A 54,583-nucleotide genomic window follows, 5' to 3' on the forward strand; every position below is an offset into this window, starting at 1 on the left:
GAGAAATAGTGCAATGAAAGGAAATTTTCCGAGGTGGAGATCGTATTTCCAATTTGAGCGCAGTAAAAGAGGTGAAGATCTTGAACTTTGATATTGTAGGACAAAAAGCATATATAAAAGATGGACCGCATCGGAACCGAATTGGAATTGTAAAGAAAAACGAGACAAAATTAGAATCGCAGTTTGCTATTGTAATTGGAGAACAAATCATTGAGGTAGAGCTAAAGGATATCGTGTTAGTTGGAGTAGACGTAGGACAATTTCATAAATGGTGCGAACAAAATGGTTATTTGTGAAAAGGACGGGCTGTGAGATAATGAAGTATATGTGAGGAAAGAGAATATGTTATTGTATTCTCTTTTTCTATGTGTAAGGAGACGGAGATGAAGTATACAGAACGAGATTTTACATTGGAGTTAAAAGAGAACATTCAATGCATGGAGAAGGAAATAGAGAGAATAGCATTTAAACTTTTTAAAGATTATTCACATTTGTACATAGAAAAAAACATGGAATTATTTATAGAACTCATCAGAGATAAAGAAAATCCTTTTGAAACAGGATATTCTTCATCAATTTCGATAGCTGTATTAGATGAAGAAGGAAAGATGGTTGAATTTTATACAGTTCCTATCTGGGAATGTTGTAGTTATTTTTTAGGAGTACCGCTTCCAATAAGGTTTTGGGGAAGTAAGTTAAGTGGTGAACTTGTTGATGAATCTTATTGTGAGATAGAGGAGGAGTTAAAGGAGCGGTTGGAAGAATTTTTACAGTTTGCGGGTGAGGAATAATAGTTAATCTGTAGTTTATAATTAATAGTTATTAAAAAAATGAAAAACGGTGTAATTTCTTTATATCTGTACATAGTGTTTGAAACAATATGTTATGCCTTATGTATAAAAGATAAAGAGGAAGATGAAAAGAACTAAAAAGGACGCTAACCGTTTTGTTAGCGTCCTTTTCATTATGAAGCAATTTCACCAGTTTTTGTATCATCTTGATTGTACGTATCTTGATCTAATTCACCAAGCCATTTACTAGAAATAAGACCTGCTGTCATAGAACCACTTACGTTAAGAGCTGTACGCCCCATATCGATTAATGGTTCAACTGAGATAACAAGAGCGACAATACCGATTGGTAAGTTCATTGTAGATAGTACGATTAACGCTGCGAATGTTGCACCGCCACCAACGCCGGCAACACCGAATGAGCTAATAGCAACGACAGCGATTAAAGTTAAAATAAATTGTGGTTGTAATGGATCAATTCCTACAGTTGGAGCCACCATCATTGCAAGCATTGCTGGATAAATACCTGCGCAACCGTTTTGTCCGATAGATACTCCAAATGAGGCTGCGAAGTTTGCAATCCCTTCAGAAATACCAAGTTTTTCTTTTTGAGCTTCAATATTTAATGGCATTGCACCAGCACTAGAGCGAGATGTGAATGCAAATGTTAATACAGGGAACACCTTTTTCAAATATTGAATTGGATTTAAACCAGATAGAGCAATTAATAATAAGTGGATAACGAACATTACGATAAGTGCCACGTAAGACGCTAACACGAAGTTACCAAGTTTTAAAATAGCATTTATGTCGCTACCAGCAACTGTTTTTGCCATAAGAGCTAATACGCCGTATGGAGTAAGACGTAAAATTAATGTTACCATACGCATTACAATTGCATATACAGCATCAAGCATTTTCTTAAATAGCTCTGCTTGTTCTGGATATTTTCGTTTTACACCTATAAAGGCGATGCCGATAAATGCTGCAAATATTACAACAGAAATTGTTGATGTTGGACGAGCGCCTGTTAAATCAAGAAATGGATTTGTAGGCAATAGTTCTAATAATTTATCTGGAATTGTTGTTTTTTCAATAGAAGTAAATCTTTCTTCAACTAGCTTCAGACGAGCAGATTCTGCATCACCTTGTTGCAGACCAGTTGCAGATACATCAAATCCTGCACTTGCAGCGATACCGACAGCTGCAGCAATTCCTGTAGTCAGAATTAAAATTCCGATAATAAGACCACTAATTTTACCAAGGTTTTTCGTTAACTGTAATTTTGTAAATGCTGAAATAATAGATACTAAAATAAGTGGCATAACGATCATTTGAAGTAACTTCACATAACCGTTACCGATTAAGCCAAACCAAGTATTTGATTCAATAATTACTTTAGAAGTTGGCTCATAAATAAATTGTAATATAAGACCGAAGATAATTCCGACTCCTAAAGCGGTAAATACACGTTTATTAAAAGATACATGCTTACGTTGCATATAATATAATACGCCAACTAAAATGAGCATGACTGCAACGTTAATTCCGACAAGCAGTGTATTCATGATGATTCCCCCTAATTCCAATCTGTTATATAGAATATAAATCAATAAAACCTATAAGTCAACTAGGGAATTCCGGAATTAAAAAAAAGATGGCAAAATGCCATCTTTTAATGTCCAGCCCCAGGGACAAGTAAAAATGTCGTGTAGTATGTAAATCCTATGAAGAAAACAGTTAAATATGCCCCGAATACGTATATATACATACGCTCTGTTAAATTTAAATAGCTTAAAAGTACGAAGAATCCTGTTTGTCCTAAAAATAGTAGTGCAGTCGAATGCATATCCCCTACGTAAAACATAACCGAGAAAATTCCAGTCCAAAAGCCGAGAACGCGAAACATGCGCTCCATGCCATCTCCCTCCTTTTCTAAAAAAAGTAAACCTCACTTCATTATAGTTTATTTTTCTTACTATTGTAAATATTCGTTCATATAAAAAGAAGCCAATTATAATTGGCTTCTTTTTATATGAGAAATCAAATTGTTAGTTTATAATTACAAGATTTACATCCATCTAGTAAACTATCATTTCGTGTTAATTCCGTGTTAGGGAATAGGATTTCAAAAATCCCTTTCATCATATCTCCGTGCATATTACAAATTTCAGTTGGGTGATGGACAGCAACTTCTTTAAATGGACAATTGTGTACATCATAGAAAATTTTTGTTCCATCTGCACTTAATTCAAATGCAGGTGATAAGCCAGCTGTTGAAAAGGCTTCCTTTGCAATTTGAACTTTTTGCTCCAATGTTAAAGCATCTTCGCTCACATTTAAGCGCTGCATATGTTGTTGCATTAATTCGGCCCCGAATTGTTTCCCTGTTTCGTAGAGCGCTTTTTCACCAGCAGCACCAAGGCTAAGTAAAGAATTAAACGCGATTCTTGCTAACAATTGATAGTCACGGAATGGGAATTGTAATTGGATAACATCTTCAGATAATACATATAATCTGCTTGGTCGTCCGCCTTTTCCAGTTTTCTTCGTTTCAGATTTCAGCATATGAACATCTTCTAATTTAGATAAATGTAAACGCGCTACGTTTGGATGAATGTCAAACTCATCAGCAATTTCTTGTACAGTTACGTAACTATGTTTTTGAGAAATATATTTATAAATGTAATAACGAGTTGGGTCAGCTAAAACACCTGTAATTTTTAAAGCTTGTTCCATGAGGATCTCCACCTTTATCACTTTATCCAAGATAATAACATTATAATACAGATAAACATGGGTATAGGTAATTTTAGACAATAATTCGGAAATTGTTCATAATTTCACAAACATATTTTTCCTTTTTCATCTAGTGAAAATGCAAAAATACCGATTTTTCAGATGGATTTCTTCATGCTATATACATAGTGGGGAGGGAAAAATGATGAATGGAATTGAAAGCTTTGCGAATACGATTTTGAAAGAGGCGTGTAGGGTACAAGCTTCGGATTTACATATTGTGCCCCGGAAGAAGGATGTAGTGATTCAACTGCGCATAGGGAAAGATTTAATGACGAAACAATACATTGAAAAGGAATTTGGAGAAAAACTTGTTTCACACTTAAATTTTTAGCATCCATGGATATAGGGGAGAGGCGGAAGCCACAAAATGGTTCACTGTATTTACAAATGGATGGACAGGAAGTGTATTTACGTCTTTCCACGCTTCCAACTGTATATCAAGAAAGTCTCGTTATTCGTCTTCATTTACAAGCATCTATTCAGCCGTTATCTCATCTTTCGTTATTTCCAAGTACAGCGAAGAAACTACTTTCTTTTTTACATTATTCCCATGGGTTACTCGTATTTACTGGACCGACTGGATCGGGGAAGACAACAACAATGTATGCATTATTAGAGGTAATTAGAAAAAAGAAAACACGCCGCATCGTTACACTGGAAGATCCAGTTGAAAAAAGAAATGACGATGTATTACAAGTTCAAATAAATGAAAAAGCAGGTATCACATATGAGGCGGGACTAAAGGCTATTTTGCGTCATGATCCAGATGTTATTTTAGTGGGTGAAATTCGTGATGAAGAAACAGCAAAAATCGCTATAAGAGCAAGCTTGACTGGCCATTTAGTAATGACGACACTGCATACGAATGATGCGAAAGGAGCAATACTTCGGTTTATGGACTTTGGCATAACAAGGCAAGAGATTGAACAATCTTTATTGGCTATAGCTGCACAGCGACTTGTTGAATTGAAGTGTCCGTTTTGTAAAAGAAAGTGCTCAACTGTATGTAAATCAATGAGGCAAGTAAGGCAAGCGAGTATTTATGAGTTGTTATATGGATATGAGTTAAAACAAGCGATTAAAGAAGCAAACGGGGAATGTGTCACGTACAAGCATGAGACATTAGAGTCTTCGTTGCGAAAAGGATACGCTTTAGGATTTTTAGAAGAGGATGTTTATGTTTAAGAAAATATGGAGTTTAAGTGATCAAGTAATATTACTGAAACGATTAGGAGAACTATTAGAAAAAGGATACTCTCTTTTGCAGGCATTAGAATTTTTACGGTTTCAATTACCTTTAGAAAAGAAAGTACAATTGCAGCGCATGATTGATGGATTAAAAAATGGAAAAAGTTTACACGATTCTTTTCATCAATTAAAGTTTCATCAGGAGATGTTAAGCTATTTATTTTATGCCGAGCAACATGGTGATATTTCTTTTGCGTTGCAACAAGGGAGTGCACTTCTTTATAAAAAGGATAAGTATAGGAAAGATATGATGAAAATAATGCAGTATCCTATGTTTTTGGCGTTCTTTTTAATAATCATGATTTTGATTTTTAACCGCATTTTATTACCACAAGTTGACATGGTATATAGTTCATTTGGTTCTACAGCACCGTTATTCACAGAACAAATATTAAGTACAATTAAGCTACTACCCTATCTTATTTTTAGCACTATTTTTATTGTTATGGTGGGTTGTAGTGTATATATATTGTACTTTCGGAAACTCCCACATATGAAGCGAGTAAAAATTATGCTTCGTATCCCCCTCGTAAAAACATTTCTTATTTTAAAGCATTCGCATTATTTCGCTACTCAATTGAGTGGCTTATTACACGGAGGACTATCAGTACTTGAGGCTCTAACAATAATGATGGAGCAAAAGTATCAGCCGTTCTTTCAGTATGAAGCGGGCCGAGTTAAACACCAATTAATTGCGGGAGAACCGTTGCAATCTATTATTGCTAAAAGCGGATATTATGAGGAAGAACTTTCTTATATTATTACACATGGTCAAGCAAACGGTAATTTGGCGATTGAATTAGGTGATTATAGTGATCTGATTATGGAAAAGATGGAGCAAAAAATTAAACGTATGTTAGTGATTATTCAACCGATTTTATTTACGTGTATTGGAGCAATAGTTGTTCTTATGTATTTAGCGATGATTATGCCAATGTTTCAAATGATGAATTCTATATAGGAGGAATTTACATGCAGAATGAGGAAGGGTTTACCCTTTTAGAAATGTTATTAGTTATGGTCGTCATCACTGTATTATTACTATTAATTATTCCAAATGTAGTTACGCAGCGCTCATCCGTCGAAGGAAAAGGATGTAAAGCCTATGTGAAATCTATAGAAGCGCAAATACAAGTATATCAACTACAACATAATAAAATTCCCTCGCTAAAAGAGCTAATTGATGGGAAATATATTACAAAGGATGAGTGTCCGAATGGTGAAGCTATTCATATTTCCAATGATGGCACGGTAACAAGTGGGAAACTGTGAAGCAAAAAGGTTTTACACTTTTAGAAATGCTACTCGTTTTATTTGCCATTTCTGTATTAAGTATGGTCACGTATTTTCATGTACATTCATTATACGAAAAACAAAAAATCGAACAATTTTTAAGACAGTTTTCAAATGATATTTTGTATATGCAACAATTAGCTATAAATCGTCAAAAACACTATACATTACGATGGCATAAAGATAGACATATGTATTATATAGGGGAATCGAGTACGGATCATTCTATCATTAAAAGAGAATATGATAGCGATATACAATTGGATTTGAATACTTTTCCAAATCCGATGACATATAATCCGAGTGGAAATATTAATAGAGGTGGCACGATTTTACTTTCGTATCGAAGTTATAAATATGAGATTGTATTCCAGCTTGGAAGAGGGAGATTTACGTATCGTGAAATGTCAAAAAGGGTCAGTGATAGCTGAAATGCTTGTAGCATTAAGTATAGTAATGATGATGGTATCTTTACTACTTCCGCAAACAGTATTGATTATGCAAGAACGAAAAAACATACAAATTCGTTATAAGGCATTTGTATTATTAAAAAAAGAAGCAGCTTTATATATGTATGAGAATGAGGCAAAACAACAGAAAGAAAAAGTCATAAATGGAAATGTATATTACACATATTGGGGAGGAAATGAAGTTTGTGCGATGTGGAAAGATGTGAAAGGAAAAATGATGGAACAATGCTTTTATGCGGGAGAAAAAATGAATTAGAAGTTGGATTTACATTAATTGAAATGATCGTATGTTTTTTTCTGTTATCACTTTTCTTTTTACTCTTACCACGTTTAAGCTTTATTGGAATAGAAAACAAGCAATCAAAAGGGTTAAATAATTGGGAATGGGATGTGTTTGTAGGACAAGTACAGTTAGAGTTTCGTGAAGTATCATTTGTGGAAAAAATAGTTCCTGAAAATAGAGAGAGTATGTTGCGCTTCCGTCTTCGCACTGGAGATGAAGTGACGTATGAAAAATTGAATAATCACCTTATAAGAAAAGTGAACATGCGCGGAAGAGAAGTTATATTACAAAATGTTGAAATGGTTTCGTATGAAGTAACACCTCATTTGCTCTTTATCAATGTGAAAGATAGGAGTGGGAAAAAATATGAAGGTGTAGCTATAAGATATAGCGAAATGGGAATACATGTATGATAAAACAAGATGGATTTACGATGCCAGGAACAATCATTTTTCTTATATTATTAACTTCGTTCTTTATATACGAAACGAATATGTTGCTTATAGATAAAAAAATTTATATTGAAATAGAGCAAAAGTTTGTACTGGAGGAAATACTAAATCAATCTATTACAAATATAAAAAAGACTTACGGCAAAAAGAAAAGGAAGATACTTTTTTCTTTTCATATGAAAAGGGCGAAGCGAGTGGAAATTACGTATTTGAAAACGACGTTATTCTCGTTTCATTGCAGTGCAAAATAAAACAGGAAGTTTTCTATAAAGTAAGCTTTCGGTATAGAAAAAAAGATGAGAAAATATTCGATTGGATAGAAGGATAGTATGTGAAATATATGGATAAAAAACCATGATTTATCATTTGAAAATAGGCTGTTTTTTAAAAGGAAATGGATAAATAAAACAATTAAAAGTTTAAATTTTCTCAAAAAAGAGAAAGGTAGAAAGAATATGATATATTCATGCTATCCAATCATTATTTTTAGGGAGAATAGGGAAATGACAAACAACAATCAAATAGGTGAAAATAAGGAACAAACTATTTTTGATCATAAAGGAAATGCAATTATGACAGAAGATAGGGAAATACAAATTATTTCAAAATTCGAAGAACCTCTTATTGTCGTGTTAGGAAATGTATTAAGTGATGAAGAGTGCGATAAATTAATTGAATTGTCTAAAAATAAATTAGCACGTTCTAAAGTTGGTTCATCACGTGATGTAAATGATATTCGAACGAGTAGTGGTGCATTTTTAGATGATAATGAACTTACTGCGAAGATTGAAAAACGAATTTCATCTATCATGAATGTTCCTGTTTCGCATGGAGAAGGATTACACATTTTAAATTATGAAGTGGATCAACAATATAAAGCACACTATGATTATTTTGCCGAACATAGTAGATCAGCTGCTAATAATCGTATTAGTACGCTTGTCATGTACTTAAATGATGTAGAAGAAGGCGGAGAAACTTTCTTTCCGAAATTAAATCTTTCTGTGCACCCTAGAAAGGGAATGGCAGTATACTTTGAGTATTTCTATCAAGATCAATCACTAAATGAGCTTACGTTACACGGAGGGGCACCTGTAACGAAAGGTGAGAAATGGATTGCAACACAGTGGATGAGAAGAGGTACTTATAGATAAAGCGAGTATGTTACGTTTTGTTCTTCAGTGTATAAGAAGAACAAAACGTTTTTTTATTAAATAAAGTAGCATCTTTCGTTATAATAACAAGTAATACATGACGATTGAGAGGAACGAAAATGAAATCTATATACATAACCGGCTATATGGGAGCTGGGAAAACAACAATTGGAAAAGCATTAAGTAAAGAACTTCATATGGATGTTATAGATACAGATCAAAAAATTGAAGAGAAGCAAGAGAAGGAGATTCGTGATATTTTTGCCGAAGAAGGTGAAATGGCTTTTCGGGAATATGAAAGTAAGATGTTACGTTCACTACCTGTTGAAAATGTAATCATTACAACTGGCGGTGGAATCATTGAGCGAGAGGAAAACCGAAAGTGGATGAAGGAAAATGGAACTGTCGTGTATTTATATTGTGATCCACATGTAATTGCAGAAAGGCTTCGTGAAGATACGACACGGCCACTATTTCAGAAGAAAGATATAGATGCATTTGTAACGAAATTCGAATCGCGCCGAGCTTATTATGAAGAGGCTCATATTCATATCGATACGACGAATAAGTCTGTAAAGCAAATTATGGATGAATTAAAAGAAAAGATTAATGAATAAAAAAGTGGACATACTAATCAAGTAGAGGTGATGATAATATGTCTACTAATGATTATGTTCGCTTTGTGACACAGCAGTTTGTGTCGTATATGGATGCTCCAAAAGAAGATCGTAAACAAAAGAAAGAACAACGTCGTGCTGAAAAAGAGCCATTTATGAATAAGTGGTTTGGTGTTATGCCGCTAAGTGCTGCTTTGTTTTATCAAAACGTAAAAAATAAAAGAAAAAAATCAAGTTAAAGATTTCGTAATATGTGTAGCAAAATGAAAATCCCCTAGTAGCATCGTACTACTAGGGGATTTTCATTTACTGCATAGACTCTTTTTCTTCTGTAACGGCATGTATTTTATTGTTCACCCAGACAAATCCAATTCCGATACAAATGGAAATGCCCCATCCAACAGCGGTCATAATTGCTCTCATTTCACCGTAGCCATCTACACCGAAAACAGAGATGAAATAAATTTTTAAGAAGCTTTTTAATATGAATTGTAGACCGAAAAAGAGCGTTAAATATTGCAATGCTGGATAGATACGACTATCACGATACAGTTCACGACTTTTATCACGGTCATGGCCTTGCAGTGCAGCAATATCTGCTGCGAAATATAACATAAGTGGTTTTTTTATAAAAATTGTGCATATAACGATAATACCGAGTACGATGTGATAATACGCATCGTTCCACAACATTCGTTCAGCTGATCCAGATAATAGATCTACCGTTGTATTAGAAATGAGTGTAATTAAAATAAAGAACCCTGTTACGTTAAACTGTTTTTCTTTTTTAAAGGTATACAGTGTATAAATAATCCCCGGAACAGAGGAAAGTAACATTGCGTAATAAGGATCGATATAAGGTTTTGCAAATTTCCAAATGAGGAATGGGATTACGAGATAAAAGACAAGATCTAATATAGCTTTTTTATTTTGATTCATATACAGCCTCCTTAAGTCATACATATATTTTATAATATAATTTCTGAAAATTGTATAAGGTTTAGTGGAAAAAGAAAAAGAAAAAGTATATGTTTAGTAGATTGAAAAAAATACCCCTAGCGTAGTAAGTTTTTTTAGTATACAATAAAGGAAACGCTTTCATTTTTAGTTTGTTCACAAAATAGACGGAAAATCACATATTTACTATCGATATGTTGCTTTATAATGAAACTAATTAAATATACATGCATACAATATTGTGAAATAAATAACATAAATAATTTATATAAATGTAAACGTTATCAAAAGAGAGAGGTGGAGGCAATGAGTAAATTTTTCTTCAATCATAATCCAGCGACAGTAGAGGATGGAAGGCTTGTTGAATATGCTGAAATTATTTATGGAGAAGGCGGCCGTTCTGTATTAGAAAATTTAATGGTGAAGGCATCTATCAGATTGCGTGATCGTTATCCGAATAAATCTGACGAGCAGATCTCGAACCTAGTAAATAAAGGCATCCATGATATGTTTCAAAAATATGTGAGTGAGTAAGAGTAGCCATTGGCTACTCTTATTTTTTTGTATAAGGATGGTGTCTATAGCTGAAAATAAGGGTGTATTTTGAAAGATATAAATTGTTAAAATTTGTTAAGTAATAAGCGGAACTAAAAAATAGGAAGGGGTAATATAATGTTAAGAAGTTTTATTATAATTTTGGCATTTTTAGGTTTGAACTTTTCTTCCGTAGTATTTGTAGAGGCTAAAAGTAACATGACTTCACATGAGGATAATAGTACTTTTCGATATAAACATAATTATAAAAAATTATACAAGTTCCTAAATATCCCTAAAGAAGAATATAGTAAGTCTATACAGAATGGCAAGTCATTAGGTGAAATTGCCGTAGAACAAGGGATTCATGAAAAAGAATTGATTGTTTTTTTGAAAAAGGAAGTATTAAAGCAATTACACCAACAATGGAAAACTGGAAAACTTAATACACGTACATACAAAGGGATAAAAGGACATGTAGATGACTTTGTTAAGGATGATATACATTTTAAATATAAAGAATTAAAAAGAAACTCATCTGGTTAAATCGAAAAATCATTGATGTAGGAATGTTTCTACACCAATGATTTTTCATTTTTCTTTGAATTATACTAATCAGACTGCATTGTATATAATCGATAATATTCCTTTTCTAAGATCATGAGTTCATCACGGGTACCTGTTTCAATGATCTCTGCTTGTTTAAAAACTATAATTCGGTCTGCAATTTTTGTTGAAGCCATCCTATGAGAAATATATATTGTTATTTTATTTTTAGTTATTTCTTTAAATTTCTTAACTCGGAGAGCGTACCTTGTATTTATGAACAATCATGGATGCCTTTAATCATGAAATCATTAGTTATGTCATCAGCGAATCATAAACACTGATATTAGTGATAAAGACATTAAAATAAGCAATGAGAGGCCGAAAAGTAAAAGATGTCCTATTTATACAGCGAAAAAATTTCAAGCGTATACCAAAGAAAACGACATTATCACCAGCATGTCCCGGAGAGGAAATTGTCATGATAATGCCGTCATGTAAAGCTTCTTTGGTCATTTGAAAAGTGAAGTTTCTACTCGCAAGAGATAATAAAAGTATCCAATATAACTGTGCGAAAGAGTGTGCTAGAATAAATTTATTACTACAATTGTGTGCGAATTAAAGAAAAATTACACCACCTATCCTCTAAAGAATTTAGGGAATAGATGGTTTAGGTATTTTGATATATGTTCCGTTTTCGGGGGCCACTTCAAAAATGAAGGGGCTTTTTAAGTTAGAAAATGATTCGCGGTAACATAAAAGAGTCCACCGTTAATAATTTGTACTGTAATGCGGGGTTCATATTGTTCTTGCAGTGCTTGTTTTTCAATTTCATAGCTTTCAGGAAGTTCATCACTTTCTTCATAAAAACGATTTAAAAGGTCCAAATCGTGATTCCAGCGCACTCTTGCTTCTTTCGCCCACGTATGGTCATCTTCTGCAATAATATTTTTTAAAGCATCCTCTATACGTTGTAAACCGCTTTGCGGTTTAATAATAGGCGAGAGCGTAAAACAAAAGTCAGGTATTTTCGGTGTAAGTTTAATTTTAGTTAATGTTTCATGAAAGTTTGCAATCATTGTGCCAGAAATAAGATGAATGCCAATCGAGTGGAGGATATCTTTTTTTCGATCACATTGATAGGAAACTTTTATATTTACACCGAGCCACGGATGGAGCGGTGTATGCGTTGCTCCGCTATGCCGTACTTCCTCATATAAGCGTATGTAAGAGCCTAATTCTTTTGTCGTTTGAAAAATTTGATGAAGACGTGGTGAACCGTAGTGAATAAGTTCACCATCGTTTTCTTCATTTTCTGGATTTGTAATAAGAGTAAGGCGCATCGGATTCGGTACGCCTCCTGTCTTCTCAAGATAGTGCCAATAAAAAGGACGGTTCATTAATAATTTATCCATCTCAATTGTTAATTGCACATCCAATAGATGAGGAGAACGTTCTAAAATTTCACAGTTATTCGCCTCAAAAAAATTGTATAAGTAATTATGAATTTCATGTTGCTGCATAGCCTTGCACCTCAGCTTCATTTCGCTTCGCAAAGTCGATAATAGATGTTAAGTTTTCCATCTTAATTCGGATTTCTCCTTCGCTTTTTGATTGCGCAAATATTTCTTGAATGTGTGCGTCGATGTTTTTCATATTAATTCTCGTTAAAATTTCATCAAGTTCACCGATCACACGCTCAAATAAATTAATTTTTTCATATAACAGTTTCAAAATATGTTCTTCCACAGTGTGTTTTGTAGCTAAGTTATAAATATGAACATCATTCTTTTGACCAAGGCGGTGAATACGTCCGATTCTTTGTTCAAGGCGCATTGGGTTCCATGGTAAATCGTAATTGATCATATGGCTACAAAATTGTAAGTTAATTCCTTCACCACCAGCTTCCGTTGCGATTAGCACTTGCGCATGATTTTGGAAAAGTTCCTTCATCCAATCTTTCTTTCCCCGTTTAAATCCGCCGCGGAATGGGACAGAAGAAATACCGTGCTGTTGTAAAAACCATTGTAAGTACATTTGTGACGCTCGGTATTCTGTGAAAATGACGACTTTATCGTCAATTTCTTTTATAAGCTCTAGCGCTTTATTTGCTTTTGAGTTAAAAGGAATACGGTTAATTTTGTCCATTAGCACATCAATATGCGGATCTTTTACGTAATGTTCATTTTCCTTCTGTCGTTTTTCTACATGTTTTTTTAATGAATAGTAAACGGCCTCGCGACTACTACACGCTTCCCGTTTTAAAGTTAACGATGAGAAAGCTGATGTGAATGCATCTTGTCCTCGCCAATTTTCAATATTGTTATATAAATCTTGCTCTTCTTTATTAAACTCAACAAAAATTGTACGTACATGTCTCTTTGGCCAATCAATCCCAGTATTATGGCGCCGATTTCGGACCATCACTTTGTTAATAAGAGCTTTTAAATCTTCATCAGATTCGGCTGAACGATTTTTTGAAGCGTAATATTCTTCAAAATTGGATTGATTGCCTAAGTGTCCTGGTTTTAATAAAGAAACAAGGTTGAAGATTTCATCAATCTTATTTTGAACAGGAGTAGCGGTTAATAATAAACAAAATTTCTTTTTTAATCGCTGTGCAAATTCATAGTTTTTTGTTTTATTATTTTTAAGTTTATGTGCTTCATCGATAATAATAAGGTCATATTCTAAGTTCAAAACGATATCACGATGTGGGGAACGTTTTGCAGTATCAATTGATGATACAATCACATCGGCTTGTTCCCACGAGTAGCTTTTCTTTTGAGCTACAGCTGGAATGAAAAACTTTGTATTTAATTCGTATGCCCATTGTGATACGAGAGAGGCTGGAACGAGTATAAGTACTTTTTTCACAAGGCCGCGGACCATATATTCTTTTAAAATAAGTCCAGCTTCAATCGTTTTTCCAAGTCCTACTTCATCTGCTAGAATCGCTTTACCATTCATTTGTTCAATAACATTTTGAGCGACTTCTAATTGATGAGGAAGTGGTGTGAAATGGGATAAATGTTTCGGTGCTTGTAATCCATCAAAAGTAGGAACAAGTAATGATTTTTCTGTTTCATAAGCTAAATGATATAAATCCCAGTTTGTCCAAGGACCATCTTCATCAATTCTATTTAAAAAATTGTTTTGCCACGTTCGATCTATGGAAATATCGACATTCATTACGACTCTCCCACCTTTTATAAACTAAAGTAATTATGAAAAAATCTTTAATATATAAGCCTTGTAATAAGGCGCTATTACACTTACTGAAAGGTAAACAATAAGTAAAGATAAAGGACTAAATCTTAAAAACTGTATGTAATAAGATTAAGCGTAAAAAATTCTAAATTATTTTTTATGCTAGAATATTGATGAAATATAGCGAATAATGTTAGGATAATGGTGTGAAATGTGTGGAATCTTTCGTATTTTATCCAAGAAAGTGATTTTTTATTTACGCTTTCATAAAAAAATATAATGAGATTCCGTATATCCTATCTTTTTAGAATGAAAATGTTTAGAAATGAGTAACAACTTTTATTGATTTGTCAGAGCATAAGGGGGAGAGATCATGATTACATTACAACGTACACCGTTATTTGATGTATACGCGAAGTATGGTGGGAAAACAATCGACTTCGGTGGTTGGGAGTTACCAGTTCAATTTTCAAGCATTAAAGAAGAACATGAAGCTGTACGTACAGCGGCAGGTTTGTTCGATGTGTCTCACATGGGAGAAGTTGAGGTAAAAGGTGTAGATAGTTTAGCATTTTTACAACGTGTTGTTACAAATGACGTATCTACCTTAAAGGTAGGGGGCGCACAATATACAGCAATGTGCTACGAAAATGGTGGTACAGTAGATGATTTATTAATCTACAAACGTGGTGAAGAAGACTATTTATTAGTTATCAACGCATCAAATATCGAGAAAGATTACGAATGGTTAGCTAGCCATGTAATTGGCGATGCGACAGTAGTCAATGTTTCTAGTGAAGTTGCACAGCTTGCAATTCAAGGACCAAAAGCAGAAGGCATTTTACAAAAAGTTGTGTCAGAAGATTTGAAAGAAATTAAGTTCTTTAAATTTAAAAACGATATTCTTGTAGATGGAATTCCAGCACTTGTATCTCGTACAGGTTATACAGGTGAAGATGGATTTGAAATTTACTGTAAGAGTGAAGATGCTGCAAAACTTTGGGAGAAACTTCTTGAAGTTGGAGCAGAAGAAGGCTTAAAACCATGTGGCTTAGGTGCTCGTGATACACTTCGCTTCGAAGCAACATTACCACTTTACGGTCAAGAATTATCAAAAGATATTACACCGATTGAAGCTGGAATTGGCTTTGCGGTAAAACCAAATAAAGAAGCAGACTTCTTTGGAAAAGCAACGTTAAAAGAGCAAAAAGAAAACGGTGCACCTCGTAAGTTAGTCGGCATCGAAGTAATTGAACGTGGAATTCCTCGTACGCATTACCCTGTATTTATTGGAGAAGAAAAAATTGGGGAAGTAACGAGTGGTACACAATCTCCAACGTTAAAGAAAAGCATTGGTTTAGCACTAATTGATGTAAAATACGCAGCAGTTGATACAGAAGTAGAAATTGAAATTCGTAATAAACGCGTCAAAGCAGTAGTTGTTCCAACACCATTTTATAAACGTTCAAAGTAACGGGGAGAGGGGTAGATTTCATGTTGCATCGTTATCTTCCAATGACAGAAGAAGACAAAAAAGAAATGTTACAAACGATCGGCGTTCAAACGATCGATGAGTTATTCTCTGATATTCCAGAGAGTGTTCGTTTTAAAGGGGATTTAAAAATTAAAGAAGCAAAATCAGAGCCAGAGCTTTTAAAAGAGTTATCTCAAATGGCTAGTAAAAATGCGAACTTAAAAGAATACGCTTCTTTCCTAGGAGCAGGCGTATACGATCATTATGCTCCAGTAATTGTAGATCATGTTATCTCTCGCTCAGAATTTTATACAGCTTACACGCCATACCAACCGGAAATTTCACAAGGGGAATTACAAGCAATTTTTGAATTCCAAACAATGATTTGTGAGTTAACAGGAATGGATGTAGCAAACTCTTCTATGTACGACGGAGGTACAGCTTTAGCTGAAGCGGCAATGCTAGCAGCTGGCCATACTCGTAAAAAGAAAATTCTTGTATCTAGCGCAGTTCATCCAGAATCAAGAGCTGTACTTGAAACATATGCAAAAGGTCAACATCTTGAAGTTGTTGAAATTAATCATAAAGATGGTGTAACAGATTTAGACGTATTACAAAGTGAAGTAGATGATACAGTTGCTTGTGTAATCGTTCAATATCCAAACTTCTTCGGACAAGTTGAAAAATTAGCTGATATTGAAAAAATCGTTCATCAACAAAAATCATTATTTATCGTTTCTTCAAATCCATTATCATTAGGCGCATTAACACCACCAGGAAAATTTGGTGCTGATATTGTCATCGGTGATGCACAACCATTTGGTATCCCAACGCAGTTTGGTGGACCACACTGTGGTTACTTTGCAACAACAAAAGCATTCATGCGTAAAATTCCAGGGCGTCTTGTCGGACAAACTGTAGATTCAGATGGTAAACGTGGATTTGTATTAACGTTACAAGCACGTGAACAGCATATTCGCCGTGACAAAGCGACGTCTAACATTTGTTCAAACCAAGCGTTAAATGCATTAGCAGCATCAGTTGCAATGACAGCACTTGGTAAACAAGGTGTGAAAGAAATGGCACGTCAAAACATTTCTAAAGCACAATATGCAAAACGTCAATTTGAAGCGAAAGGCTTCACAGTTACATTTGCTGGACCATTCTTCAATGAGTTCGTTGTAGATTGCAAGCGCCCAGTGAAAGAAGTAAACGATGCATTATTACAAAAGAATATTATCGGCGGTTACGACCTAGGCCGTGATTATAAAGAGCATGAGAACCATATGCTTGTAGCAGTAACTGAGCTTCGTACAAAAGATGAAATTGACACACTTGTAAACGAAATGGGGGCTATCCAATGAAGAATCAAGACCAAGCACTTATCTTTGAAGTGAGTAAAGAAGGACGCATAGGATATAGCTTACCAAAATTAGATGTAGAAGAAGTGAAACTAGAAGATGTATTTGAGAGCGATTATATTCGAGTAGAAGATGCAGAGCTACCAGAAGTATCTGAACTTGATATTATGCGCCACTATACAGCACTTTCAAACCGTAACCACGGTGTTGATTCTGGTTTCTATCCACTTGGATCTTGTACGATGAAATATAATCCGAAAATTAATGAGAGTGTAGCTCGTTTCGCAGGATTTGCAAATATTCATCCGTTGCAAGATGAAAAGACAGTACAAGGTGCAATGGAATTAATGTACGATTTACAAGAGCATTTAATTGAAATTACAGGTATGGATACTGTTACATTACAACCAGCAGCTGGTGCACACGGAGAATGGACAGGCTTAATGTTAATTCGTGCATACCATGAAGCAAATGGTGACTTTAACCGTACGAAAGTAATTGTTCCTGACTCTGCTCACGGAACGAATCCAGCATCTGCAACTGTAGCTGGTTTTGAAACAATTACAGTAAAATCAAATGAACATGGTCTTGTTGACTTAGAAGATTTAAAACGTGTTGTAAATGAAGAAACAGCAGCACTTATGTTAACAAATCCTAATACATTAGGTTTATTTGAAGAAAATATTTTAGAAATGGCAGAAATCGTCCATAATGCAGGCGGTAAATTATACTATGATGGTGCAAACTTAAATGCAGTATTAAGCCAAGCGCGCCCAGGAGATATGGGATTTGACGTTGTGCATTTAAACCTTCATAAAACATTTACAGGTCCTCACGGCGGCGGTGGCCCAGGTTCTGGTCCAGTAGGTGTGAAAGCTGATTTAATTCCGTACTTACCAAAACCAATTTTAGAGAAAACGGAAAATGGCTATCACTTTAACTATGATCGTCCAGAAGCAATTGGGCGCGTAAAACCATTCTACGGTAACTTCGGAATTAACGTTCGTGCATACACATACATTCGTTCTATGGGTCCAGATGGCTTGCGTGCAGTAACGGAGTATGCGGTATTAAATGCGAACTATATGATGAGAAGATTAGCACCATTCTATGATCTTCCATTCGATAGACATTGTAAGCATGAGTTTGTATTATCAGGTCGTCGTCAAAAGAAACTTGGTGTACGTACATTAGATATCGCAAAACGCCTGCTTGATTTCGGTTACCATCCACCAACAATTTACTTCCCGTTAAATGTGGAAGAATGTATTATGATTGAGCCGACGGAAACAGAATCAAAAGAAACTTTAGACGGTTTCATTGATAAGATGATTCAAATTGCTAAAGAAGTAGAAGAAAATCCAGAAGTTGTACAAGAAGCACCGCATACAACAGTCATTAAACGTTTAGATGAAACGATGGCTGCACGTAAACCAGTTTTACGTTATGAAAAGCCAGCTCCTGTACAAGTTTGATTAGAATAACAAAGGAAGAACTCGCTATATGCGAGTTCTTTTTTGTATGGAGAATTTGTTCCGCAATTTGTGGCCTGGTAATCAGTAGAGAGGAACAAAAACACCCACTGATTAAAGTTTCACTTTATGCAGAAGTGGTGAAGAAAATGTTAAAAATTTATATTTTTTGTTTCATAATGGTGTAAAGAGGCAGTTTTATAGGTGATTTTGTTGAAAAAGTCAGTTTGATAAAAGTATTTATTTTTGTTAGAATTTTATTGAAATTAAGAAGATGTGATGAGCAAAAATTACTCATTTTTATGTATATGTGAAAAAACGAGCAAGACGGGGGTGAAAGTGTGGGATATCGATGTTATAGAATGGTATACCATTTAGAAAATGGAGAAACAATTAAAGATGTAAAAGAATTTTGCTATCGAGACCAAGGAAAAGTGTTAGAAAGAGTAGCGCATCGTGTAATGGATAATAGAGAAGTGACGGCAATTGATAAGCAAGGAACGATCATTTCAATAGCATGTGAGGACATTGTAAAGGTGGAACTTGATTACATAACAGAAAGTTAACCTTGAGTCATATCGAATTATTCGATAAAATATACTGTTGAATGGTGAAGTGAGAAGAGAGGAGTTTATCATGGGTAGTACAAGACACTTTTATATGTTTATCTTAGCGTTTGTTCTTGTTGTGGCATTAACGATTTATTTAATTGTTGATAGCACTTGGTACAACACAGTTCATCCGGCGTTCCTTCTGTTTATGTATGTAGGAATTGCGGTAGTGAGTTTCGGAATGAGAGATGAGATGTTAGATCGCTTTGAAAAGTGATACATATACGAAAGACCAACAGGAAAATGTTGGTCTTTTTTTCTTGCCAAAAATAGGATGGTGTGTATATACTGTATATATAAGTTATATACAGTATATACACACTGGAGGAAAACATGAATATTATTATTTCGAATTCTTCCCAAGACCCTATTTATGTACAGATAAGAAAACAATTAAGCCAGCTTATTTTAAATGGTGGTTTAAAGGGTGGAGACCAATTACCGTCTATTCGTAGCTTAGCAAAGGAATTACAGATTAGTGTAATTACTACGAAGCGTGCGTACGAGGAGCTTGAGAAAGAAGGATATATAGAAACTGTTGCTGGGAAGGGGACTTATGTTTCACGTAAAAATAATGAACTATTAAAAGAACAAAGGCTTCGTCTATTGGAAAGTAAAGCGGAAGAGATTGTAAATGAAAGTAAAGCGTTACAGCTTTCACTTGAAGAATTACAGCAGATGATTGCGTGTTTATATGAGGGGGAATAAGAGATGTTAGAGTTAAAAAACGTATGTAAAAGTTATGAAGATTTTGCAGTAAAAAATATAAGTTTTACATTACCACGCGGATATATTATGGGATTTGTCGGACCGAACGGAGCCGGGAAAAGTACGACGATCAAAATGATTATGAATTTAATTAGAAAAGATAGCGGCGATATAAAAATTTTTGGCAAGGACAATAAGAAAGCCGAAAAGGAAATAAAGCAAAATATCGGCTTTGTATATGATGAAAATCATTATTACGAAGATTTAACGTGTGAGCAAATGAAGCGTATTATTGCACCGTTATATAAAAAGTGGGATGAAGAGCAGTATCAATCGTATATGCATAGATTGCAAGTTCCGAAGTATAAAAAAATTAAAGAATTATCAAAAGGAATGAAAATGAAATTTGCGATTGCCATCGCGCTCTCGCACCACGCAGAATTTATCATCATGGATGAACCAACAGCAGGATTAGATCCAGTTGTTCGAAGTGAATTACTTTATATGTTGCAAGAAATTGTAATGGAAGATGAAGTATCGGTATTATTCTCAACGCACATTACAACAGATTTAGAGCGCATTGCAGATTATATTACGTTTATCAACGATGGAGAAATTATATTTACTGGTGAAAAAGAAGACTTGATGGAGAACTACGTAATCGTAAAAGGAAGTAATGATTTATTAGATCGAGAAGGAAAAGAACTATTTGTTGGATTACGAAAAAATAAATTTGGTTTTGAAGGTTTAGCGAAGGATAAACAAGCAATTATTGACTGGTTTGGAAATGAGGTTGTACTAGAAAAGCCTACATTAGATGATATTATCGTTTACACCGCGAAAGGGAGAAGTGCCTATGCGTCAGCTCGTATATAAAGATTTGTTCTTTTTTCGGGTAATGTGGTTAGTGAATTTTGTTATGCCTCTTTTGTTTTTTATGTTAGAGCCAAGTGGTGAATTTTTATTTCCGATGAGTTGTCTATTTATAACCCTTTCCTCCGTTATGACGTTAACCTTTATGGATGAAAGAAATAAAAGTGACATTATTATAAATAGTTTACCAGTAAGTCGAAAGGATATCATTATTGCTAGATATATTTCCTGTGCAATATTTATTGTCGGTGCCATTCTTTCTACGATGTTAGTTGTTTTTCTTATAAGAGGCATTGTGGTAATTGGTGATATCGGTACATACCATCCGAATCTATACATTGAAATTCCATGGTATGAAGTAATAAATGGAGCTGTTTACGCCTTGCTTTTTGTTGCAATGTTTTTCCCCAGTTATTATGGTACAAAATCAAAGGTAGTGAGAAGTATAGTATCAGCAGCATCAATGGGAGTAGGTGTAATTCTTTGGCTATTTATTAGTGATGGATTGGATGAAACAACGCCTCCATTCATGGAGTGGATTATGAACCCGGTGCATATTGGTGTATTTATAATTGGAGGAATTATATTAGCTAGTGTCTATATCGTTTCTATGCTTCTTACAATTAAAATTTATGAAACGCGTGATTTATAGAGAGGAGAATTCATATGCAACAGTTGATTTTGAAGGAGTTTTTTTTACAGAAGAAGATGTTTCCTTTCTATTTTTTAATCCCTATTTTATCTATTTTTAAGAATTCCGTCGAACCAATGGGGATTGCAATAGGATTATTTATAACATGTAGTACAATTATTTATATTTCTTTTTATCATGAGGAGAAAAGTAAAACAGAAAAAGTATTAGTGAGTTTGCCTATAACGAGAAAAGAGATAGTTATATCTAAATATATTTCAAGCACATTATTTATTATAGCTGGTTTGAGTATAACTTTTATAGTCATAATATTAGGAAATATTTTATTAGACAGAGATATAGTTATTCCTGGATATGCAGTGTTTTCAGCAATAGTAGCAACTTTGATTTATTGTGTAGTAACGATACCGACTAATTACATTGGGGGATATAAAGTTATTACAGTCTTGAATTTGATTATGCTGTTTCCTTTAATGGGTATGATTGGTCTTATGTGCAATATTTTTGGTGATAAAACAATTATGTTAAAAGTACTTCACTCTCAAGAGGCTACACAAGCAATGAGTGTTCTTGGTATTGGAGTATTAGTGAGTATATTCATATCAATGTTCCTCTCAATGAAAATGTTTCAGCAGGCAGAGTTATAGAAGGGACATTTTCATATTAGGAGGTGCAATACATGATCAAGCAATTAGTTTTAAAAGATATGATGATGCAAAGAAAGTTAGGGTTTGTTTATCTTATATGTTTTTTGTTTCTGCTCATTGTTGATTTTAGTAGTGATAGTTTTTTGATGACATTTAGTATGTTTGTACCTGCTCTTGGCATGATACTGTCAATGAGTTATGAGGGGAAAAATAAAAGTGAACTGATAGTAAATAGTTTACCGTTTGACCGTAAAGATCTTGTCATAGGGAAATACATATTTGTAAGTACTTTAGTTGCTCTAGGTGGATGTTTCTCACTAGTGATTGGTTTCATACAGTTGCAAAATGAGCATATGACTGGATTTATGCTGTGGGGAGAAATTCTCGGAGGTATAACAGGTGGGTTTGTTTGTAGCATAATTGTACTTCCGATTGAATTCTCAGTAGGATATAGCAGTGCCAAACAAATTGCTCCGTTCGCCGGACTTGCATTGGGATACTTGAGTGGATTGATTGTAAGTAACGTTTGGTTAGATGTAGAAAATGCTTGGAACACGAGTCTAGTCGTAAATATTTGTTTTATAGCAGGATTGCTTCTTTTATATGTTATGTCTATGTTTTTCTCAATTCGTTTGTACAATGAGCGTGATTTATAAGGAGGGAGCGATTGTGAAGCAACTAATTTTAAAAGATTTCATCATTCAATGGAAGTTTTTAATTTGGTACATACTGTATCCTGTTTTCTTTTATATGGCCTTAACAGATACGGAAAATCTGTTCATAATTATGTCCGTAATTATTACAATTGGAGCAACAGTAAAAACATTTGAAGCAGATAGTAAAAATGAGAGTGAAGTTATAGTAAATAGTTTACCAATATTAAAAAAACAAATCGTGTATGCGAAATATATAGTAGCAATTATTATTCTTTTTATAAGTGTAATGGTCGGTTGTTTTACGATGGGAATGAAGAATGGGGTTAACCTATTTGAATTTATTGAAACGACAATGGTTGCTAGTATTAGCTTTATTTTAGTGTATTTAAGCTTTGTTTTACCGATATCGTTTTGGTTGGCCTATAAAAAAACTATTTTTATTGCGATTTTTATACTAATAGCACCTATGGCCGTTTCTTCTATTTTCTTTGGAATCAACCTAGAACAAATTCAACTATATAACAGCGTGTTATTCATTAGTTCAATATGCATGTTCATAGTATCTGTCTTTGTTTCAGTGAAATTGTATGAGAAGAGAGAATTTTAAAAGGTGCCCTATAAAAGGCACCTTCTTCAATAACGACAATAGGAAAGTAAAAGTCCGATTGGTTCAACTAATAATCAGTGGGGGATGAACAAAACCCCCACTGATTAAAGTTTCACTTTATAAACAGAGAGGCTATTCGGTACAACATCTTTTGGAGTATGTAATATAAAGCTGAAAACGATAACGAGAATAAGAAAGAGGAAAAATAAAAATAGGATCTGCTTATGTACGGAATTTTGCATATTATTCACTCCTTTTTTAGGTAGTATGTCCAAAAGAAAGGAGTGTATGAAAAATTTTAGGAGGGGAGAATGATGAGCAAAAGAAAATGGTTATATAGAATAGGGGTATTTTTATTTTCAATTGGTCTCATATTAGCAAATGCTTATTCAGATATACCACCGTTATTTCCTAGTTTGCATAAAGGGGTTGGTATAAGTATTGCCATAGTCGGTCTGTTTTGTCTTATCACATCAAACTTTTATAGAAAGTCTGAATGAATATAAAAAAGGACAGTTACTCTTTTTCAGAAGAACTGTCCTTTTTAAATAACTTATTCCATAGCCTGGCGATACTCCATATAATGACGATTGCAATGGAGGCAATAATGGACCAGACGATTGATATTATTTCAAGTGTCATGTTAGGAAGGAATGTGAGAATGGATACTACTTTATGAAACAACCATTCTATTATGTGAAAACTTATTTGTAATAGAATGACGATACTAAGTGTGATCCATGCTAACAGTTGCTTCCCTTTTTCTTTCCACATGACATTCACCTCACGTTAGCTTAATAGTTTTAAGCCAACAGCGCCGCATAGAATGCAGCTTAAGAAAGCAAGGCGACGCCAATCCGCTGATTCACGGAAAATAAGGATGCCTAGAAGTGCACTTCCGGCAGTTCCGATTCCAGTCCAAATCGCGTAAGCAGTTCCCATCGGTAATGTGTTCATCGCAAGGGATAAGAAGAAGAAGCTTACGCCGAAGTTAGCAATTAAAATAACTTTTGGTGCCCAGCCTTTCTTTTCAGTGGCTACTTTCATAAAGAGTACACCAATAATTTCACAAATACCAGCTAGAATTAAAAATACCCAAGCCATTTTATGCGGCCTCCTTCGCTTCTTTTTCTTCTGTTACTCGTTTTAAACCAATTACGCCAAAGAAGATTAAACCAATTAATAATACTTTTACGATAGAGAATGGCTCTCCGAAAACGAAAATTTCTGTAAGAACGATTCCACCAGCTCCAATTCCAGTGAAGACTGCGTATACAGTACCAACAGGTAAATCTTTATAAGCTCTAAATAATAAGACGAAACTAATTGTAATTAATAACGCAACACCAGCCCATTCAAGTGGAGCCTCTGCGTGTTTTAATCCAATTACCCAAAAGATTTCAATAATACCAGCTAAGATTACATAAATCCATGCCATATGTCATTTCTCCTTCCTACCAGTCGTTAGGTAAAGGGCTTAAAAACGACGCATTGCAAAGGAGCAATCCGTCAGTTTGAAAGTCCACGCCAAAATACTTTCCAAGAAGCGTCTAAACGTGTCTCAAAACGATTTAAACCTGCGTATAGTAGTTCAACCATAAGACCGTCAAGTAAGCATAGAAAAGCCTCTAAGGCGTCTTTTACTTCAATGTTATGCAACTCATCTCGTTCGCTTGCTCTTTTAAATACAGGGAATAAAAGTTTTCCGACGTTTTCAATGTGTACATTTGCTTTATTAATAATTTGTTCGCGAAATGCATCAGGCGGAAAATAAGAAGTTCGTAACCAAAACATTGATTCTTCACTTTCACCAAATCGTTTTGCATAGCCCTTTAGTAGCTGTAAGAGCAATTCTTCAGTAGACGAATTGGAAAACTTTTCGATATCGCCTGTGAAGCTCTGTAAATCTTTTTGAAGAGCGGATTCTAAGCATGTAAAATATAGCTCTTCTTTTCCTTTAAAGTGTGCGTAAATTGATGGTTTTTTAATCCCGACTTCTTGAGCAATATTTGCTAATGAAGTTCCTTCGTAGCCGTAGCGTGCGAAATGAGAAAGTGCTACAGCTTTAATGCGGTTTGATGTCATTTTCATCCCCTACCTACCGTTCGTTAGGTTTATTATATGCGAGTAAAAATATAAAGTCAATAGGTGAAGAGCTGAAAAAGAGCGCTATAGGTAACGCTCTTATTAGACAGTATCTCGTTCGATTAACTGGAATGAAAGCTCTTTTGCGTTCCCGATAATTTGCTCGCTTTGGATTTGTTTATGGAATAAAGAAAACGCATGTGAGCCCATTTCGAGACCGGGATGTTCAATTGTTGAAATTTCTAACGCCTTTGAAATTTCATGATTATCAAATCCGAGGATAGCAAGATCTTCGGGTACTCGAAGACCTTGCTTTCGAGCCTCTGTTAATAAACCAGCTGCAACTTGATCGTTCGCTGTAAAAATAGCGGTTGGACGATTTTTCATGTTTACAATACGATGGAGTATTTGTGCACCGTCTTGCATTGTATAGCATTGGTGAAAAATCCATTCGGGATGTAACGTTTTGCTTTCGTTACGAAGTGTATCAGCAAACGCTTTTTCACGTTCCATAGAATTTACACTTGTTTTTCTTGCTAAACAAATCCCGATTTTTTCATGACCTTTATTGAGTAAATAGGCGGTGCCGAGACGGAAGCCTTCATAATGATCTACGTAGACAGATGAAATGAGGGGGTGGTGCATTTTTTCGCATGAAATAATAGGAGCAAATTTTGCGAAAGGTTCAATTTGTTCCCATGAACTCGTTCGAGAGCAAATAATCATCCCGTCGAATTGTTTCATTTTCATCATTTCCAGAACACGAATTTCTTCGATACTATCGTAATTCGTTTGACATAAATTAATGTGATATCCAGCTGCTAACGCTTCGTTACCGATTCCTTCAATAATGGTACTGAAGTATGGAAGGTTAATGAAAGGGAGCATAACACCGATCGTATATGTTTTTCCTTTTATTAAATGAATAGCATTTATATTTTTGGCATAGTTCAATTCTTCAACAGCATCTAGAACACGCTTACGTTTTTCTTCTTTTACGTAAGGGTGATTATTCAGGACGCGAGAAACAGTTGATATGGATACACCAGCGGTTTTTGCAATTTGTTTTATATTGGCCATATGTATCACCTCTTCCTCTTATTATAAAGGGAAAATAATAAGAATGAAAAAAATCTTGACCTGAAAAGCTTTTCACAAACTATGTTATAAATATGACTTCTGTTATTCGCGTAACCTTTTTATTTGGGCGTGAGAATGATAGGGGTCTTTCTTGCGTCTATAAAAGAATTTTTGTCAAAATGTGTGAGAATAACGTGGAAAGTTTTCAAATGAAAAAACTAGCTGAATTATTCAGCTAGTTTTTGTATGTTATTATTTCTTTTTAATTTTTCCAGTCCACGTTTTAAATCCACCTTGTAATTGGTAGAAATCTTTGTAGCCTTGTTTCTTTAAGTATTGAGCCGCACGACCGGTACGGAATCCACTTTGACAGTATAAGTAAACTGGTTGATCTTTACGAAGTTCTTTATGACGAAGGCGAATTTGTGATAACGGAATGTTACGTGCGCCTAAAATATGCCCTGCAGTATATTCGTCTGCTTCGCGAATATCGATAAGCTGTGCTTTACGGTAGCCAGCGCGAAACTCTTCTTCTGAAAGTGTTGTAATTAATTTCTTCTGATAGAAATACATCCATACAGTGTAACCGATGAACGCTACGATTACGGCTAATAAAATAATCCAAGTTGTTGACACGATTCTATCGCTCCCTTTTTTCTTATCCTACTTTCAATATTATAATGCCCGTATGTATTTATGCAACAGATTCATTTGTATATAAGAAGAAATTTCGTATTCTTTCACAAATTTTGTCGAATTTGGTAGACTAGAGAATGTGAAAAATAATTGGTTATATGAGGTGCAGGATGGGAAAAGAAAAATGGTGTTATATTAACTCTGGTCAATGTTCACCGGCATTTAATATGGCGTTAGATGAATGTCTATTAAATTGGCAAAGTGAAAAGAAAATGCCACCAACTATTCGCTTTTATGAATGGGAAGTACCAACATTAACAGTCGGATATTTCCAGCGTGTTGAAAAAGATATTAATATGGATGTAGTTAACGAAAAGAAATATGGATTCGTTCGTCGTCAAACAGGCGGCAGGGGTGTACTACATGATAAAGAATTAACGTACAGTGTTATTGTGTCTGAAGATCATCCAAATATGCCAAAAACAGTTACAGAAGCGTATCGTGTTATTTCGCAAGGTTTATTAGATGGTTTTAAAGCATTAGGGTTAGAAGCGTATTATGCAGTTCCAAAAACAGAAGCAGATCGTGAAAATTTAAAAAATCCACGTTCAGGCGTATGTTTTGATGCGCCGTCTTGGTATGAAATTGTAGTAGAAGGAAGAAAAATCGCAGGTAGTGCGCAAACACGTCAAAAAGGCGTTATTTTACAGCACGGGTCGATTCCATTAGAAATAGATTTAGATGAGTTATATGATCTGTTTTTATTCCCGAATGAACGTGTGAAAGAACGTATGAAGAGTATGTTCTCATCTAAAGCGGTAGCAATTAATGAATTAACAGACCGTACGTTTACAATCGAGCAGTTAATTAAAGCGTTTGAGGTTGGGTTTGAAAAAGGATTAGATGTAGAGCTTGTTCCGTATGAATTAACAGAAGAACAATTACATGAAGTGCAAACGTTAGCAAAAGAAAAGTATGAAAGTAAAGAATGGAATTATAAAAAATAAGAGGTGGCAATTGCCGCCTCTTATTTTTTTATAGTAAATTAAGTACTTTTTCTACTTTGATTCCTTTATCTTGTAAAGAACGAAGGCGATTGACAACGTCCATAATTTCTTTGTCAAATGTAACGCTAATACCTTGGCTTTGTAGTTCTTCTTTTAAGCCTTCAATAGAATCATCTATGTCGATGCCAAGCTCGTAATCTTGACAAACTTCAATTGTCTTTTTCACGAGTTTCACATAATTTTCTTGTAGTTTTGAATTTGTTTCAGTCAAAGCAGGTTGCTTCGGTTTTGCAGGCGCGACCGGTGCTGTCTCTTGCTTTGTAACCGGAGTTGGTACTTCTCGTTTCACAGGTGCTGGAGTAGATAATTCCACAGCTGCTTCTACACTTACTGGCTTCGATGCCGGAGTAGGCTTCGGTGTTGGTGCTGTAGCAGGTGTTTCTACACGTGTAACAGGCTTTGGAGCAGGTGTAACTGCTTTTGGAGCTTCTACAACTACTTCTTTTTTCGGAGTAGTTTCTACAACTGTTTCTTCTTGTTCAGCAGCCTCTTTATTTTCTTTACTCCACATAACGCGTTCTATTTCTAGAGAAACATTATTTTTGTTCATCGCTGTTAATGTAACTTTACCAACTTCAGCGTTTCCAGTGAAATCAACAATTTTATAAATAACACTCTTGTTCCAATCCACGTTTCCGCTCAAAAATAATTCTTCGTTACATTTCGGCGTTAAGCCCTCGATTTTAATTTCTGCGTTTACACCGTTTTCACTATATACCATAATTAGCGAAGCATTTACATCTTCGTCTGCTAACATTAGTTCACGTACCATTTTGCCGGTGCGTACTTGCGTTTTCTTCTTAACTGACATCTAATTTCTCCTCTCAAAAATTCAGTAATAATAAAAAAATCGTATAACGAAAAATAATTGCTCACGAAGATTTATGATACCGATAATAAAAGCATCACGTCAACAATTAACTTTAATTATTTTGCATTTTTCTTATTTTCTTTATGAAATTTTTCAATTTGTAAAATTAGACAGAAGAAAAACAGCCTTTTGAAGGGCTGTTAAAATTTAGATGTTTTATATAAAAATTTGTATAAAATATAAAAAGAAAGTGTAACAAGGGCACCTTGCAAAATAGACAAATTATAAAATAAGTATGGACGTGTTTTGAAAAATACGTTTGAAAAAACTGATAAGATAAAAGGTATAAATACTGATAATAAGAGGAGTACTTTTTGTTTCCAGGAAACCATTATTGTAAAAGAAAAACGTCTAAATAAAGAAAAAGTTATGAAAGCGCCAATTGCTAAAACAATAGCAGATAATATTGTTCCAGGAATACTAAATGGGATTCCTGAAGTGTTTGTATTTGAAAATAATTTTTGAATAAGAGTAGTGAATGTATCGCATCCAATTTGAACAGATAATAATAAACTAACTGCAAACCGAATAACGGCAGCTTGTTGGAAAGAATTTTGATGTTCCGAAGACTTAATTAATTCATCGCAGTACGCTTTTAAATCTTCTCCGAAAATGTCATGTGCAGTTTTACCGTCTTCTTGCGCTTCTAAAAGATGATCCAATATTTCTAAAAGTAATTCTTCCATTTGTTTTTGTGGAACGCTAGTAAGGCGTAAATAAATAAGCATATCACCATAAGCAGCTTCGTTTTCAGCTGTTAATAACTTTCTTTTTTCATTGTTTAACTGAACCATTTCTTTTTCGGTCATCGTATCGTTACTCCTTTTTAAAGTCTAAATATTCTCTTTTGAAGAAGATTTTGTATAGTGCATAGCAAGAGATAGCCAGTAAAGCGCCAATCCAAGGTGAGATTTGTAATGTAGTATAGGGCTGTTTAATAAATAAAAAGGAAATACCGATTAATAGTATCCATAGGCTATGGCGTATGAAAAATCCTCCAATATGCCTCCAAATAGTTGTTTTATTTTTAAATAAATCAGTATTTATAAAATCGAAAACAAAACGTATCATAAGATGTACGGACAATATAAATGCAAGCAGATAAATGAAATCGATGTGTACAAATTTAAAACGTGCTTCATTTGAAAATAAGGGAAATACCAATGCAATTACGGAAGAAACAGCAAAATATATTGCTAATAAATAACTAGTTATAAATAAAGGAATCGATAATTGTTCCCATAAACTTGGCTTAGGTAGGGCAGCAATTAGTTCATCGCAGTATGCCTGTAAGTCATCGCCGAACATATCATAAGCATTTTTTTCTTCTTGCTGCCCTTCAATAAGGTGATCTAGAATTTCAATTAGCAATTCTTCCGCATGGTATTCTGGCACTTTAGCTAAGCGGATGTATATTAACATGTCGCTATAGGCGTTTTCATTTTCTGTAGTTAATAATTTACGCTTTTCGTTATTTAGTTCGATTAAATCTTTCGCTTCCATCCCCATCACTCCCCCTGTAATAAATTGTTCACCGTTGTTGAAACCATTCCCCAGCTTTGTTTAAATTCTTCAAGCTGTTCTAATCCTTTATCCGTTACGTGATAATATTTTCTCTTTGGCCCAAGTGAGGAGGCTTTTAATGTTCCTTCAATCAATTTTTCTTTTTGCATACGTAACAATAACGGATATATGCTTCCTTCACTTACGAATGTAAATCCGTGTTTATTTAATTTTGTACTCAGTGCATATCCGTACACTTCTTCTTGTGAAATGATGTATAGGATGCAACCTTCGAGTACACCTTTTAACATTTGGCTGTGCATGATTTCACCACCTTTTACTCAGGTAACTTGCTGTGCAAGGTAGCTGTTATCCAAATTGTAACATTCGGTAACTTGCAACGCAAGTTACCGAGGTGGAAAACTTTAATGCGTTTTAATTTTTCCGCGTTCCCCATACTAACGAGAGGAGGGAAGTATATGAAACCGTTTATGCCAAAACTCGTTTACTTTGAACCGAAGGCACTTGAATATCCGCTTGGAAAAGAGCTGTATGAGAAGTTTACGAAGATGGGATTAGAGATTCGTGAAACGACATCCCATAATCAAATTCGAAATTTGCCGGGTGAAAATGATTTGCAAAAGTATCGTAATGCAAAAGCGACGCTTGTCGTTGGGGTGAGGAAGACATTAAAGTTTGATACATCAAAACCGTCAGCTGAATATGCAATTCCGCTTGCAACAGGATGTATGGGACATTGTCATTATTGTTACTTGCAAACGACACTTGGGAGTAAGCCTTACGTTCGCGTGTATGTGAATCTTGATGAAATATTTGAGAAGGCACAGCAATATATGGATGAAAGAGCACCTGAAATAACAAGGTTTGAAGCTGCTTGTACATCAGATATCGTTGGGATCGATCATTTAACACATGCATTAAAGCGGGCGATTGAATTCATTGGAGAAAGTGAGCATGGGCGTTTACGTTTCGTTACGAAATATTCGCACGTTGATCATTTGTTAGATGCAAAACATAATGGGAAAACTCGTTTTAGGTTTAGTATTAATTCACGGTATGTAATTAAAAATTTTGAGCCGGGGACGTCACCCTTTGAAGAGCGTATTGAAGCAGCACGTAAAGTAGCAGGCGCTGATTATCCACTTGGTTTTATAGTTGCGCCACTTTATATGCATGAAGGATGGGAAGAAGGATACCGTGAATTATTTGAAAGACTGTACAATGCACTAAAAGATTTGTCCATACCGAATTTAACATTTGAATTAATTCAACATCGCTTTACAAAACCAGCAAAAAAGGTCATTCAGGAGCGTTATCCGAGTACGAAGCTTGAAATGGATGAAGAGAAGCGTAAATATAAATGGGGACGGTACGGCATCGGGAAATACGTATATAAAAAAGATGATGCGGAAGTATTGGAAGAAACAATAAGAGGCTATATATATGAGTTTTTTCCTGATGCAGAAATACAATACTTTACTTAAGAGGAGTCTGTATACAAATACAGATTCTTTTTTGTTTTATATATTTAGGCTTGTTTTCAACTTGTCACGTTATTCTTTCTGGTGTATCATTTTATTGATTGCTTCGTACGGAATGAGCAAAATGAAATTGGATGGAGGAAACCGATGCCTACCCCTAGTATGGAAGATTATATTGAACAAATTTATTTGTTGATTGATGAAAAGGGTTATGCCCGCGTATCTGATATTGCTGAAGCGCTTAGTGTACATCCATCCTCTGTAACAAAAATGGTGCAAAAATTAGACAAAGATGAATATCTAATTTATGAAAAATATAGAGGGCTTGTATTAACATCAAAAGGTAAAAAAATTGGAGAACGTCTCGTATACCGTCATGACTTGCTAGAGCAATTTATGCGTATTATCGGTGTGGATGAAAGTAAGATTTACAATGATGTAGAAGGAATTGAACATCATTTAAGCTGGGAAGCAATTGATCGCATTGGTGATTTAGTGCAATACTTTGAACAAGATGAGGTTCGAGTGGAAACACTTCGTGGTGTTCAAAAAGCAAATGAAGAGAAAAGTAATTAAAGGGAACGTATGTCGTTTCCTTTTTTATTTCAATCGAAAAGGATGGGAGAATTATGAAAGCAATTATTTTTGATTTTGATGGATTAATTGTGGACACAGAAACAATATGGTTTCACTCTTTCAGAGACGCCGTTCGTGAGTATGGTGGAGATTTACCTTTAGAGGAATTTGCAAAGTGTATTGGAACGACAGATGATGTACTGTATGCATATTTAAATGATCAATTAAAAGAGAAGTTTAACAAGCATGCATTAAAAGAAAAAGTGAAAACTTTACATAAAGAGAAAATGAAAATAACAGAAGCTCGTGACGGGGTAAAAGAATACTTACAAGAAGCGAAAGAAATGGGATTAAAAATCGCATTAGCTTCCAGTTCATCTAGAGAATGGGTTATTCCTTTTTTGGAAGAGCTACAAATTCGAGATTATTTTGAAGTCATTAAAACGAGAGAAGATGTTGAGAAGGTAAAACCAGATCCAGCACTTTACCGAGTGGCAATAGAAGGTTTAGGGATAGATTCGTCTGAAGCCGTTGTATTTGAAGACTCGTTAAACGGATTGAAAGCAGCAATTGCGGCAGGGTTAACGTGCGTTGTTGTACCGAATGATGTAACACGGAATTTACCCTTTGAAAATCATCATCTTCGAATTGAAAGTATGAAAGATAAAAGCTTGAAAGAAGTACTGCAAAATATAAAGAAAGACCGTATTTCCTAAAAGGAAGCACGGTCTTTCTTTTTGTTTTTTTTACCTTCAATGACAGTTAAATGAGATTGTTTTCTTTTTCGCTTTAAAGAAGAAAGATTCCCTTTTTTCCCTTTGTCATTAGAAGCGTTTGATTTAAAGAAAGAATTGCTTAGGGGTGCTACATTTTGTTTCCCATGCTTGCGGCTCGATTGTTTTGCAGCGCGCTTATATGAGCTTTGCGAATTTGCTGAACCGCTAGAGTTTGTAAACATTTTGTAGAGTAAATAAAAGATACCAACGACAGCCAACATGATACCAATATTTCTTAACACTCCCATTGGATCTGTAATGACAGATGAAACAAGGCCGAATATTGCTAATCCGATAATAAGCACAAATATAGCGAAAGTAAACGAACGACCGTTCATAAGGAACACCTCCTAAAAACATATATTAAAATTAGTATATTAACGATGAGGAAAGGAGTTGAACACCATTTTTAAATAATTATTGTTTGTTTTCTAAACGTAATAATTCTTCAAACGATGCAATGGCTACTTCCACTTGATCATCTGTTGGTTCTTTCGTTGTTAATAGTTGTAGCCATAATCCGGGATATCCAAGTATGCGTAATACTGGAATATCGCGTAATCGATTCGTAAATTGTAACACTTCAAAAGAAATACCGAGAACGACTGGAATTAATAAAATTCGGTTTACCACTCTGGCCCAAAGTGGATCTGTAGGGACAAGGAAATAAACAAACATTCCAATAATGACTGTAAATATAATGAAGCTACTGCCACAACGATAATGAAGGCGAGTTTGTTTTTGAACATTTTCTACAGTCAATGAAAGATTATTCTCATAGGCATTAATTACTTTATGCTCCGCACCATGGTACTGAAATACCCGCTTAATGAGTGGCGTTAAAGAAATAAAGTATATATAGCTCAGTAATAACAGGAGCTTAATGACACTTTCGACAATGATTTGCCCTGTATGAGATGGGAAAATCGGTCTCGTTAATTCAGCTAGTAATGCAGGAACTGCTGTGAAAATGACTTTACCGAATATGAAAGATAAAACCCCAACTGCTGCAACTCCTAATACCATCGTTAACTTCGATTGTTCTTCTTTTTTATTTGCAATTTGTTCATCTTCTTCTGGGTGAACATCAAATCGTTCTGAAGCAAAGTTTAAATGTTTTGCCCCGTTCGCGCTTGCATCCACAATAGCGGCAATCCCTCGTAAAAATGGAATTTTTTTCAGGATAGATAATGCTTTATTACGAACGCGTGGTAATCGATAAAATTCAATCGATTTATCTTTACGACGAACCGCTGTAACAGTATATTCTCTACCGCCAAACATAACTCCTTCTATGACTGCTTGCCCGCCATATATTTGTTTTGACTCTTCTGCCATGTTAACACCAACCTGTATTTGTTTCTCTCTTATGTAGAAAAAGAGGCAATTGTCATACTGGGTTCTGTCGTTTTGAAATAAGACAATCACCGAGTTTCCTTTATTTTATCGACAAATACAAGTAGATGACAAGGAAAAATGTTACGAGAGTCGGACATTTCTTATTCTTTTTATAGACAAATTTCGCAGTATTTAAACATGGTTCAAAATAGTTTCGGGCATACTATTGAGCGGAGGTGTTGATGTGAGTCAAGAACATATAGGAACAAGAAATTTTGTGCAAATTGGTTTATTTGGTGGACTCTTTTGGGGAGGAATATGGTATTTTCTTCATATATTTTCATTTACAGAAGCGGGACCGAACTATTTACTTCTACCATTTGCCTTTGGAAGTTGGAAAGAAGGGGTATGGGGAAATGTGTCAGGAATTGTTTGTATGGGACTACTTTCGATTTTAATTGCCTTTTTGTATAAAGCGTTTTTGGCAAAGTTTGAAGGAATTCTGCCAGGGATTATTTATGGTCTATTTTGGTGGGCGTTACTATTTTTCGGAGTGGGGTTAATAGCGCCTGCTATTAAAAGTGCACTCCATTTACCGAAAGAAACAATTGTGACGACGATATGCATTTTTATATTGTATGGTGTATTTATAGCATACTCTGTTTCTTACGCAGTAAATACCAATAAGGCCGAGCGAGAAGGGGAAGAGAAGACAAACTATTCAAACAAGTAACTCCTATGTTAAAATGTTATATAGACATTTAATATTAAGGAGTTTTAAGCATATGAAAAAGGTACTCCTCGTAAACGGTCCTAACCTAAATCGCCTCGGTGTCAGAGAGGTAAATGTATATGGAAAGGGCACGCTAGCGACACTTGAAGCAGATATGAAGCAAGAAGCAGAAACAATGGGAGTGGAGTTAGAATGTTTCCAATCGAATCATGAAGGTGCGATTATCGATCGTATTCATGAGGCGGAAGATATATATGAAGGGATCATTTTAAATCCTGGAGCATTTACGCATTATAGCTATGCGATTCGAGATGCAATTGCAAGCATTTCGATTCCTGTTATTGAAGTACATATTTCTAACATTCATCAGCGTGAGTCGTTCCGTCACGAATCTGTGACGGCAGCTGTTTGTGCGGGACAAATTGTTGGATTTGGTTTTTATGGCTATAAGTTAGCGTTATTTGCATTAATGGAGAAATTGAGGGAGGCATAAAGTAATGGAGAAAATCGAAAGATTAAGAAGTGCATTTGATGAGGCTGGTATTGACGGTATTTTATTAACAAATGAACATAGTCGTAGATATATGGCTAACTTCACAGGAACAGCTGGTGTTGTACTCATTTCGAAAAACCGCGCTCAATTTATTACAGATTTCCGTTACGTAGAGCAAGCTACTAAACAAGCGGTTGGATACGAGATTGTACAGCATGCGGGATTAATTATCGATGAAGTTGCAAAGCAAGTGAAAGAATTAGGAATTCAAAAGCTTGGCTTTGAGCAAGATACTCTTACATATAGTTCTTATTCAGCTCATAAAGAAGCGATCGATGCTGAATTTATCCCAACTTCTGGGCTTGTAGAAAAGTTACGCTTGATAAAGACTGATTCAGAGATTAAGATATTAAAGGAAGCTGCACAGATTGCAGATGCTGCCTTTGAACATATTCTATCATTCATTCGCCCGGGAGTATCTGAAATTGAAGTGTCAAATGAACTTGAATTTTTCATGAGAAAACAAGGAGCAACATCTTCTTCGTTTGATATTATCGTTGCTTCAGGTCTTCGTTCGGCATTACCGCACGGCGTGGCATCTGAAAAAGTGATAGAAACAGGAGATTTCGTTACATTAGACTTCGGCGCTTATTACAAAGGATATTGCTCTGATATTACTCGTACGATTGCAGTTGGTGAACCATCTGATAAATTGAAAGAAATTTATAATATCGTTTTAGAAGCACAATTACGTGGTGTGAACGGTATTAAAGCTGGTTTAACTGGCCGTGAAGCGGATGCGTTAACACGTGATTACATAACGGAAAAAGGATACGGTGAATACTTCGGACATTCTACTGGTCATGGAATCGGTCTTGAAATCCATGAAGCACCAGGTTTAGCATTCCGTTCTGATACAGTACTTGAACCAGGTATGGCTGTAACAGTAGAGCCAGGTATTTATATTCCAGGTATTGGCGGCGTACGTATTGAAGATGATATCATTGTGACAAGTGAAGGTAATGAAGTAATTACGAAATCACCAAAAGAACTTATTATTTTGTAATACACAGGAGGATTTTTTTACATGATTTCAGTAAACGATTTTCGTACAGGTTTAACAATTGCAGTGGATAATGGCCTTTGGCAAGTACTTGATTTCCAACACGTAAAGCCAGGTAAAGGTGCTGCATTCGTTCGTTCTAAACTACGTAACCTTCGCACAGGTTCTGTTCAAGAGAAAACATTCCGTGCTGGTGAGAAAGTAGAAAAAGCACACATCGAAAACCGTCGTATGCAATACTTATACGCAAGCGGTGAGTCTCACGTATTTATGGATAACGGAACTTATGAGCAAATCGAACTTGGTGAAAAACAAATCGAGCGCGAGCTTAAATTCCTAAAAGAAAACATGGAAGTATCTATTATGACTTACCAAGGCGAAGTACTTGGTGTTGAACTTCCAAACACAGTTGAATTACAAGTTACAGAAACAGAGCCAGGTATTAAAGGTGATACTGCTTCTAACGTAACAAAACCAGCTACATTAGAAACTGGCCTTGTTGTACAAGTACCAATCTTCATTAACGAAGGCGAAACACTTATCATCAACACTGGTGAAGGTAAATACGTTTCTCGTGCATAGTAGAAAAGCACTCGTGATTATCACGAGTGCTTTTTTATAGAAAATAGGGCAAATAATAAATCGCTGTTATAACAAAACTAACGAAGACAAGTGAAAGGGTACCCATAATATATGGAGTTAAAATAATTTGAAATGGTTTTATTTCACCAGTTTCAATGCCAGTCAGTGTTTTACTGATTGCGTGATCCGTAATGTTGTTTCTATGATTACTCATAATAATTAGCCATGTAATTGCAAATATTGCTAAACTACCAAGGAAAAAGGCTTCCATGAATGACCAGCCGACCAATGATGAAAAAAGATAAATAAGAGCTAATTCTACTACAACGGTTAAATTAATTTTCAATGCCTTCATATTTTTCCTCCTCATTTTGTAATTCCAACCAGTTTAAAAATTTTTCACGTGACACGACGTGCAGAGAGCAAGATGACCTTACTTCTTTCTCTAGTGCAGCGTGTTCGTATGGAAACTTGTTTTCCACATGTAATGAAATATAAGGTAGTTTTTCTTGTGCTTTTAAAGAGCGAATATTATTCGTTTTAGCACCAGCAAATACATAGGAAAGTTGTAAGTCTAAAAAAGCAATCTTAAAAATTTCTTTTTTTACAGCCTCATTATATCCTTTTCCCCAGTATGGATAGCCGAGCCAGCTGCCAATGTGAGATTGTTTCTTCTCGTAATTAATATGTTTAAGTGTGGTGAGACCAATTATTTCATTCTCTGCATTTACAATCACTCTCGATAAAGACTTCTTTTGGCGTTCTTCTTCTATGGCGAAAAGAAGGAATGCTTTCGTGTCTTCGATTGTTTCTACTTTTATTCCTAATGCGTTTTTTACATGTGGATCACTTGATAGCTTGAAAATCGCATTTGCATAACGGAAATCGAGTGGTAGTAAAGTAACTCGTTGCATCATTTTCCCTCCTTTTCAATAAATATACCATAAAATACCATTATTATTAAGAATATTCAAATTATTATAGGCGGTAGATAAAAATTATGTTTTTAATTCTGAAATAGACAACCTCTGCATATGGTTGTACAAATATATTCTTTTTTAGCACATGCACTAGTAACCGTTATGGGAGAAGGTGGGAGAATGAAACAGTGGCTAGCGGCAATGGAAACATCTGTGCTTGTAATGGGGCTACTTCGGTTGTTTTCAGGTAGCGCGGAAATATTCGCCGCTTTGCTTATGCTTTATGTGAATGATGCGAAGAAAGCATTGTTTATAAATGGTATGTTGGCGTTTGTTGGACCGACCGTATTAATTTTAACAATGACAATAGGCATAGCGAGTGTGGCAAGTGAGATCTCTTTCTTGAAACTCTTTTTTCTAGCGCTTGGAATTGGCTGCATTTTTATCGCGTTGTTGAAATAAGTAAGTCGAGTATAGTGGGGCGAAGCTGATGAAAGAAGTATTAGAAGTTTTACCAAAAACGATGAAGCAGTTAGTGGAAAATTGTAAGCAGTACGATGCTCTAGAGGAAATCCGTGTTCGAATTGGAAGACCGCTAGAGTGTATTGCTCAAGGTGAAGTGTTTTTTTATGACTATATCGTTACAGCAGAGGATGCTATTTACTTATTGAATAAGTTAAGTCACTTCTCAATTTATACAATGGAAGAAGAATTAAAGCGTGGGTATGTGACACTCCGAGGTGGGCATAGAATAGGCTTAGCAGGAAAAGTTATTACAGAAAAAAGCACAGTGAAAATGATTCGAGATGTCTCTTCCTTTAATATTCGTATTGCTCGTCAAAAAATAGGGATTGCTGAACCGCTTTTGCCCTATTTGTATGAATCACGATGGTTAAACACGATGGTAATTGGCCCGCCGCAAACGGGGAAAACAACACTTTTAAGAGATGTAGCACGTTGCATGAGTCAAGGTGTAAGTACTTCGAAAATTCCTTCTTGTAAAGTCGGGATTGTTGATGAACGGTCAGAAATTGCTGGCTGTGTGAAAGGCATCCCGCAATATGACTTTGGCACACGAGTAGATGTGTTAGATGCATGTCCAAAAGCTGAAGGAATGATGATGATGATCCGTTCTATGAGCCCAGATATATTAATTGTGGATGAAATTGGTCGTAAAGAAGATAGTGAAGCAATTATGGAGGCTGTACATGCAGGGGTTCAGCTTTTTATAAGTGCACATGGATTTTCCTATGATGATGTTGTGAAACGCCCATCATTAAAGGCAGTGCTAGAGCTCGGCATTTTTGATAGGTTTGTGGAATTGTCAAAAGCAAGAGGGCCAGGAACAGTTATGCAAGTGAAAGATAAATATGGAAAACCGGTATTACCTCATAGAAAGGCTGAGGGCGTATGGTGAAAATATTTGGTGCAGTGTTAATCGTTGCGGTCAGCACCTTTTTCGGGTTTTCATACGCCAAAAGATACAGTGAGAGACCGAGGCAACTTAGATTATTAAAAGCGGCACTGCAATCATTAGAGGCAGAAATTATGTATGGGCATACACCATTGTCTGAAGCCGCTGAGCGATTAGTGAAACAAATGCCGAAGCCGTTAAATTGGATATTTCAAAGTTTCGCTAGCAGGCTAGAAAGTGGAGAACAAACAGTTAGAGAAGCTTGGATAGATAGTTTGAAAGAAAATTGGAAGCTAACAGCATTTCAACAAACTGAGTATGAGATTTTGCAGCAATTTGGTGAAACGCTCGGACAACATGATCGTGAATCACAACAAAAACATATTCGGTTATGTATTACACATTTAGAGAGAGAAGAAGAAGAAGCGAAAGCATTACAGCTGCAATATGAAAAGATGATTAAGAGCTTAGGAGTACTAGCGGGGCTACTTATTGTAATTTTACTGCTATAGGGGGGAGAAAGGCGATGTCCATTGATGTTGGATTAATATTTCAAATCGCCGGAATCGGCATTGTTTTAGCTTTCATTCATACTGTACTAAAAGAATTAAAGCGTGAGGATATTGCAAATTGGGTTATCCTCGTCGGTTTTGTCGTTATTTTATTTCATGTCGCATTTTTAATTAATACACTATTCGACAAGATTAAAAGTGTCTTTCTCTTCCAGTAAAGGGGGCGGTTCGAATCGAAATTATACAAATTGTCGGATTAGGCCTCGTTGCTACGTTTTTAGCGGCTGTATTGAATCAGCATAAATCTAGCATTACGTCATTATTTATTGTGTTCGTAGGTAGCGTAATGTTCCTTCTTTTAATCGATCAAATTCACGCTATTTTACAAATGATTGAGAGAGTAGCGAGTGAAGCGAAAGTTAGCAACGTATATGTAGAAACGTTGCTAAAAATTATTGGGATTGCTTATATCGCTGAGTTTGGAGCGCAAATTACAAAGGATGCAGGGCAGGGGGCAATCGCTTCGAAAATTGAATTAGCTGGAAAGATTTTAATTCTCGTTATGGCGATCCCTATTTTGACGGTTGTAATTGAAACTATTCTCGGATTTTTACCGACGGGATAAGGGGGAGTGAATGTTGAGGGGGTTTGGAGCTAAGCTGCTATTTGCTTGCTTCCTTTTCTTTTCTTTACCAGTTGTTGTACAAGCTTCTCCTGTAGAGACAAACGTCGTTGATCAACAATTGGATAAGCTCGGAATTGAAGATGTGAAGCAATTTTGGGACGGGCTTGTTACAAAATATGGAGGTTACTTACCAGAGAGTCAAAAAGGTAGCTTTATGGAGTTTGTAAAGGGAGAAAAAGAAATCTCTATAAAAGAGTGGATGCTAGGTTTATTAAAGTACTTATTTCACGAACTTGTTGCAAATGGGAAACTACTCGGAACGCTCATTATGCTCACAATTTTTAGTGCATTGTTGCAATCACTGCAATCTGCATTTTCAAAGAGTAGCGTAAGCAAAATAGCCGATGCAGTTGTATATATGGTACTAATTATTTTCGCTTTAAATAGCTTTTATGTCGTTATGACATATGCAAGAGAAACGATACAAACAATGGTAGATTTCATATTAGCGTTATTACCTATCTTGCTTGCACTCATAGCGACAGGTGGTGGCGTTGTATCCGTATCGTTTTTTCATCCGATTATCATCTTCTTAATGAATACGAGTGGGCTTTTGATGAATTATATCGTTCTACCACTTTTATTACTTGCAACGATATTAAGTATTGTAAGTACGATGAGTGATCAATATAAAGTTACGAAATTGTCCAAGCTTCTGCAAAACGTTAGCGTCGGGATTATCGGTATTTTTTTAACGATTTTTTTAGGCGTATTATCTGTACAAGGAACAGCGACAGCTGTTGCGGATGGAATCGCTGTGAAAACAGCTAAATTTGTAACAGGAAACTTTATTCCCGTAGTAGGAAGAATGTTTACAGAGGCGGCGGATACAGTTATTAGTGCGTCGGGATTATTAAAAAACACAGTCGGAATTATCGGACTCGTCATTCTATGTTTAATTGTCGCTTTTCCAGCGATTCAAATTTTTTGCATCGCATTTATTTATAAGTTCGCAGCAGCAGTATTGCAACCAGTTGGCGGCGGAGCAATCATTCAATGTTTAGATATCATTGGACGGAGCATCATTTATGTATTTGCTTGCTTAGCTATCGTATCGTTTATGTTCTTTTTAAGTATCACAATTATTATTGCTGCGGGGAACATTACACTTATGATGCGGTAGGAGGTGAAGGGTATGCAATTTGTTACAGAGTGGATTAGAAATATTATCGTTTTTTTACTCTTAGCGACAATGCTTCATCTTATTCTTCCAAATTCCAATTTGCAAAAGTACGTTAAATTCGTTGTAAGTCTATTATTAGTTGTTTTAATTTTAACGCCCCTTTTTAAACTATTGCAAACAGATGTAAATGAAGTAATCGCAAATTTTAATGAAGAGAAGTACGTAGCAGAAGGATCTGTAAAAAATTCAATAGATTCGAAGAAAAAAGAAATACAAGCTCTAACACGTGCATATAGTTTAGAAGAGATGGCTACCAAAATGAAAAAAGAAGTAGGAAAAGAGTTTGAGAAACAGTATGGTATGTCAGTCTCTGAAATACAAATAGTCGCAGCGGAAAGCACAGCGGAAGTAAAGTCAGCGAAAGATATTCAATCTGTTGTTGTGACGTTGAAAGAAAAAGAACGTAGTAAAAATGATGCAATCGAAACAGTAAAACCAGTTGAAATTAATACGAAAGAACCACCGAAAAAAGTAGAGGAAACGAATGGAGAAATGAAAGACTTCTTTTCAAGCAGGTGGCAACTAGAGAATAAACAAATCCAAGTTCAAATGGAAGGGAGGACAGGTAGAGTAAATGGACAATAAAGATAAAAATTCGAAGTTCTCATTTTTTCGAAACTTATTGAATGGAGATGAAAAAGAAAGTAATGAGAAGGGAAAAAAGGTAACACCTAAGTTCTTACTTGTCCTACTCATACTTGGAATGTTGCTTATGTTTTCTAGTAGTTTCTTTTCAAGTAAAAAAGAAGAAGTACCTGTATTTAAAGAACAAAAAACTCAAAACCAAGAAAAAGACGTACCAACTTTTGGACAAAAAAATAATGATAATATGTCAATTGTAGAAAAATATGAAAAAGCGTATGAACAAGAATTAAAAGCAGCCTTAGAAGAAATAGCAGGAGTAAAAGATGTAACGATTAATGTAAATTTAGACTCATCAGAGGAAAAAATATTAGAAAAAAATACAGTGAAACGTTCACAAACAACAGGTGAAACAGATAAAACAGGTGGCAAGAGGGAAGTAGAAGATGAGTCTCTTGATGAAAAGACAGTCATTATACGTGAAGGGGATAAAGAAACTCCCGTTGTTTTACGAACAGAGAAACCGAAAGTGCGAGGTGTTCTTGTCGTAGCAAAGGGAGTGGATAATATACAAGTTAAAGCGATGGTAAAAGAAGCTGTCATACGGCTACTAGATGTACCAGCCCATCGCGTTTCAGTTTCACCGAAAAATTGATAGGGAGGAAATAAAGTGTTAAAAAAACAAACGGTTTGGCTATTAACGATGTTAAGTTTAGTTGTTGTACTATCTGTGTATTACGTAACAACTCCAGACAAAATGAATACAGCATCGCCGGCAACAGGTGAAAAGATTGGACAAGAAAAACAAGGTACTGATAAAGCAGTAACAAATGAAGCACCTAAAGAAACGCCTAAAAAAGAAAATACAAACAAGGAAACATCAAATAAAGAAACAAACAAAGAAACAGATAAAAAAGAGAGTGCTACAAAAGAAACAAGCAAAAAAGAAGCTAACGTAACAGTTCAATCAAGTGATGAAAATTTCACAGCATTACGTATGCAAATGGAAGATCAGCGAAGTGAACAAAAAGCAAAATTACAAGAAGTGATGAGTTCAACAAAAGCTTCAGCAACAGAAAAGAATAAAGCGAAAGAAAATTTTGATGCAATCACTACAATGGAAACGAAGCAAGAATTACTTGAGACAGTAATTAAATCTCAAGGTGGATATAAAGATGCCCTTGTAAGAGCTGATGGAACTGACATTAAAGTAACTGTAAAAGCAGCAAAACATTCACAAAAAGAAGCGAATAAAATTATACAACTTGTAAGAAGTGAAGGCGGATCAAAAGATGTAGGTGTAAAATTTGATCCACCAACAAAATAAAACGAATAATCCGCGGGGAATTCCTCCGCGGATTATTCGTTTTTAGTAATCGGATTGTTTGAAAATAGTTAGATAAAAATAATAATAGAAAAAAGCTATCATTTTCGATAGCTTTTTTCTGTTTCGTCTTTGTTTTTACTATGTTCAACTCGGAACGGAGAAATACGTTGTGAGTAAAAGATTAGCGGTTCATGGTAGTGATGATTACTTTTTCCGGATTTGACGTGGATGAAGAGAACGAATGCCCAGACCATTACGGCAGGTAAGAAGAGAATGAGCCATATCATATGTCCACACCTCGATACGATATATTTTCTACACTTTGAACATACTATTCTTATATGAAGGAATGATGAACGACGTGTAAACAAAAAAATAATATTTGGTAAAAATACGTTATTGACTATAGATGAGGTGACGAGTAAAGCGGTAATGGTAGGTTTACTTTATAGTATTTTGAAAAGTAAGGAATGTTTTTTCGGAAGTGGTCTTGCCAATTTTGTGTGAAACTTGGTATTATTACTAGGTAATAAATTTTTATTGGAATAATATTTTTACAGGAGTTTCGATTTATTATAAAGAAATATAAATTGGAATGTTTAAAAAATTTATCGTAAGATGGAAATAGTAACTATTTCTATTAGTAAATGAAATACATTTTCTAATAGAGTACATCGTATTTTTACAGTCAATCTAGTTTTAGTGAAGAGAAATCTGTAAAAACGGGACAAACAAGAGTATGGGAGTGGATTTTACATGTTTAAAATTCAAGAAGTTCGTGAATTAATTAAATTAATTGATAGCTCTAATATTGATGAATTTGAATACAAAAAAGATGGTACGACAATCAAAATGAAAAAGCGTGGCAATGAAGTTGTTGCGGTGCAAGCGCCTGTAGCAAAACAAGCCGTGCAACCAGTAGCACCTGTTGAAGTTGAAACGACAGTAGCGGCAGCACAAGTGGAAGTGCCAAAACAAGAAGAGAAAAAAGCTGTTCAGAATGAAAACCTACATAAAATTACATCACCAATGGTAGGTACATTCTATTCTTCTTCTTCTCCTGATACGCCTCCATATGTAAGTGTTGGGGATAGAGTATCGAAAGATTCTATCGTATGTATTGTCGAGGCTATGAAGTTATTTAACGAAATCGATGCAGATATAGATGGAGAAATTGTTGAGATTCTTGTTAATAACGGACAGCTTGTTGAGTATGGACAACCGCTATTTCTTGTAAAAGCGTAATAAGGGAGTCTTTGTGATGATAAAAAAAGTATTAATAGCCAATCGTGGGGAAATCGCTGTACGAATTATTCGTGCTTGTAAAGAAATGGATATTGAAACAGTCGCAATTTATTCAGAAGCGGATAAAGAGTCACTTCACGTACAAATTGCTGATGAGGCGTATTGTGTAGGACCAACGATTTCGAAAGAAAGCTATTTAAATTTGACGAACATTATTAGTGTTGCGAAGTTAACAGGCTGCGATGCAATTCATCCGGGATACGGATTTTTAGCAGAGAATGCAGATTTTGCAGAGTTATGCCGTGAGTGTAACTTAATTTTTATCGGTCCAAGTCCAGAAGCTATTTCAAAGATGGGCACAAAAGACGTTGCTCGTGATACAATGAAAGAAGCAGGGGTTCCGATTGTACCAGGTTCACAAGGAATTATTAAAAATACCGAAGAAGCGATCGAACTTGCGAATCAAATTGGATATCCTGTTATTATTAAAGCGACTGCAGGTGGCGGCGGAAAAGGTATTCGTGTTGCGCGTCATGAAGAGGAGCTTGTAAAAGGAATTCAAATTACACAGCAAGAAGCTAGTACCGCTTTTGGGAACCCTGGTGTATACTTAGAAAAGTACGTTGAAGATTTCCGCCATGTTGAGATTCAAATAATGGCAGATACACACGGAAATGCCATTCATTTAGGAGAGCGTGATTGTACGATTCAGCGCCGCTTGCAAAAACTACTAGAAGAAAGTCCATCACCAGCACTTGATGAAAATGTGCGTAAGCAGATGGGTGAGGCGGCAGTTAAAGCAGCGGTAGCGGTTGATTATACAGGTGCTGGTACGGTTGAGTTTATTTATGAATATAAAACGAAAAGCTTTTATTTCATGGAGATGAATACGAGAATCCAAGTTGAGCATCCAGTTACTGAAATGGTAACAGGGGTAGACTTAATTAAAGAACAAATTCTTGTTGCTTCTGGAGAAAAGTTATCGTTACAGCAAGAAGAAGTACAATTTAATGGTTGGGCAATTGAATGCCGAATTAATGCGGAAAACCCTGCCAAAAAATTTATGCCATCTCCAGGTAAAGTAGAAATGTACTTGCCACCAGGCGGATTTGGTATTCGCGTCGATTCAGCTGTATATCCGGGATATTCAATCCCACCTTTCTATGATTCGATGGTTGCTAAATTAATTGTTCACGGAAAAACACGTGAAGAGGCAATTGCAAAAATGAAGCGTGCACTCAGTGAGTTTGTCGTTGAAGGCGTACATACAACAATCCCGTTCCATTTGCAATTGTTAGATCATCCTGATTTTGTAAAAGGTGAGTTTAATACGAAATTTTTGGAAGAGCATGAACTTGTGACGCAGTGATACATTAAAGGAGGTTTTTTTCATGGCTGAACATATGTTAGATATGGGTCAAGATACAACTCTTGGTAAAGTAGAAATTGCACCAGAAGTAATTGAAGTAATCGCAGGTATTGCAGCTGCTGAGGTAGAAGGCGTAGCGGCAATGCGTGGTAATTTTGCTACAGATGTTGTTGAGAAGTTAGGTAAGAAAAATCATGGTAAAGGTGTAAAGGTTGAATTAGCAAACGAAGATATTATCGTTGACCTTTATGTTGTAATGTATTTTGGCGTAGCAATTCCAGTTGTTGCACAAAAGATTCAAGACAACATTCGCCAAGCACTCTTTACAATGACAGGGCTTGAGCCAAAAGAAGTGAATGTTCACATCGTTGGCGTAACATTCGAAACACAAAAAACAGAAATCGAACCAGTGTAAGAATGAAAAAGGTGCCTAGTAACATAGGCATCTTTTTTATCGTTTCATTTCTTCACAAATTACAACCCTCTAATTATTATACTATTTCAAAAAATGAGAAATAAAAAAGAAAATGTTTCGTTTTACCAAAAAACGTACATTGTGATAAGATATGGAACTTGAAGTTAATCTTTTTATTATTTTTCAGCCTTGTAACCCGTGTGTGAAACGATAAATTGTGTTATTATCATTGTATTATAAGGTTGGAAAATCAATGAAAACTGTAAGAGTAAGTGAATTGACGGCTTATAAATTATAATAATATAACAAAGCATAAGGAAAGACTTGAAGCATAAAGGAGAGTTACAATGAAACGTAGGACGGCTAGAGAAAGAGCTATGCAAGCATTATATCAAATGGATATTACAGGTGAATTAGAACCGAAAGTAGCAGTGGAAAACACGCTAGATGAAGGTGAAGAAACAAATGAGTTTCTAGAATCACTTGTTGTAGGTTTTGTAGAAAATAAAGAAGTAATTGATGAAGCGATTCGTCAAAATTTAAAAAAGTGGAAGCTTGAGCGTATTAGTATTGTTGATCGCAGTATTTTACGTGTAGCTGTGTATGAAATGAAATACATGGAAGAAATTCCACACAACGTAACAATTAACGAGGCAATTGAAATTGCTAAAACATTTGGGGATGAGGAATCTCGTCGTTTTATTAACGGCGTTTTATCTAATATAAAAGATACACTGTAATTTCTTTAAGGGGGAATCTTAAAATGGTAGCAGTAATCATCAAAGGAAATGAAGTTGCGGAGAAAAAACGAGCACAATTAACAGAAGAAGTTGTGAAGTTGAAAGAGCAAGGGATTGTACCAGGATTAGCAGTTATTTTAGTTGGAGAAGATCCAGCATCTCGTTCTTATGTAAAAGGAAAAGAAAAGGGCTGTGAACAAGTAGGAATTTATTCAGAGCTAATTGAATTTCCTGAAACAATTACGGAGGAGCGTTTGCTTGCTGAAATCGATCGCTTAAATGGCGATGACCGCATTAATGGCATATTAGTGCAATTACCTTTACCAAAACATATTGAAGAAAAAGCTATCATTGAAAGAATTTCACCAGAAAAAGATGTAGATGGATTTCACCCAATCAGCGTAGGACGTATGATGACGGGACAAGATACATTCCTTCCATGTACACCGCATGGTATTGTAGAGTTAGTAAAAGAAACAAATCTTGATATCTCAGGAAAACATGTTGTAGTAATTGGAAGAAGTAATATTGTCGGCAAGCCAGTGGGACAATTGTTCTTAAATGAAAATGCAACTGTCACATACTGTCATTCTAAGACGCAAAATATGAAAGAGTTAACGAAATTAGCTGATATTTTAATCGTAGCAGTAGGACGACCTAAAATGGTAACAGCTGATTATATAAAAGAAGGAGCAGTTGTAATCGACGTTGGTGTAAACCGTTTAGAAACAGGGAAACTTTGTGGTGATGTTGACTTTGACAACGTGCTAGATGTTGCAGGTTACATTACACCTGTGCCAAAGGGTGTTGGTCCAATGACGATCACAATGCTTCTTCATAATACTGTTGAATCGGCTAAGCGTGCAGGTGTCGTTTGTAAATAATTTGAGTCGGCTATGAGGAGAGAGAAATGGAGAAACAATATTTAACCGTTACAGCGTTAACACGCTATATAAAAACAAAAATAGAATATGATCCGCATTTACAGTCTGTTTGGTTAAAAGGTGAAATTTCCAACTTTAAAAATCATAGCCGTGGCCACATGTATTTTACATTGAAAGATGAAAATGCAAGAATCGCAGCGGTTATGTTTGCGGGTCATAATCGTAATATTAAATTCAGACCTGAAAATGGGATGAAGGTACTCGTGAAAGGGAAAATCTCTGTTTACGAGGCGAGTGGTTCTTATCAAATTTATATTCAAGACATGCAGCCTGACGGAGTCGGAAACCTGCATTTAGCTTACGAACAATTAAAGGTTCGTTTAGAGGAAGAAGGATTGTTTTCTCAAGTTTATAAAAAAACAATCCCTCCTTATGCGAAAACAATAGGTGTGATTACGTCACCAACAGGAGCAGCGATTCGTGATATTATAACAACGATTAAACGTCGTTATCCAATTGGAAATGTTATTGTCTTTCCAGTACTTGTACAGGGGGAGTCAGCAGCTCCCTCAATTGTACAAGCGATCCGTACAGCGAATGAAATGGAAGGGATAGATGTCCTAATCGTTGGGCGCGGTGGAGGTTCTATTGAGGAATTGTGGGCGTTTAACGAAGAAATGGTTGCAAGAGCTATTTTCAAGAGTGAGATTCCTATTATTTCAGCAGTAGGCCATGAAACAGACTTTACAATTGCGGATTTTGTTGCCGATTTAAGAGCACCAACACCAACTGCAGCGGCTGAGCTGGCAGCGCCTAATATTATCGAGTTACAAGAAAAGGTATTACAAAGAACTCTAAGGTTGCAAAGAGCAATGAGAGAGTTAGTACATAAAAAAGAAGAAAAACTACAAGTATTGCAAAAATCTTATGCGTTCCGTTATCCAAGACAAGTATATGAGCAAAAAGAAGAGCAATTGGATAGAGCGTTAGAACAGCTTGTGTTAGCGAAAGAGCGCTATATTGATAAAAAGGTAAATCAGTTAAAACAGCTTTCATTTTATTTAGAGAAGCACCACCCATCTCAAAAAATTATGCAAACAAAGGTAGCAGTTGAAACATTGCAAAAGCAATTGCAACGTGAAATGCAAACGTTACTCCAAACGAAAGAATTTGCCTTTGTAAGAGCTGCTCAAAAACTTGAAGCGCTAAGTCCGCTTAAAGTAATGATGAGAGGGTACGGGCTTGTATATGATGAAGAGAAGCAAGTGTTAAAAAGTGTGAAAGATGTTAGCCTTGGAGATGCTGTTTCAGTTCAATTACAAGATGGAATATTAGATTGTAGCGTATCAGGAATAGAGGAGCGTGAATTGAATAATGGAAAATAAATTAAGCTTTGAAGAGGCAATTTCGCAACTTGAGCACCTCGTTTCTAAATTAGAGCAAGGTGACGTACCTTTAGAAGAAGCAATTTCTTATTTTAAAGAGGGTATGGAATTATCTAAGCTTTGTGATGAGAAGTTGAAGAACGTACAAGAACAAATGGCAGTTATTCTTGGGGAAGATGGAGAGCTTGAACCGTTTACTGCTTTAGGAGATGAAGCATAGTGACAATTGCTTTTGATACTTTTTTGAAAGAAAGTAAAACTTTCGTAGAAGAGAAGCTTGTAAGCTATGCAAATGAATTACAATGTCCAAATGTACTTCGTGAAGCGATGGCATATTCTTTGGAAGCGGGTGGAAAGCGTCTCCGCCCGTTACTTTTATTTGCAACATTACAAGCGTTTGGTAAAGAAAAAAATCTTGGTGTAGGTGCAGCTTGTGCTCTTGAAATGATACATACATACTCGTTAGTTCATGATGATTTACCTTGTATGGATGATGATGATTTAAGAAGAGGGAAGCCCACAAATCATAAAGTATTTGGTGAAGCGATGGCAGTTTTAGCAGGAGATGGTTTGTTGACATATGCTTTTCAAGTTATTATGGCATATGAACAAAAGGAAATCTCTGCTGAGAAAAAAGTAAGACTTGTACTTGAGCTTGCAAAAGCGGCAGGGCCAGAAGGAATGGTTGGCGGACAAGTAGCAGATATGGAAGCGGAAGGGAAACAGCTTACGATCGATGAGCTAGAGTATATTCATAAGCATAAGACTGGAAAACTACTTGAATTCGCTGTACTTGCAGGGTCGATACTGTCTGATGCGACAGAAGAACAGGAAGAAAAATTACTTGAGTTTGCGAAATATATCGGCCTAGCTTTCCAAATCCGAGATGATATTTTAGATGTGGAAGGAACCGAAGAAGAGATTGGAAAACCGATTGGTAGTGATGTTTCTAACGAAAAGAGCACATATACGACGTTATTTACTGTAGATAGAGCAAAGGATATTTTAGAAGAAACGATTGCAAAAGCAAAAGATGCTATTAGTTCCTTGCAATTACAAGATGAATATTTACTATCTATTTGCGATTTGATTGCAAAACGTAATAACTAATATAACAGCGTTTTCATTTGTTGAGTCATTCATCATTTTATGATATAAATGTAGGAAAAGGTTTTTCTTTTCTTGTTATTGGCAAAAATATATGTAGATTACATTGCCGTTATCACTTCGTGTTAGCGGCTATTTTTTTCATCGCCTAAAGAAATATGGTTTATAATAAGATTAGGGCGCAATAGACTGGTTAATAGCAGGACAAGGTGAAAAATAAAAAAAGAGAATTTCTTGTTTTGTGTAAATGTTTTTTATAATATTTGACATGTTGACAGATTATGAAATGAAAGTGAGTGATCCATGTGGATCTAACGCAAATTCAAAACCCTAGTTTTTTGAAAGAGATGTCTATCAGTGAACTAGAGGGATTGAGTGAGGATATTCGTAAGTTTTTAATTGAAGAGCTCTCTCAAACAGGTGGACATATTGCGCCTAATTTAGGTGTAGTAGAACTCACAATTGCTCTGCATAAATTATTTGATAGTCCGAAAGATAAATTTTTATGGGATGTAGGACATCAATCCTATGTACATAAAATTTTAACTGGACGTGCAAAAGAATTCGGCACATTAAGGCAATATCAAGGTCTATGTGGTTTCCCAAAACGTTGTGAGAGTGAGCACGATGTATGGGAAACTGGCCATAGCTCGACATCATTATCTGCTGCAATGGGAATGGCTCTAGCACGTGATTTAAAGAAAACGAAAGAATATGTTATACCAATCATTGGTGATGGCGCTTTAACGGGCGGAATGGCTTTAGAGGCATTGAACCATATTGGACATGAAAAAACAGACATGATTGTTATTTTGAATGATAATGAAATGTCAATTGCGCCAAACGTTGGTGCGCTTCATAATGTGCTTGGACGTCTACGTACCGCAGGAAAATACCATTGGGTAAAAGATGAGCTAGAGTATATTTTGAAGAAAATCCCAGCTGTCGGTGGGAAAGTTGCTGCGACAGCAGAGAAAATAAAAGATAGTCTTAAATATTTACTAGTATCTGGTGTCTTTTTCGAAGAGTTAGGCTTTACATATTTAGGTCCAGTCGATGGACATGATTATGAAAAGTTATTCGAAACGTTGCAATATGCAAAGAAAACAAAAGGCCCAGTGCTTGTTCATGTTATTACGAAAAAAGGAAAAGGTTACAAACCAGCTGAGAGTGATGTTATTGGCACTTGGCATGGAACAGGACCTTATAAAATTGAATCAGGTGACTTCGTTAAACCGAAAGAAGTTGCACCAGCATGGAGTGCTGTTGTTAGTGAAACAGTACTTAAGTTAGCGAGAACGGATGAGCGTATCGTTGCAATTACACCTGCAATGCCTGTTGGATCGAAACTTGAGAAATTCCAAAAAGAATTCCCAGATCGTATGATTGATGTAGGTATTGCAGAACAGCATGCTACAACAATGGCAGCGGGTATGGCAACGCAAGGTATGAAACCATTCTTAGCGATTTATTCAACATTTTTACAAAGAGCTTATGACCAAGTTGTTCATGATATATGCCGCCAAAATTTAAATGTTTTCATCGGAATTGATCGCTCTGGTTTAGTAGGAGCAGATGGTGAAACGCATCAAGGTGTATTTGATATCTCATTCTTACGCCACTTGCCGAATATGGTACTTATGATGCCAAAAGATGAAAATGAAGGGCAACATTTAGTATACACGGCGATGCAATATGAAGATGGACCAATCGCATTACGTTATGCGCGAGGTAATGGACTTGGCGTTCATATGGATGAAGAATTAAAGGCGATTCCAATCGGTTCATGGGAAACGTTAAAAGAAGGTACACAAGCAGCTATTTTAACATTTGGTACGACAATACCAATGGCAATGGAAGCGGCTGAGCGTCTTGAAAAGGCTGGTATTTCAGTGAAAGTAGTGAACGCTCGCTTCATTAAACCAATGGATGAAGCATATTTACATGATCTCTTAGGAAAAAATATACCAATTTTAACGATTGAAGAAGCTTGCTTAATTGGTGGTTTTGGAACAGGAGTAGTTGAATTTGCGTCTGAGAACGGGTACCATAGTGCGTTAGTTGAACGAATGGGTATTCCAGATCGTTTCATAGAACACGGTAGTGTAACAAAATTATTAGAAGAAATCGGTTTAACGACAGATGCTGTTGTAGACCGTATTCATACAATGATTCCATCAAAACAAAAAAGGGCGTAACAAATGAGTGCGAAAAAAGAAAGAGTAGATGTACTATTAGTAGAGCGAGGGCTTATAGAAACACGTGAGAAAGCAAAACGCGCCATTATGGCCGGCCTTGTATATGCGAATGAGATGAGATTGGATAAGCCAGGGGAGAAAATCCCACAAGATACAGAGATTACGGTGAAGGGGCAAGTTATGCCGTATGTAAGCCGTGGTGGTTATAAACTTGAAAAGGCATTAGAGACATTTCATCTTGATTTACAAGATAAAGTTATGATAGATATTGGTTCATCAACTGGTGGCTTTACCGATTGCGCGCTTCAAAATGGAGCGAAATTATCTTATGCATTAGATGTAGGGTACAATCAACTTGCTTGGAAATTGCGTCAAGATGAGCGTGTTGTCGTAATGGAACGAACGAACTTCCGTTACGTAACACCAGCAGACTTAGAACGTGGTTTACCGCAATTTGCTAGTATCGATGTTTCGTTTATATCATTAAAACTTATATTGCCAGTTTTAAAAACAATGCTTATGCCGAATGGGGATGTAGCAGCGTTAATTAAACCGCAGTTTGAAGCTGGAAGAGAGCAAGTTGGTAAAAAGGGTATCGTTCGCGATCGAAAAGTACATGAGGCTGTCGTAGAAATGATTGTCGACTTTGCTATAAAAGAAGGATACGACGTAGAAGGCTTAACATTCTCACCAATTACGGGCGGGGATGGTAATATTGAATTTTTAATTCATCTGAAATGGCATGGTGAACGTGAGAATGGCGAAAATCATTCTCCAGTTTCTGTTGAGCAAGTAGTTACAGAGGCACATGATGTCCTAAAACAAAAAGGGAAAGGGGAATAACATATGTTGTTCCTCTTTTTGTTGTAATTGTATAATGATTGTAAAAACAAT

The 54,583-nt window shown here is 35.5% G+C and carries 73 protein-coding genes and 3 pseudogenes; 54 read left to right on the forward strand and 22 right to left on the reverse strand.

Going from position 1 to position 54,583, the window contains the following annotated elements:
• Positions 1–80 precede the first annotated feature (80 nt).
• Both QCI47_RS06290 and QCI47_RS06295 read left to right on the forward strand, forming a co-directional pair.
• Entirely contained in the window at positions 81–296 is a 216-nt protein-coding gene (locus QCI47_RS06290) for a DUF3912 family protein (RefSeq protein WP_001008331.1), read from the forward strand.
• An 87-nt stretch (positions 297–383) separates the two neighbouring features.
• Positions 384–791, forward strand: a complete 408-nt coding sequence (locus QCI47_RS06295; RefSeq protein ID WP_000877912.1) for a hypothetical protein — start codon at positions 384–386, stop codon at positions 789–791.
• A gap of 173 nt (positions 792–964) precedes the next feature.
• Here QCI47_RS06295 and QCI47_RS06300 read toward each other — a convergent pair whose 3' ends face one another.
• The 3 genes from QCI47_RS06300 to QCI47_RS06310 form a co-directional block, all read right to left on the reverse strand.
• On the reverse strand, positions 965–2,359 hold the full coding sequence (locus QCI47_RS06300) for an L-cystine transporter (protein WP_001094339.1): 1,395 nt from the start codon (positions 2,357–2,359) through the stop codon (positions 965–967).
• Between the two features lie 107 nt (positions 2,360–2,466).
• Positions 2,467–2,709: a DUF2626 domain-containing protein gene (locus QCI47_RS06305; protein ID WP_000440714.1), complete on the reverse strand. Its 243-nt coding sequence runs from the start codon at positions 2,707–2,709 to the stop codon at positions 2,467–2,469.
• A gap of 125 nt (positions 2,710–2,834) precedes the next feature.
• Positions 2,835–3,530, reverse strand: coding sequence for a helix-turn-helix transcriptional regulator (locus tag QCI47_RS06310; RefSeq protein ID WP_353811722.1), 696 nt, complete (start codon positions 3,528–3,530; stop codon positions 2,835–2,837).
• 205 nt (positions 3,531–3,735) lie between these two features.
• On the opposite strand from QCI47_RS06310, the pseudogene comGA reads away from it, so the two are divergent.
• The 10 genes and pseudogenes from comGA (at position 3,736) to QCI47_RS06360 (ending at position 9,349) form a co-directional block, all read left to right on the forward strand.
• Positions 3,736–4,778 (forward strand): annotated as a pseudogene (comGA, locus tag QCI47_RS06315) (competence protein ComGA).
• Positions 4,771–5,802 carry a competence type IV pilus assembly protein ComGB gene (gene comGB / locus QCI47_RS06320; protein ID WP_074543057.1) on the forward strand — a complete coding sequence of 344 codons (1,032 nt, stop codon included), beginning with the start codon at positions 4,771–4,773 and terminating at the stop codon, positions 5,800–5,802. Before comGA ends, comGB begins: the two are co-directional and overlap by 8 nt.
• An 11-nt stretch (positions 5,803–5,813) precedes the next feature.
• The gene (gene comGC / locus QCI47_RS06325) at positions 5,814–6,113 is read left to right on the forward strand and encodes a competence type IV pilus major pilin ComGC (protein WP_001178694.1); all 300 of its coding nucleotides are present in this window, start codon (positions 5,814–5,816) and stop codon (positions 6,111–6,113) included.
• Positions 6,110–6,565 (forward strand): comG operon protein ComGD, encoded by a 456-nt coding sequence (gene comGD / locus QCI47_RS06330; protein WP_309422254.1) that lies wholly within the window; start codon positions 6,110–6,112, stop codon positions 6,563–6,565. Before comGC ends, comGD begins: the two co-directional genes overlap by 4 nt.
• Positions 6,558–6,860: a competence type IV pilus minor pilin ComGE gene (gene comGE / locus QCI47_RS06335; protein ID WP_000829518.1), complete on the forward strand. Its 303-nt coding sequence runs from the start codon at positions 6,558–6,560 to the stop codon at positions 6,858–6,860. Before comGD ends, comGE begins: the two co-directional genes overlap by 8 nt.
• Positions 6,830–7,300, forward strand: coding sequence for a competence type IV pilus minor pilin ComGF (gene comGF, locus QCI47_RS06340; RefSeq protein WP_000923058.1), 471 nt, complete (start codon positions 6,830–6,832; stop codon positions 7,298–7,300). The genes comGE and comGF overlap by 31 nt, the downstream gene beginning before the upstream one ends.
• A pseudogene (comGG, locus tag QCI47_RS06345) lies at positions 7,297–7,667 on the forward strand (competence type IV pilus minor pilin ComGG). Before comGF ends, comGG begins: the two are co-directional and overlap by 4 nt.
• 175 nt (positions 7,668–7,842) lie before the next feature.
• Positions 7,843–8,493: a 2OG-Fe(II) oxygenase gene (locus QCI47_RS06350; protein ID WP_016718474.1), complete on the forward strand. Its 651-nt coding sequence runs from the start codon at positions 7,843–7,845 to the stop codon at positions 8,491–8,493.
• A 119-nt stretch (positions 8,494–8,612) separates the two neighbouring features.
• Entirely contained in the window at positions 8,613–9,110 is a 498-nt protein-coding gene (aroK, locus tag QCI47_RS06355; protein WP_000836628.1) for a shikimate kinase AroK, read from the forward strand.
• A 38-nt stretch (positions 9,111–9,148) separates the two neighbouring features.
• Positions 9,149–9,349, forward strand: a complete 201-nt coding sequence (locus QCI47_RS06360; RefSeq protein ID WP_000106079.1) for a YqzE family protein — start codon at positions 9,149–9,151, stop codon at positions 9,347–9,349.
• Positions 9,350–9,416: 67 nt separating this feature from the next.
• Here the strand turns inward: QCI47_RS06360 and QCI47_RS06365 are convergent, their stop codons facing one another.
• Both QCI47_RS06365 and QCI47_RS06370 read right to left on the reverse strand, forming a co-directional pair.
• Complete coding sequence (locus QCI47_RS06365) at positions 9,417–10,049, reverse strand: VC0807 family protein (RefSeq protein ID WP_001073109.1); 633 nt, start codon at positions 10,047–10,049, stop codon at positions 9,417–9,419.
• 134 nt (positions 10,050–10,183) lie between these two features.
• Positions 10,184–10,300, reverse strand: a complete 117-nt coding sequence (locus tag QCI47_RS06370; RefSeq protein WP_071727059.1) for a GTP pyrophosphokinase — start codon at positions 10,298–10,300, stop codon at positions 10,184–10,186.
• A gap of 73 nt (positions 10,301–10,373) precedes the next feature.
• Here QCI47_RS06370 and QCI47_RS06375 point away from each other — a divergent pair, with 73 nt between their 5' ends.
• The 3 genes and pseudogenes from QCI47_RS06375 to QCI47_RS30275 form a co-directional block, all read left to right on the forward strand.
• On the forward strand, positions 10,374–10,601 hold the full coding sequence (locus QCI47_RS06375; RefSeq protein WP_000032699.1) for a hypothetical protein: 228 nt from the start codon (positions 10,374–10,376) through the stop codon (positions 10,599–10,601).
• A gap of 138 nt (positions 10,602–10,739) precedes the next feature.
• Positions 10,740–11,147 carry a hypothetical protein gene (locus QCI47_RS06380; RefSeq protein WP_000946274.1) on the forward strand — a complete coding sequence of 136 codons (408 nt, stop codon included), beginning with the start codon at positions 10,740–10,742 and terminating at the stop codon, positions 11,145–11,147.
• Positions 11,148–11,597: 450 nt separating this feature from the next.
• Positions 11,598–11,812, forward strand: a pseudogene (locus tag QCI47_RS30275) (IS3 family transposase); the annotation flags it as partial.
• A gap of 63 nt (positions 11,813–11,875) precedes the next feature.
• On the opposite strand, the gene QCI47_RS06390 reads toward QCI47_RS30275, so the two are convergent.
• Complete coding sequence (locus tag QCI47_RS06390; RefSeq protein WP_001183969.1) at positions 11,876–12,670, reverse strand: YqhG family protein; 795 nt, start codon at positions 12,668–12,670, stop codon at positions 11,876–11,878.
• On the reverse strand, positions 12,657–14,339 hold the full coding sequence (locus QCI47_RS06395; protein WP_001100025.1) for a DEAD/DEAH box helicase: 1,683 nt from the start codon (positions 14,337–14,339) through the stop codon (positions 12,657–12,659). Before QCI47_RS06395 ends, QCI47_RS06390 begins: the two co-directional genes overlap by 14 nt.
• Positions 14,340–14,730: 391 nt before the next feature.
• Between QCI47_RS06395 and gcvT the strand changes: the two genes are divergently transcribed.
• The 12 genes from gcvT (at position 14,731) to QCI47_RS06455 (ending at position 23,918) form a co-directional block, all read left to right on the forward strand.
• A complete protein-coding gene (gene gcvT, locus QCI47_RS06400; RefSeq protein WP_000631771.1) occupies positions 14,731–15,831 on the forward strand; it encodes a glycine cleavage system aminomethyltransferase GcvT in 1,101 nt (366 codons plus the stop codon).
• A gap of 20 nt (positions 15,832–15,851) precedes the next feature.
• A complete protein-coding gene (gene gcvPA / locus QCI47_RS06405) occupies positions 15,852–17,195 on the forward strand; it encodes an aminomethyl-transferring glycine dehydrogenase subunit 1 (RefSeq protein ID WP_000903230.1) in 1,344 nt (447 codons plus the stop codon).
• On the forward strand, positions 17,192–18,667 hold the full coding sequence (gene gcvPB, locus QCI47_RS06410) for an aminomethyl-transferring glycine dehydrogenase subunit 2 (RefSeq protein ID WP_000795699.1): 1,476 nt from the start codon (positions 17,192–17,194) through the stop codon (positions 18,665–18,667). Before gcvPA ends, gcvPB begins: the two co-directional genes overlap by 4 nt.
• A 359-nt stretch (positions 18,668–19,026) precedes the next feature.
• The gene (locus QCI47_RS06415; RefSeq protein WP_000262495.1) at positions 19,027–19,230 is read left to right on the forward strand and encodes a DUF3929 family protein; all 204 of its coding nucleotides are present in this window, start codon (positions 19,027–19,029) and stop codon (positions 19,228–19,230) included.
• A gap of 70 nt (positions 19,231–19,300) precedes the next feature.
• Positions 19,301–19,492, forward strand: a complete 192-nt coding sequence (locus QCI47_RS06420; protein ID WP_000535935.1) for a hypothetical protein — start codon at positions 19,301–19,303, stop codon at positions 19,490–19,492.
• Between the two features lie 116 nt (positions 19,493–19,608).
• A complete protein-coding gene (locus tag QCI47_RS06425) occupies positions 19,609–19,983 on the forward strand; it encodes a GntR family transcriptional regulator (RefSeq protein ID WP_001021352.1) in 375 nt (124 codons plus the stop codon).
• 3 nt (positions 19,984–19,986) lie between these two features.
• Entirely contained in the window at positions 19,987–20,859 is an 873-nt protein-coding gene (locus QCI47_RS06430; protein ID WP_257811006.1) for an ABC transporter ATP-binding protein, read from the forward strand.
• Positions 20,840–21,508 (forward strand): ABC-2 transporter permease, encoded by a 669-nt coding sequence (locus QCI47_RS06435; RefSeq protein ID WP_001249562.1) that lies wholly within the window; start codon positions 20,840–20,842, stop codon positions 21,506–21,508. Before QCI47_RS06430 ends, QCI47_RS06435 begins: the two co-directional genes overlap by 20 nt.
• Before the next feature lie 14 nt (positions 21,509–21,522).
• Entirely contained in the window at positions 21,523–22,155 is a 633-nt protein-coding gene (locus tag QCI47_RS06440) for an ABC-2 transporter permease (RefSeq protein WP_076874709.1), read from the forward strand.
• Between the two features lie 32 nt (positions 22,156–22,187).
• Positions 22,188–22,811, forward strand: a complete 624-nt coding sequence (locus QCI47_RS06445; protein ID WP_220778344.1) for an ABC-2 transporter permease — start codon at positions 22,188–22,190, stop codon at positions 22,809–22,811.
• Positions 22,812–22,821: 10 nt separating this feature from the next.
• Positions 22,822–23,418, forward strand: coding sequence for an ABC-2 transporter permease (locus QCI47_RS06450; protein ID WP_140394904.1), 597 nt, complete (start codon positions 22,822–22,824; stop codon positions 23,416–23,418).
• 311 nt (positions 23,419–23,729) lie between these two features.
• Positions 23,730–23,918, forward strand: coding sequence for a hypothetical protein (locus QCI47_RS06455; protein WP_061535596.1), 189 nt, complete (start codon positions 23,730–23,732; stop codon positions 23,916–23,918).
• Positions 23,919–23,934: 16 nt separating this feature from the next.
• Here the strand turns inward: QCI47_RS06455 and QCI47_RS06460 are convergent, their stop codons facing one another.
• The 6 genes from QCI47_RS06460 to QCI47_RS06485 all read right to left on the reverse strand — a co-directional run bounded on the left by QCI47_RS06460 (position 23,935) and on the right by QCI47_RS06485 (position 27,219).
• Positions 23,935–24,192, reverse strand: a complete 258-nt coding sequence (locus QCI47_RS06460) for a DUF3975 family protein (RefSeq protein ID WP_000265386.1) — start codon at positions 24,190–24,192, stop codon at positions 23,935–23,937.
• A gap of 15 nt (positions 24,193–24,207) precedes the next feature.
• On the reverse strand, positions 24,208–24,522 hold the full coding sequence (locus QCI47_RS06465; RefSeq protein ID WP_000312623.1) for a DMT family transporter: 315 nt from the start codon (positions 24,520–24,522) through the stop codon (positions 24,208–24,210).
• A gap of 1 nt (position 24,523) precedes the next feature.
• A complete protein-coding gene (locus QCI47_RS06470) occupies positions 24,524–24,856 on the reverse strand; it encodes a DMT family transporter (RefSeq protein WP_000312349.1) in 333 nt (110 codons plus the stop codon).
• Between the two features lie 71 nt (positions 24,857–24,927).
• The gene (locus QCI47_RS06475) at positions 24,928–25,509 is read right to left on the reverse strand and encodes a TetR/AcrR family transcriptional regulator (protein WP_002163519.1); all 582 of its coding nucleotides are present in this window, start codon (positions 25,507–25,509) and stop codon (positions 24,928–24,930) included.
• 96 nt (positions 25,510–25,605) lie between these two features.
• On the reverse strand, positions 25,606–26,583 hold the full coding sequence (locus tag QCI47_RS06480) for a LacI family DNA-binding transcriptional regulator (RefSeq protein WP_250669850.1): 978 nt from the start codon (positions 26,581–26,583) through the stop codon (positions 25,606–25,608).
• A 252-nt stretch (positions 26,584–26,835) separates the two neighbouring features.
• The gene (locus QCI47_RS06485) at positions 26,836–27,219 is read right to left on the reverse strand and encodes a rhodanese-like domain-containing protein (RefSeq protein WP_000108655.1); all 384 of its coding nucleotides are present in this window, start codon (positions 27,217–27,219) and stop codon (positions 26,836–26,838) included.
• Between the two features lie 170 nt (positions 27,220–27,389).
• On the opposite strand from QCI47_RS06485, the gene QCI47_RS06490 reads away from it, so the two are divergent.
• The gene (locus QCI47_RS06490) at positions 27,390–28,226 is read left to right on the forward strand and encodes a lipoate--protein ligase family protein (protein ID WP_000514079.1); all 837 of its coding nucleotides are present in this window, start codon (positions 27,390–27,392) and stop codon (positions 28,224–28,226) included.
• A 28-nt stretch (positions 28,227–28,254) separates the two neighbouring features.
• Here the strand turns inward: QCI47_RS06490 and QCI47_RS06495 are convergent, their stop codons facing one another.
• The 4 genes from QCI47_RS06495 to QCI47_RS06510 form a co-directional block, all read right to left on the reverse strand.
• Complete coding sequence (locus QCI47_RS06495) at positions 28,255–29,097, reverse strand: hypothetical protein (protein WP_309422247.1); 843 nt, start codon at positions 29,095–29,097, stop codon at positions 28,255–28,257.
• Positions 29,098–29,297: 200 nt separating this feature from the next.
• A complete protein-coding gene (locus tag QCI47_RS06500; protein WP_353811723.1) occupies positions 29,298–29,966 on the reverse strand; it encodes a DUF1129 family protein in 669 nt (222 codons plus the stop codon).
• 7 nt (positions 29,967–29,973) lie between these two features.
• On the reverse strand, positions 29,974–30,660 hold the full coding sequence (locus QCI47_RS06505; RefSeq protein ID WP_076874715.1) for a DUF1129 family protein: 687 nt from the start codon (positions 30,658–30,660) through the stop codon (positions 29,974–29,976).
• Between the two features lie 5 nt (positions 30,661–30,665).
• On the reverse strand, positions 30,666–30,983 hold the full coding sequence (locus tag QCI47_RS06510) for a PadR family transcriptional regulator (RefSeq protein ID WP_309422244.1): 318 nt from the start codon (positions 30,981–30,983) through the stop codon (positions 30,666–30,668).
• A gap of 156 nt (positions 30,984–31,139) precedes the next feature.
• Between QCI47_RS06510 and splB the strand changes: the two genes are divergently transcribed.
• The 3 genes from splB (at position 31,140) to QCI47_RS06525 (ending at position 33,454) form a co-directional block, all read left to right on the forward strand.
• Positions 31,140–32,165 (forward strand): spore photoproduct lyase, encoded by a 1,026-nt coding sequence (gene splB, locus QCI47_RS06515; protein WP_000802117.1) that lies wholly within the window; start codon positions 31,140–31,142, stop codon positions 32,163–32,165.
• Between the two features lie 144 nt (positions 32,166–32,309).
• Positions 32,310–32,738, forward strand: coding sequence for a transcriptional regulator MntR (mntR, locus tag QCI47_RS06520; RefSeq protein WP_001143073.1), 429 nt, complete (start codon positions 32,310–32,312; stop codon positions 32,736–32,738).
• 53 nt (positions 32,739–32,791) lie between these two features.
• Positions 32,792–33,454, forward strand: a complete 663-nt coding sequence (locus QCI47_RS06525) for an HAD family hydrolase (RefSeq protein ID WP_000643907.1) — start codon at positions 32,792–32,794, stop codon at positions 33,452–33,454.
• On the opposite strand, the gene QCI47_RS06530 is transcribed toward QCI47_RS06525, so the two are convergent.
• On the reverse strand, positions 33,451–33,852 hold the full coding sequence (locus QCI47_RS06530) for an SA1362 family protein (protein WP_001014446.1): 402 nt from the start codon (positions 33,850–33,852) through the stop codon (positions 33,451–33,453). The genes QCI47_RS06525 and QCI47_RS06530 overlap by 4 nt on opposite strands.
• A 79-nt stretch (positions 33,853–33,931) precedes the next feature.
• Positions 33,932–34,852, reverse strand: a complete 921-nt coding sequence (locus tag QCI47_RS06535) for a DUF1385 domain-containing protein (RefSeq protein ID WP_000797107.1) — start codon at positions 34,850–34,852, stop codon at positions 33,932–33,934.
• A gap of 244 nt (positions 34,853–35,096) precedes the next feature.
• Here QCI47_RS06535 and QCI47_RS06540 point away from each other — a divergent pair, with 244 nt between their 5' ends.
• From QCI47_RS06540 to efp, 4 genes are read left to right on the forward strand one after another with little or no spacing between them, the layout of a single operon-like run.
• Positions 35,097–35,585 carry a YqhR family membrane protein gene (locus tag QCI47_RS06540; protein ID WP_000076575.1) on the forward strand — a complete coding sequence of 163 codons (489 nt, stop codon included), beginning with the start codon at positions 35,097–35,099 and terminating at the stop codon, positions 35,583–35,585.
• A 52-nt stretch (positions 35,586–35,637) separates the two neighbouring features.
• Entirely contained in the window at positions 35,638–36,078 is a 441-nt protein-coding gene (gene aroQ, locus QCI47_RS06545; RefSeq protein WP_000757087.1) for a type II 3-dehydroquinate dehydratase, read from the forward strand.
• A gap of 4 nt (positions 36,079–36,082) precedes the next feature.
• Positions 36,083–37,144: a Xaa-Pro dipeptidase gene (gene pepQ, locus QCI47_RS06550; protein WP_000411051.1), complete on the forward strand. Its 1,062-nt coding sequence runs from the start codon at positions 36,083–36,085 to the stop codon at positions 37,142–37,144.
• 21 nt (positions 37,145–37,165) lie between these two features.
• Positions 37,166–37,723 carry an elongation factor P gene (efp, locus tag QCI47_RS06555; RefSeq protein ID WP_000626512.1) on the forward strand — a complete coding sequence of 186 codons (558 nt, stop codon included), beginning with the start codon at positions 37,166–37,168 and terminating at the stop codon, positions 37,721–37,723.
• A gap of 34 nt (positions 37,724–37,757) precedes the next feature.
• Here efp and QCI47_RS06560 read toward each other — a convergent pair whose 3' ends face one another.
• The gene (locus QCI47_RS06560) at positions 37,758–38,078 is read right to left on the reverse strand and encodes a hypothetical protein (RefSeq protein WP_000645558.1); all 321 of its coding nucleotides are present in this window, start codon (positions 38,076–38,078) and stop codon (positions 37,758–37,760) included.
• On the reverse strand, positions 38,059–38,637 hold the full coding sequence (locus QCI47_RS06565) for a GNAT family N-acetyltransferase (protein ID WP_001190073.1): 579 nt from the start codon (positions 38,635–38,637) through the stop codon (positions 38,059–38,061). The genes QCI47_RS06560 and QCI47_RS06565 overlap by 20 nt, the downstream gene beginning before the upstream one ends.
• A 186-nt stretch (positions 38,638–38,823) precedes the next feature.
• Between QCI47_RS06565 and QCI47_RS06570 the strand changes: the two genes are divergently transcribed.
• From QCI47_RS06570 to QCI47_RS06610, 9 genes are read left to right on the forward strand one after another with little or no spacing between them, the layout of a single operon-like run.
• Positions 38,824–39,105 (forward strand): YqhV family protein, encoded by a 282-nt coding sequence (locus QCI47_RS06570; RefSeq protein WP_000816054.1) that lies wholly within the window; start codon positions 38,824–38,826, stop codon positions 39,103–39,105.
• A gap of 28 nt (positions 39,106–39,133) precedes the next feature.
• Positions 39,134–40,060, forward strand: a complete 927-nt coding sequence (gene spoIIIAA, locus QCI47_RS06575; RefSeq protein ID WP_000665886.1) for a stage III sporulation protein AA — start codon at positions 39,134–39,136, stop codon at positions 40,058–40,060.
• Positions 40,054–40,569, forward strand: coding sequence for a stage III sporulation protein SpoIIIAB (spoIIIAB, locus tag QCI47_RS06580; protein WP_000238697.1), 516 nt, complete (start codon positions 40,054–40,056; stop codon positions 40,567–40,569). The genes spoIIIAA and spoIIIAB overlap by 7 nt, the downstream gene beginning before the upstream one ends.
• Before the next feature lie 14 nt (positions 40,570–40,583).
• The gene (spoIIIAC, locus tag QCI47_RS06585; RefSeq protein WP_000020914.1) at positions 40,584–40,787 is read left to right on the forward strand and encodes a stage III sporulation protein AC; all 204 of its coding nucleotides are present in this window, start codon (positions 40,584–40,586) and stop codon (positions 40,785–40,787) included.
• A gap of 23 nt (positions 40,788–40,810) precedes the next feature.
• Positions 40,811–41,194, forward strand: a complete 384-nt coding sequence (gene spoIIIAD / locus QCI47_RS06590; protein ID WP_077317075.1) for a stage III sporulation protein AD — start codon at positions 40,811–40,813, stop codon at positions 41,192–41,194.
• A 10-nt stretch (positions 41,195–41,204) separates the two neighbouring features.
• Positions 41,205–42,377 (forward strand): stage III sporulation protein AE, encoded by a 1,173-nt coding sequence (gene spoIIIAE, locus QCI47_RS06595; protein ID WP_000943695.1) that lies wholly within the window; start codon positions 41,205–41,207, stop codon positions 42,375–42,377.
• 12 nt (positions 42,378–42,389) lie between these two features.
• On the forward strand, positions 42,390–43,022 hold the full coding sequence (gene spoIIIAF / locus QCI47_RS06600) for a stage III sporulation protein AF (RefSeq protein WP_001161050.1): 633 nt from the start codon (positions 42,390–42,392) through the stop codon (positions 43,020–43,022).
• On the forward strand, positions 43,012–43,674 hold the full coding sequence (spoIIIAG, locus tag QCI47_RS06605) for a stage III sporulation protein AG (protein WP_309422237.1): 663 nt from the start codon (positions 43,012–43,014) through the stop codon (positions 43,672–43,674). The genes spoIIIAF and spoIIIAG overlap by 11 nt, the downstream gene beginning before the upstream one ends.
• 15 nt (positions 43,675–43,689) lie before the next feature.
• Complete coding sequence (locus QCI47_RS06610) at positions 43,690–44,346, forward strand: SpoIIIAH-like family protein (RefSeq protein ID WP_000914701.1); 657 nt, start codon at positions 43,690–43,692, stop codon at positions 44,344–44,346.
• Between the two features lie 98 nt (positions 44,347–44,444).
• Here QCI47_RS06610 and QCI47_RS06615 read toward each other — a convergent pair whose 3' ends face one another.
• On the reverse strand, positions 44,445–44,633 hold the full coding sequence (locus tag QCI47_RS06615) for a hypothetical protein (RefSeq protein ID WP_002081027.1): 189 nt from the start codon (positions 44,631–44,633) through the stop codon (positions 44,445–44,447).
• A 469-nt stretch (positions 44,634–45,102) separates the two neighbouring features.
• On the opposite strand from QCI47_RS06615, the gene accB reads away from it, so the two are divergent.
• From accB to QCI47_RS06665, 10 genes are all read left to right on the forward strand, one after another.
• Positions 45,103–45,591: an acetyl-CoA carboxylase biotin carboxyl carrier protein gene (gene accB, locus QCI47_RS06620; RefSeq protein ID WP_061132213.1), complete on the forward strand. Its 489-nt coding sequence runs from the start codon at positions 45,103–45,105 to the stop codon at positions 45,589–45,591.
• Between the two features lie 16 nt (positions 45,592–45,607).
• Positions 45,608–46,960: an acetyl-CoA carboxylase biotin carboxylase subunit gene (gene accC / locus QCI47_RS06625; RefSeq protein WP_000592876.1), complete on the forward strand. Its 1,353-nt coding sequence runs from the start codon at positions 45,608–45,610 to the stop codon at positions 46,958–46,960.
• Positions 46,961–46,982: 22 nt separating this feature from the next.
• Positions 46,983–47,375, forward strand: coding sequence for an Asp23/Gls24 family envelope stress response protein (locus QCI47_RS06630; RefSeq protein WP_000807630.1), 393 nt, complete (start codon positions 46,983–46,985; stop codon positions 47,373–47,375).
• A 347-nt stretch (positions 47,376–47,722) separates the two neighbouring features.
• Positions 47,723–48,115 carry a N utilization substance protein NusB gene (gene nusB, locus QCI47_RS06635; protein WP_000830249.1) on the forward strand — a complete coding sequence of 131 codons (393 nt, stop codon included), beginning with the start codon at positions 47,723–47,725 and terminating at the stop codon, positions 48,113–48,115.
• Positions 48,116–48,138: 23 nt separating this feature from the next.
• A complete protein-coding gene (gene folD / locus QCI47_RS06640) occupies positions 48,139–48,999 on the forward strand; it encodes a bifunctional methylenetetrahydrofolate dehydrogenase/methenyltetrahydrofolate cyclohydrolase FolD (RefSeq protein ID WP_000226726.1) in 861 nt (286 codons plus the stop codon).
• A 26-nt stretch (positions 49,000–49,025) separates the two neighbouring features.
• Positions 49,026–50,384, forward strand: coding sequence for an exodeoxyribonuclease VII large subunit (gene xseA, locus QCI47_RS06645; RefSeq protein ID WP_000415266.1), 1,359 nt, complete (start codon positions 49,026–49,028; stop codon positions 50,382–50,384).
• Entirely contained in the window at positions 50,374–50,604 is a 231-nt protein-coding gene (xseB, locus tag QCI47_RS06650; RefSeq protein WP_000428423.1) for an exodeoxyribonuclease VII small subunit, read from the forward strand. The genes xseA and xseB overlap by 11 nt, the downstream gene beginning before the upstream one ends.
• Positions 50,604–51,494: a (2E,6E)-farnesyl diphosphate synthase gene (ispA, locus tag QCI47_RS06655; RefSeq protein WP_000150360.1), complete on the forward strand. Its 891-nt coding sequence runs from the start codon at positions 50,604–50,606 to the stop codon at positions 51,492–51,494. Before xseB ends, ispA begins: the two co-directional genes overlap by 1 nt.
• Before the next feature lie 302 nt (positions 51,495–51,796).
• Complete coding sequence (dxs, locus tag QCI47_RS06660; protein WP_000366458.1) at positions 51,797–53,689, forward strand: 1-deoxy-D-xylulose-5-phosphate synthase; 1,893 nt, start codon at positions 51,797–51,799, stop codon at positions 53,687–53,689.
• Positions 53,690–53,692: 3 nt separating this feature from the next.
• Complete coding sequence (locus tag QCI47_RS06665) at positions 53,693–54,532, forward strand: TlyA family rRNA (cytidine-2'-O)-methyltransferase (RefSeq protein ID WP_001274742.1); 840 nt, start codon at positions 53,693–53,695, stop codon at positions 54,530–54,532.
• The last annotated feature ends 51 nt before the right edge of the window (positions 54,533–54,583 follow it).

Source organism: Bacillus cereus group sp. RP29, from assembly GCF_040459765.1.
Taxonomy (GTDB): Bacteria; Bacillota; Bacilli; order Bacillales; family Bacillaceae_G; genus Bacillus_A; species Bacillus_A paranthracis.

Bases quoted from the DNA above. Each gene is read 5' to 3' on its own strand.
- QCI47_RS06295 (WP_000877912.1), top strand. From the start codon at position 384: ATGAAGTATACAGAACGAGATTTTACATTGGAGTTAAAAGAGAACATT.
- QCI47_RS06300 (WP_001094339.1), bottom strand. From the start codon at position 2,359: ATGAATACACTGCTTGTCGGAATTAACGTTGCAGTCATGCTCATTTTA.
- QCI47_RS06305 (WP_000440714.1), bottom strand. From the start codon at position 2,709: ATGGAGCGCATGTTTCGCGTTCTCGGCTTTTGGACTGGAATTTTCTCG.
- QCI47_RS06310 (WP_353811722.1), bottom strand. From the start codon at position 3,530: ATGGAACAAGCTTTAAAAATTACAGGTGTTTTAGCTGACCCAACTCGT.
- comGB (WP_074543057.1), top strand. From the start codon at position 4,771: ATGTTTAAGAAAATATGGAGTTTAAGTGATCAAGTAATATTACTGAAA.
- comGC (WP_001178694.1), top strand. From the start codon at position 5,814: ATGCAGAATGAGGAAGGGTTTACCCTTTTAGAAATGTTATTAGTTATG.
- comGF (WP_000923058.1), top strand. From the start codon at position 6,830: ATGCTTTTATGCGGGAGAAAAAATGAATTAGAAGTTGGATTTACATTA.
- QCI47_RS06350 (WP_016718474.1), top strand. From the start codon at position 7,843: ATGACAAACAACAATCAAATAGGTGAAAATAAGGAACAAACTATTTTT.
- aroK (WP_000836628.1), top strand. From the start codon at position 8,613: ATGAAATCTATATACATAACCGGCTATATGGGAGCTGGGAAAACAACA.
- QCI47_RS06360 (WP_000106079.1), top strand. From the start codon at position 9,149: ATGTCTACTAATGATTATGTTCGCTTTGTGACACAGCAGTTTGTGTCG.
- QCI47_RS06365 (WP_001073109.1), bottom strand. From the start codon at position 10,049: ATGAATCAAAATAAAAAAGCTATATTAGATCTTGTCTTTTATCTCGTA.
- QCI47_RS06370 (WP_071727059.1), bottom strand. From the start codon at position 10,300: ATGCATGTATATTTAATTAGTTTCATTATAAAGCAACATATCGATAGT.
- QCI47_RS06375 (WP_000032699.1), top strand. From the start codon at position 10,374: ATGAGTAAATTTTTCTTCAATCATAATCCAGCGACAGTAGAGGATGGA.
- QCI47_RS06380 (WP_000946274.1), top strand. From the start codon at position 10,740: ATGTTAAGAAGTTTTATTATAATTTTGGCATTTTTAGGTTTGAACTTT.
- QCI47_RS06390 (WP_001183969.1), bottom strand. From the start codon at position 12,670: ATGCAGCAACATGAAATTCATAATTACTTATACAATTTTTTTGAGGCG.
- QCI47_RS06395 (WP_001100025.1), bottom strand. From the start codon at position 14,339: ATGAATGTCGATATTTCCATAGATCGAACGTGGCAAAACAATTTTTTA.
- gcvT (WP_000631771.1), top strand. From the start codon at position 14,731: ATGATTACATTACAACGTACACCGTTATTTGATGTATACGCGAAGTAT.
- gcvPA (WP_000903230.1), top strand. From the start codon at position 15,852: ATGTTGCATCGTTATCTTCCAATGACAGAAGAAGACAAAAAAGAAATG.
- gcvPB (WP_000795699.1), top strand. From the start codon at position 17,192: ATGAAGAATCAAGACCAAGCACTTATCTTTGAAGTGAGTAAAGAAGGA.
- QCI47_RS06415 (WP_000262495.1), top strand. From the start codon at position 19,027: ATGGTATACCATTTAGAAAATGGAGAAACAATTAAAGATGTAAAAGAA.
- QCI47_RS06420 (WP_000535935.1), top strand. From the start codon at position 19,301: ATGGGTAGTACAAGACACTTTTATATGTTTATCTTAGCGTTTGTTCTT.
- QCI47_RS06425 (WP_001021352.1), top strand. From the start codon at position 19,609: ATGAATATTATTATTTCGAATTCTTCCCAAGACCCTATTTATGTACAG.
- QCI47_RS06430 (WP_257811006.1), top strand. From the start codon at position 19,987: ATGTTAGAGTTAAAAAACGTATGTAAAAGTTATGAAGATTTTGCAGTA.
- QCI47_RS06435 (WP_001249562.1), top strand. From the start codon at position 20,840: ATGCGTCAGCTCGTATATAAAGATTTGTTCTTTTTTCGGGTAATGTGG.
- QCI47_RS06440 (WP_076874709.1), top strand. From the start codon at position 21,523: ATGCAACAGTTGATTTTGAAGGAGTTTTTTTTACAGAAGAAGATGTTT.
- QCI47_RS06445 (WP_220778344.1), top strand. From the start codon at position 22,188: ATGATCAAGCAATTAGTTTTAAAAGATATGATGATGCAAAGAAAGTTA.
- QCI47_RS06455 (WP_061535596.1), top strand. From the start codon at position 23,730: ATGATGAGCAAAAGAAAATGGTTATATAGAATAGGGGTATTTTTATTT.
- QCI47_RS06460 (WP_000265386.1), bottom strand. From the start codon at position 24,192: ATGTGGAAAGAAAAAGGGAAGCAACTGTTAGCATGGATCACACTTAGT.
- QCI47_RS06465 (WP_000312623.1), bottom strand. From the start codon at position 24,522: ATGGCTTGGGTATTTTTAATTCTAGCTGGTATTTGTGAAATTATTGGT.
- QCI47_RS06470 (WP_000312349.1), bottom strand. From the start codon at position 24,856: ATGGCATGGATTTATGTAATCTTAGCTGGTATTATTGAAATCTTTTGG.
- QCI47_RS06475 (WP_002163519.1), bottom strand. From the start codon at position 25,509: ATGAAAATGACATCAAACCGCATTAAAGCTGTAGCACTTTCTCATTTC.
- QCI47_RS06480 (WP_250669850.1), bottom strand. From the start codon at position 26,583: ATGGCCAATATAAAACAAATTGCAAAAACCGCTGGTGTATCCATATCA.
- QCI47_RS06490 (WP_000514079.1), top strand. From the start codon at position 27,390: ATGGGAAAAGAAAAATGGTGTTATATTAACTCTGGTCAATGTTCACCG.
- QCI47_RS06495 (WP_309422247.1), bottom strand. From the start codon at position 29,097: ATGTCAGTTAAGAAGAAAACGCAAGTACGCACCGGCAAAATGGTACGT.
- QCI47_RS06500 (WP_353811723.1), bottom strand. From the start codon at position 29,966: ATGACCGAAAAAGAAATGGTTCAGTTAAACAATGAAAAAAGAAAGTTA.
- QCI47_RS06505 (WP_076874715.1), bottom strand. From the start codon at position 30,660: ATGGAAGCGAAAGATTTAATCGAACTAAATAACGAAAAGCGTAAATTA.
- QCI47_RS06510 (WP_309422244.1), bottom strand. From the start codon at position 30,983: ATGCACAGCCAAATGTTAAAAGGTGTACTCGAAGGTTGCATCCTATAC.
- splB (WP_000802117.1), top strand. From the start codon at position 31,140: ATGAAACCGTTTATGCCAAAACTCGTTTACTTTGAACCGAAGGCACTT.
- mntR (WP_001143073.1), top strand. From the start codon at position 32,310: ATGCCTACCCCTAGTATGGAAGATTATATTGAACAAATTTATTTGTTG.
- QCI47_RS06525 (WP_000643907.1), top strand. From the start codon at position 32,792: ATGAAAGCAATTATTTTTGATTTTGATGGATTAATTGTGGACACAGAA.
- QCI47_RS06530 (WP_001014446.1), bottom strand. From the start codon at position 33,852: ATGAACGGTCGTTCGTTTACTTTCGCTATATTTGTGCTTATTATCGGA.
- QCI47_RS06535 (WP_000797107.1), bottom strand. From the start codon at position 34,852: ATGGCAGAAGAGTCAAAACAAATATATGGCGGGCAAGCAGTCATAGAA.
- aroQ (WP_000757087.1), top strand. From the start codon at position 35,638: ATGAAAAAGGTACTCCTCGTAAACGGTCCTAACCTAAATCGCCTCGGT.
- pepQ (WP_000411051.1), top strand. From the start codon at position 36,083: ATGGAGAAAATCGAAAGATTAAGAAGTGCATTTGATGAGGCTGGTATT.
- efp (WP_000626512.1), top strand. From the start codon at position 37,166: ATGATTTCAGTAAACGATTTTCGTACAGGTTTAACAATTGCAGTGGAT.
- QCI47_RS06560 (WP_000645558.1), bottom strand. From the start codon at position 38,078: ATGAAGGCATTGAAAATTAATTTAACCGTTGTAGTAGAATTAGCTCTT.
- QCI47_RS06565 (WP_001190073.1), bottom strand. From the start codon at position 38,637: ATGCAACGAGTTACTTTACTACCACTCGATTTCCGTTATGCAAATGCG.
- QCI47_RS06570 (WP_000816054.1), top strand. From the start codon at position 38,824: ATGAAACAGTGGCTAGCGGCAATGGAAACATCTGTGCTTGTAATGGGG.
- spoIIIAA (WP_000665886.1), top strand. From the start codon at position 39,134: ATGAAAGAAGTATTAGAAGTTTTACCAAAAACGATGAAGCAGTTAGTG.
- spoIIIAB (WP_000238697.1), top strand. From the start codon at position 40,054: ATGGTGAAAATATTTGGTGCAGTGTTAATCGTTGCGGTCAGCACCTTT.
- spoIIIAC (WP_000020914.1), top strand. From the start codon at position 40,584: ATGTCCATTGATGTTGGATTAATATTTCAAATCGCCGGAATCGGCATT.
- spoIIIAE (WP_000943695.1), top strand. From the start codon at position 41,205: ATGTTGAGGGGGTTTGGAGCTAAGCTGCTATTTGCTTGCTTCCTTTTC.
- spoIIIAF (WP_001161050.1), top strand. From the start codon at position 42,390: ATGCAATTTGTTACAGAGTGGATTAGAAATATTATCGTTTTTTTACTC.
- spoIIIAG (WP_309422237.1), top strand. From the start codon at position 43,012: ATGGACAATAAAGATAAAAATTCGAAGTTCTCATTTTTTCGAAACTTA.
- QCI47_RS06615 (WP_002081027.1), bottom strand. From the start codon at position 44,633: ATGATATGGCTCATTCTCTTCTTACCTGCCGTAATGGTCTGGGCATTC.
- accB (WP_061132213.1), top strand. From the start codon at position 45,103: ATGTTTAAAATTCAAGAAGTTCGTGAATTAATTAAATTAATTGATAGC.
- accC (WP_000592876.1), top strand. From the start codon at position 45,608: ATGATAAAAAAAGTATTAATAGCCAATCGTGGGGAAATCGCTGTACGA.
- QCI47_RS06630 (WP_000807630.1), top strand. From the start codon at position 46,983: ATGGCTGAACATATGTTAGATATGGGTCAAGATACAACTCTTGGTAAA.
- nusB (WP_000830249.1), top strand. From the start codon at position 47,723: ATGAAACGTAGGACGGCTAGAGAAAGAGCTATGCAAGCATTATATCAA.
- folD (WP_000226726.1), top strand. From the start codon at position 48,139: ATGGTAGCAGTAATCATCAAAGGAAATGAAGTTGCGGAGAAAAAACGA.
- xseA (WP_000415266.1), top strand. From the start codon at position 49,026: ATGGAGAAACAATATTTAACCGTTACAGCGTTAACACGCTATATAAAA.
- xseB (WP_000428423.1), top strand. From the start codon at position 50,374: ATGGAAAATAAATTAAGCTTTGAAGAGGCAATTTCGCAACTTGAGCAC.
- QCI47_RS06665 (WP_001274742.1), top strand. From the start codon at position 53,693: ATGAGTGCGAAAAAAGAAAGAGTAGATGTACTATTAGTAGAGCGAGGG.